Source organism: Streptococcus alactolyticus (genome assembly GCF_042649785.1).
GTDB lineage: Bacteria > Bacillota > Bacilli > Lactobacillales > Streptococcaceae > Streptococcus > Streptococcus alactolyticus.
The window spans coordinates 1-57,671 of sequence record NZ_JBHRZX010000004.1 but is presented as its reverse complement, the minus strand read 5'-3'; the positions used below and the strand labels follow the sequence as shown (position 1 = coordinate 57,671).

The 57,671-nt window shown below is 42.5% G+C and carries 54 protein-coding genes and 2 riboswitches (1 of these 56 running past the window's edge); of the genes, 9 read left to right on the top strand and 45 right to left on the bottom strand.

Going from position 1 to position 57,671, the window contains the following annotated elements:
- From ACFORE_RS00845 to ACFORE_RS00835, 3 genes are all read right to left on the bottom strand, one after another.
- Window positions 1-625, bottom strand: the 5' portion of a protein-coding gene (locus ACFORE_RS00845; RefSeq protein ID WP_168260960.1) for a diacylglycerol kinase family lipid kinase. 392 nt of this gene lie to the left of the window's left edge; the window shows 625 of its 1,017 coding nt (coding positions 1-625); the start codon lies at window positions 623-625; the stop codon falls past the left edge of the window.
- A gap of 18 nt (window positions 626-643) precedes the next feature.
- On the bottom strand, window positions 644-2,602 hold the full coding sequence (gene ligA / locus ACFORE_RS00840; protein ID WP_154454371.1) for an NAD-dependent DNA ligase LigA: 1,959 nt from the start codon (window positions 2,600-2,602) through the stop codon (window positions 644-646).
- A gap of 107 nt (window positions 2,603-2,709) precedes the next feature.
- On the bottom strand, window positions 2,710-3,216 hold the full coding sequence (locus ACFORE_RS00835; RefSeq protein ID WP_269725761.1) for a QueT transporter family protein: 507 nt from the start codon (window positions 3,214-3,216) through the stop codon (window positions 2,710-2,712).
- A riboswitch (PreQ1 riboswitch) is annotated at window positions 3,214-3,324 on the bottom strand. (Overlaps the previous gene by 3 nt.)
- Before the next feature lie 28 nt (window positions 3,325-3,352).
- On the opposite strand from ACFORE_RS00835, the gene ACFORE_RS00830 reads away from it, so the two are divergent.
- Window positions 3,353-3,778: a GtrA family protein gene (locus ACFORE_RS00830; RefSeq protein ID WP_154454373.1), complete on the top strand. Its 426-nt coding sequence runs from the start codon at window positions 3,353-3,355 to the stop codon at window positions 3,776-3,778.
- Between the two features lie 31 nt (window positions 3,779-3,809).
- Here ACFORE_RS00830 and ACFORE_RS00825 read toward each other — a convergent pair whose 3' ends face one another.
- The 6 genes from ACFORE_RS00825 to metK form a co-directional block, all read right to left on the bottom strand.
- On the bottom strand, window positions 3,810-4,754 hold the full coding sequence (locus ACFORE_RS00825) for a YihY/virulence factor BrkB family protein (RefSeq protein ID WP_269725760.1): 945 nt from the start codon (window positions 4,752-4,754) through the stop codon (window positions 3,810-3,812).
- Window positions 4,755-4,756: 2 nt separating this feature from the next.
- The gene (locus ACFORE_RS00820; RefSeq protein WP_168260964.1) at window positions 4,757-5,617 is read right to left on the bottom strand and encodes a methionyl aminopeptidase; all 861 of its coding nucleotides are present in this window, start codon (window positions 5,615-5,617) and stop codon (window positions 4,757-4,759) included.
- Window positions 5,618-5,707: 90 nt separating this feature from the next.
- Window positions 5,708-6,991 carry a CBS-HotDog domain-containing transcription factor SpxR gene (spxR, locus tag ACFORE_RS00815; RefSeq protein WP_154454376.1) on the bottom strand — a complete coding sequence of 428 codons (1,284 nt, stop codon included), beginning with the start codon at window positions 6,989-6,991 and terminating at the stop codon, window positions 5,708-5,710.
- The gene (locus ACFORE_RS00810) at window positions 6,984-7,538 is read right to left on the bottom strand and encodes a GNAT family N-acetyltransferase (protein WP_154454377.1); all 555 of its coding nucleotides are present in this window, start codon (window positions 7,536-7,538) and stop codon (window positions 6,984-6,986) included. Before ACFORE_RS00810 ends, spxR begins: the two co-directional genes overlap by 8 nt.
- A gap of 62 nt (window positions 7,539-7,600) precedes the next feature.
- Window positions 7,601-8,860: a UDP-N-acetylglucosamine 1-carboxyvinyltransferase gene (locus ACFORE_RS00805; RefSeq protein WP_380434901.1), complete on the bottom strand. Its 1,260-nt coding sequence runs from the start codon at window positions 8,858-8,860 to the stop codon at window positions 7,601-7,603.
- Between the two features lie 145 nt (window positions 8,861-9,005).
- Window positions 9,006-10,196, bottom strand: coding sequence for a methionine adenosyltransferase (gene metK / locus ACFORE_RS00800; protein ID WP_154454379.1), 1,191 nt, complete (start codon window positions 10,194-10,196; stop codon window positions 9,006-9,008).
- A gap of 306 nt (window positions 10,197-10,502) precedes the next feature.
- Here metK and birA point away from each other — a divergent pair, with 306 nt between their 5' ends.
- Window positions 10,503-11,438: a bifunctional biotin--[acetyl-CoA-carboxylase] ligase/biotin operon repressor BirA gene (gene birA / locus ACFORE_RS00795; protein WP_264879529.1), complete on the top strand. Its 936-nt coding sequence runs from the start codon at window positions 10,503-10,505 to the stop codon at window positions 11,436-11,438.
- 1 nt (window position 11,439) lies between these two features.
- Here birA and ACFORE_RS00790 read toward each other — a convergent pair whose 3' ends face one another.
- The 10 genes from ACFORE_RS00790 to udk form a co-directional block, all read right to left on the bottom strand.
- Entirely contained in the window at window positions 11,440-11,610 is a 171-nt protein-coding gene (locus ACFORE_RS00790; RefSeq protein WP_154454381.1) for a DUF3272 family protein, read from the bottom strand.
- 60 nt (window positions 11,611-11,670) lie between these two features.
- Complete coding sequence (gene dnaX / locus ACFORE_RS00785; protein WP_264879530.1) at window positions 11,671-13,341, bottom strand: DNA polymerase III subunit gamma/tau; 1,671 nt, start codon at window positions 13,339-13,341, stop codon at window positions 11,671-11,673.
- Complete coding sequence (locus ACFORE_RS00780; RefSeq protein WP_154454383.1) at window positions 13,341-13,838, bottom strand: GAF domain-containing protein; 498 nt, start codon at window positions 13,836-13,838, stop codon at window positions 13,341-13,343. Before ACFORE_RS00780 ends, dnaX begins: the two co-directional genes overlap by 1 nt.
- An 84-nt stretch (window positions 13,839-13,922) precedes the next feature.
- Window positions 13,923-14,513, bottom strand: a complete 591-nt coding sequence (gene leuD / locus ACFORE_RS00775; protein WP_154454384.1) for a 3-isopropylmalate dehydratase small subunit — start codon at window positions 14,511-14,513, stop codon at window positions 13,923-13,925.
- 12 nt (window positions 14,514-14,525) lie between these two features.
- Window positions 14,526-15,914: a 3-isopropylmalate dehydratase large subunit gene (gene leuC / locus ACFORE_RS00770; protein WP_154454385.1), complete on the bottom strand. Its 1,389-nt coding sequence runs from the start codon at window positions 15,912-15,914 to the stop codon at window positions 14,526-14,528.
- A gap of 43 nt (window positions 15,915-15,957) precedes the next feature.
- On the bottom strand, window positions 15,958-16,236 hold the full coding sequence (locus tag ACFORE_RS00765) for a DUF1294 domain-containing protein (RefSeq protein ID WP_204984730.1): 279 nt from the start codon (window positions 16,234-16,236) through the stop codon (window positions 15,958-15,960).
- Entirely contained in the window at window positions 16,233-17,270 is a 1,038-nt protein-coding gene (leuB, locus tag ACFORE_RS00760; RefSeq protein ID WP_264879532.1) for a 3-isopropylmalate dehydrogenase, read from the bottom strand. The genes ACFORE_RS00765 and leuB overlap by 4 nt, the downstream gene beginning before the upstream one ends.
- Window positions 17,271-17,328: 58 nt before the next feature.
- Window positions 17,329-18,891, bottom strand: coding sequence for a 2-isopropylmalate synthase (locus tag ACFORE_RS00755; protein ID WP_264879533.1), 1,563 nt, complete (start codon window positions 18,889-18,891; stop codon window positions 17,329-17,331).
- A gap of 103 nt (window positions 18,892-18,994) precedes the next feature.
- Window positions 18,995-19,180: a hypothetical protein gene (locus ACFORE_RS00750; RefSeq protein ID WP_302852558.1), complete on the bottom strand. Its 186-nt coding sequence runs from the start codon at window positions 19,178-19,180 to the stop codon at window positions 18,995-18,997.
- A 33-nt stretch (window positions 19,181-19,213) separates the two neighbouring features.
- Window positions 19,214-19,834 (bottom strand): uridine kinase, encoded by a 621-nt coding sequence (gene udk, locus ACFORE_RS00745; RefSeq protein ID WP_154454390.1) that lies wholly within the window; start codon window positions 19,832-19,834, stop codon window positions 19,214-19,216.
- A gap of 152 nt (window positions 19,835-19,986) precedes the next feature.
- Here udk and ACFORE_RS00740 point away from each other — a divergent pair, with 152 nt between their 5' ends.
- Window positions 19,987-21,069, top strand: a complete 1,083-nt coding sequence (locus ACFORE_RS00740; protein WP_380434900.1) for a DEAD/DEAH box helicase — start codon at window positions 19,987-19,989, stop codon at window positions 21,067-21,069.
- 50 nt (window positions 21,070-21,119) lie between these two features.
- On the opposite strand, the gene ACFORE_RS00735 is transcribed toward ACFORE_RS00740, so the two are convergent.
- The 8 genes from ACFORE_RS00735 to acnA form a co-directional block, all read right to left on the bottom strand.
- A complete protein-coding gene (locus ACFORE_RS00735; protein ID WP_380434899.1) occupies window positions 21,120-22,763 on the bottom strand; it encodes a phosphoenolpyruvate carboxykinase (ATP) in 1,644 nt (547 codons plus the stop codon).
- 171 nt (window positions 22,764-22,934) lie between these two features.
- A complete protein-coding gene (locus ACFORE_RS00730) occupies window positions 22,935-24,365 on the bottom strand; it encodes an NADP-dependent glyceraldehyde-3-phosphate dehydrogenase (protein WP_264879535.1) in 1,431 nt (476 codons plus the stop codon).
- 218 nt (window positions 24,366-24,583) lie between these two features.
- Window positions 24,584-26,311, bottom strand: a complete 1,728-nt coding sequence (ptsP, locus tag ACFORE_RS00725; protein WP_168260979.1) for a phosphoenolpyruvate--protein phosphotransferase — start codon at window positions 26,309-26,311, stop codon at window positions 24,584-24,586.
- Window positions 26,312-26,313: 2 nt separating this feature from the next.
- Window positions 26,314-26,577 (bottom strand): phosphocarrier protein HPr, encoded by a 264-nt coding sequence (locus ACFORE_RS00720; RefSeq protein ID WP_003064009.1) that lies wholly within the window; start codon window positions 26,575-26,577, stop codon window positions 26,314-26,316.
- A gap of 218 nt (window positions 26,578-26,795) precedes the next feature.
- Entirely contained in the window at window positions 26,796-27,593 is a 798-nt protein-coding gene (locus tag ACFORE_RS00715; RefSeq protein WP_154454394.1) for a putative ABC transporter permease, read from the bottom strand.
- A 108-nt stretch (window positions 27,594-27,701) separates the two neighbouring features.
- The gene (gene icd / locus ACFORE_RS00710; RefSeq protein ID WP_154454395.1) at window positions 27,702-28,877 is read right to left on the bottom strand and encodes an NADP-dependent isocitrate dehydrogenase; all 1,176 of its coding nucleotides are present in this window, start codon (window positions 28,875-28,877) and stop codon (window positions 27,702-27,704) included.
- Window positions 28,878-28,888: 11 nt separating this feature from the next.
- Window positions 28,889-30,007: a citrate synthase gene (locus ACFORE_RS00705; RefSeq protein WP_380434898.1), complete on the bottom strand. Its 1,119-nt coding sequence runs from the start codon at window positions 30,005-30,007 to the stop codon at window positions 28,889-28,891.
- Window positions 29,994-32,672 carry an aconitate hydratase AcnA gene (acnA, locus tag ACFORE_RS00700; RefSeq protein WP_269725754.1) on the bottom strand — a complete coding sequence of 893 codons (2,679 nt, stop codon included), beginning with the start codon at window positions 32,670-32,672 and terminating at the stop codon, window positions 29,994-29,996. Before acnA ends, ACFORE_RS00705 begins: the two co-directional genes overlap by 14 nt.
- Window positions 32,673-32,961: 289 nt before the next feature.
- Between acnA and nrdH the strand changes: the two genes are divergently transcribed.
- The 5 genes from nrdH to thiT all read left to right on the top strand — a co-directional run bounded on the left by nrdH (window position 32,962) and on the right by thiT (window position 37,677).
- Window positions 32,962-33,189: a glutaredoxin-like protein NrdH gene (gene nrdH, locus ACFORE_RS00695; protein WP_293963469.1), complete on the top strand. Its 228-nt coding sequence runs from the start codon at window positions 32,962-32,964 to the stop codon at window positions 33,187-33,189.
- 72 nt (window positions 33,190-33,261) lie between these two features.
- Window positions 33,262-35,421, top strand: a complete 2,160-nt coding sequence (gene nrdE, locus ACFORE_RS00690; RefSeq protein WP_264879538.1) for a class 1b ribonucleoside-diphosphate reductase subunit alpha — start codon at window positions 33,262-33,264, stop codon at window positions 35,419-35,421.
- 45 nt (window positions 35,422-35,466) lie between these two features.
- On the top strand, window positions 35,467-36,429 hold the full coding sequence (nrdF, locus tag ACFORE_RS00685; protein ID WP_154454400.1) for a class 1b ribonucleoside-diphosphate reductase subunit beta: 963 nt from the start codon (window positions 35,467-35,469) through the stop codon (window positions 36,427-36,429).
- Between the two features lie 147 nt (window positions 36,430-36,576).
- Complete coding sequence (locus tag ACFORE_RS00680) at window positions 36,577-36,882, top strand: bacteriocin immunity protein (protein ID WP_168260985.1); 306 nt, start codon at window positions 36,577-36,579, stop codon at window positions 36,880-36,882.
- A 59-nt stretch (window positions 36,883-36,941) separates the two neighbouring features.
- Window positions 36,942-37,039: riboswitch (TPP riboswitch) on the top strand.
- A 71-nt stretch (window positions 37,040-37,110) separates the two neighbouring features.
- Window positions 37,111-37,677 (top strand): energy-coupled thiamine transporter ThiT, encoded by a 567-nt coding sequence (gene thiT, locus ACFORE_RS00675; RefSeq protein WP_264879539.1) that lies wholly within the window; start codon window positions 37,111-37,113, stop codon window positions 37,675-37,677.
- A gap of 64 nt (window positions 37,678-37,741) precedes the next feature.
- Here thiT and ACFORE_RS00670 read toward each other — a convergent pair whose 3' ends face one another.
- From ACFORE_RS00670 to ACFORE_RS00590, 17 genes are all read right to left on the bottom strand, one after another.
- Complete coding sequence (locus ACFORE_RS00670; protein WP_380434902.1) at window positions 37,742-38,284, bottom strand: NAD(P)H-dependent oxidoreductase; 543 nt, start codon at window positions 38,282-38,284, stop codon at window positions 37,742-37,744.
- Complete coding sequence (locus ACFORE_RS00665; RefSeq protein WP_295583680.1) at window positions 38,268-39,398, bottom strand: acetylornithine transaminase; 1,131 nt, start codon at window positions 39,396-39,398, stop codon at window positions 38,268-38,270. The genes ACFORE_RS00670 and ACFORE_RS00665 overlap by 17 nt, the downstream gene beginning before the upstream one ends.
- A gap of 23 nt (window positions 39,399-39,421) precedes the next feature.
- A complete protein-coding gene (gene argB, locus ACFORE_RS00660; protein WP_380434897.1) occupies window positions 39,422-40,156 on the bottom strand; it encodes an acetylglutamate kinase in 735 nt (244 codons plus the stop codon).
- A 10-nt stretch (window positions 40,157-40,166) separates the two neighbouring features.
- Entirely contained in the window at window positions 40,167-41,360 is a 1,194-nt protein-coding gene (gene argJ, locus ACFORE_RS00655) for a bifunctional ornithine acetyltransferase/N-acetylglutamate synthase (RefSeq protein WP_154454405.1), read from the bottom strand.
- Between the two features lie 69 nt (window positions 41,361-41,429).
- Window positions 41,430-42,452, bottom strand: coding sequence for an N-acetyl-gamma-glutamyl-phosphate reductase (argC, locus tag ACFORE_RS00650; RefSeq protein WP_264879542.1), 1,023 nt, complete (start codon window positions 42,450-42,452; stop codon window positions 41,430-41,432).
- 147 nt (window positions 42,453-42,599) lie between these two features.
- Window positions 42,600-43,793: a pyridoxal phosphate-dependent aminotransferase gene (locus ACFORE_RS00645; RefSeq protein WP_204984744.1), complete on the bottom strand. Its 1,194-nt coding sequence runs from the start codon at window positions 43,791-43,793 to the stop codon at window positions 42,600-42,602.
- Window positions 43,794-43,805: 12 nt separating this feature from the next.
- Window positions 43,806-44,588, bottom strand: a complete 783-nt coding sequence (locus ACFORE_RS00640) for a carbon-nitrogen family hydrolase (protein WP_235280805.1) — start codon at window positions 44,586-44,588, stop codon at window positions 43,806-43,808.
- Between the two features lie 150 nt (window positions 44,589-44,738).
- Window positions 44,739-44,927: a peptidase gene (locus ACFORE_RS00635; protein ID WP_154454408.1), complete on the bottom strand. Its 189-nt coding sequence runs from the start codon at window positions 44,925-44,927 to the stop codon at window positions 44,739-44,741.
- A gap of 55 nt (window positions 44,928-44,982) precedes the next feature.
- Window positions 44,983-47,601 (bottom strand): alanine--tRNA ligase, encoded by a 2,619-nt coding sequence (gene alaS / locus ACFORE_RS00630; RefSeq protein ID WP_235280806.1) that lies wholly within the window; start codon window positions 47,599-47,601, stop codon window positions 44,983-44,985.
- A gap of 316 nt (window positions 47,602-47,917) precedes the next feature.
- Window positions 47,918-49,000, bottom strand: a complete 1,083-nt coding sequence (locus ACFORE_RS00625; protein WP_380434896.1) for a peptidyl-prolyl cis-trans isomerase — start codon at window positions 48,998-49,000, stop codon at window positions 47,918-47,920.
- A 65-nt stretch (window positions 49,001-49,065) separates the two neighbouring features.
- Window positions 49,066-49,767 (bottom strand): O-methyltransferase, encoded by a 702-nt coding sequence (locus ACFORE_RS00620; RefSeq protein WP_154454411.1) that lies wholly within the window; start codon window positions 49,765-49,767, stop codon window positions 49,066-49,068.
- Between the two features lie 53 nt (window positions 49,768-49,820).
- A complete protein-coding gene (locus tag ACFORE_RS00615) occupies window positions 49,821-50,432 on the bottom strand; it encodes an HAD-IA family hydrolase (protein WP_235280810.1) in 612 nt (203 codons plus the stop codon).
- 80 nt (window positions 50,433-50,512) lie between these two features.
- Complete coding sequence (gene pepF, locus ACFORE_RS00610) at window positions 50,513-52,315, bottom strand: oligoendopeptidase F (RefSeq protein ID WP_235280807.1); 1,803 nt, start codon at window positions 52,313-52,315, stop codon at window positions 50,513-50,515.
- Window position 52,316: 1 nt separating this feature from the next.
- Complete coding sequence (locus ACFORE_RS00605) at window positions 52,317-53,276, bottom strand: competence protein CoiA (RefSeq protein ID WP_204984749.1); 960 nt, start codon at window positions 53,274-53,276, stop codon at window positions 52,317-52,319.
- 51 nt (window positions 53,277-53,327) lie between these two features.
- A complete protein-coding gene (locus tag ACFORE_RS00600; protein ID WP_154454414.1) occupies window positions 53,328-54,044 on the bottom strand; it encodes a pseudouridine synthase in 717 nt (238 codons plus the stop codon).
- A gap of 46 nt (window positions 54,045-54,090) precedes the next feature.
- Entirely contained in the window at window positions 54,091-54,795 is a 705-nt protein-coding gene (gene nagB, locus ACFORE_RS00595; RefSeq protein WP_154454415.1) for a glucosamine-6-phosphate deaminase, read from the bottom strand.
- A 138-nt stretch (window positions 54,796-54,933) separates the two neighbouring features.
- A complete protein-coding gene (locus ACFORE_RS00590; RefSeq protein WP_154454416.1) occupies window positions 54,934-55,434 on the bottom strand; it encodes a VIT1/CCC1 transporter family protein in 501 nt (166 codons plus the stop codon).
- 241 nt (window positions 55,435-55,675) lie between these two features.
- On the opposite strand from ACFORE_RS00590, the gene queA reads away from it, so the two are divergent.
- A complete protein-coding gene (gene queA, locus ACFORE_RS00585) occupies window positions 55,676-56,704 on the top strand; it encodes a tRNA preQ1(34) S-adenosylmethionine ribosyltransferase-isomerase QueA (protein ID WP_168261001.1) in 1,029 nt (342 codons plus the stop codon).
- 80 nt (window positions 56,705-56,784) lie between these two features.
- On the opposite strand, the gene ACFORE_RS00580 is transcribed toward queA, so the two are convergent.
- Window positions 56,785-57,513 carry a YebC/PmpR family DNA-binding transcriptional regulator gene (locus ACFORE_RS00580; RefSeq protein WP_235280809.1) on the bottom strand — a complete coding sequence of 243 codons (729 nt, stop codon included), beginning with the start codon at window positions 57,511-57,513 and terminating at the stop codon, window positions 56,785-56,787.
- Window positions 57,514-57,671: the final 158 nt, after the last annotated feature.

Sequence of the window (57,671 nt, the reverse complement as noted above, 5' to 3'; positions counted from 1 at the left end):
CGACAGAGTTAGTAATGGCCGCAAAAATCATGGAAACATCGCCCTCAAAGACGCCATTTTCATAAGTGATCCGAACAGGTACCGTCCGAATGCTAGGCAACAACTCCACCCCTTTGGCCAAGTAAGCCAAGTAGCCAAACATGGTCTTGAGCTGGCTAGGCACGCTGTAAGTTAATTCTGTAAAAGAACCCGCCGCTGCGATGTTGATGAAATAAACATCTTCACGCGCTTGCCCAATGTCCATGGCAATGGTTTGATTTTTCCCGATAATCTTAGCCGCTTCGATAGGATTGCCACGAGGAATTTTTAGGGCACGTGCAAAATCATTGGTTGTTCCTGTTGGGATGATAGCCATTTTTGGACGGTGTTCCAGCGGTGCAATCCCATTAACCACTTCGTTAATGGTGCCATCACCACCAGCTGCAATGACCAAGTCAAAATGGTCTTGAGCCACTCGTTTCGCTTCATCTCGGGCTGAATTAGGTTCTGGGGTCGTCTGAAATGCAGAGGCCTCATAGCCATACCCTTCCAATATATTCAATACTTCTCCGACATTTTTTTTCATGATTTCTTGTCCAGAAGTGGGATTATAGATTAAACGTGCACGTTTTTTTGTCTTTTCCATAAAATACCTCGACATCCATTATAAACCTGCTAACCATTCCTCATCACGAATGGTAATGCCCAAACTTTGTGCCTTGTCCAATTTTGAGCCTGCCTCAGCCCCAGCAATCACAAGGTCTGTCTTTTTAGACACACTACCAGTTACTTTTGCTCCCAATGCTTGCAATTTTTCCTTGGCTTCATTGCGAGTGAAATGCTCCAATTTTCCAGTCAATACGATGGTCAAGCCTGACAATTGGGCATCAGCGGACGCTTTTTGACCTAGATAAGCAAAATTAACCGCAACTGTTCGCAATTCTGCCAGCAAGGTCTGGGCTTCTTCTTTTGCAAAATAGCTGTGCAGAGAATTAGCGATGACATTTCCAATGCCATCAATGTTAGCAATCGCATCCACGGGTGCTTGCTCTAACGCATCAATCGTTTCAAAAACTTCTAATAATTGGCGGCTAACCTTAGCTCCCACATGACGAATTCCCAAGCCAAACAACAATTTATCCGCAGAATTAGCCTTGGAAACCTGAATAGCCTGATAGAGTTTTTCTGCTGATTTTTCTTTGACACCATCCAAAGTCAGCAAATCCGCCACGCTCAACTGGTAAATATCCGCCACATCATGAACCAAATTGGCCTCGAAAAGTTTTTTGACCATTGACGGTCCTAAACCAGTAATGTTCATGGCATCACGGCTAGCAAAATGGGTCAAACGCTCTTGAATTTGGCTTGGACAAAGTGGGTTGATGCAACGCAGAGCCACTTCATCCTCATAATGAATCAACTCGCTACCGCAAGATGGGCACTGTGTCGGAATTGGCATCGGTACTTGCTGGTCGCGTTTACTTTCAACCACATGAAGAACAGCAGGAATAATGTCCCCAGCCTTGTAAACAATAACCGTATCACCGATACGAATGTCTTTTTCGGCAATGTAGTCCACATTGTGCAAGGTTGCTCGGCTAACGGTCGTCCCTGCCAATTGAACGGGTGTTAAGTTAGCGGTTGGCGTCACTACCCCTGTTCGTCCAACGGTCCAGTCAACGGATAGGATTTCAGCTGCCTTTTCCTCTGCCGGAAATTTATAAGCAATGGCCCAGCGTGGTGCTTTCACTGTGAAACCAAGTTCTTCTTGCATGGCTAGGCTGTTTACCTTGATAACAATCCCGTCAATATCATAAGGCAAACGGTCACGCTCTTCAGCGATGTCTTGGATAAAGGTCCAAATCTCATCCATCGATGACGTGGTGATACGCTTAGTATTCACCGAAAAGTCATAACGCGCCAGCTCATCCAAGACCGCATTTTGTGTGGTCATCTGAGTTGCTCCTACTTCTTGGTACAAGAAAGTAGCCAGTTGGCGCTTAGCAACAACTGCCGTATTTAACTGACGCAGAGTACCCGCCGCTGCATTTCTAGGATTGGCAAATTCAGTCTGTCCATTTTCACGACGTTCTTCGTTGATTTTGTCAAAGGATTGTTTGGGAAGGTAAGCCTCACCACGCACAGTAATCGTGAGCGGTTCTTTCAAACGGTGGGGAATATCCTTGATGCGTTTGACATTTTCAGTGATATTTTCGCCAACCGAACCATCGCCACGAGTCGCCCCCACTTGCAAGACACCGTCGACATAAACCAGCGAAATAGACAAGCCATCAATTTTCAACTCAGCCATGTAAGAGGCATTTGGAAATTCTGATTTGACACGGCGGTCAAAGTCGTCCAATTCTTCACGTGAAAAGGCATCTTGTAAGCTATATAGAGGAACTTGGTGTTGGTACTTTTCAAAGCCCTCTAAAATAAGCCCACCGACTTCTTGTGTTGGGCTATTGGGTAAAATCCACTCTGGATGTGCTTTTTCAAGGTCAACTAATTCACGGTAAAGGACGTCATATTCACTATCTGACACCGTTGGTTTATCGTCTGTATAATACTCTTTTCGGTATTGGTTGAGTAGGTCAACCAGGTTTTGAATACGCTTTTTCATACTATTATTTTAACATATATTGTCAAAAAGTCTTACTAAAAGTTTACGAATTCTTAACAAAAAGGAAACGAAAAAAGCCTTCTTCAAAAGAAAGCTTTGCCTTATGCTTAAGCACTGAGATTGATGCGCTTGCTTAATCGGTCCATGATCAGAGAACCGATAAGCAAGGATGCCAATTCTCCCATAGCTGTGGTGAACCAAGTCAACCAGAAAGGTGCACCAAAGAAATGCAATTCTAATGCGACTGTGAACATAGACGCTGAAAAGAAAAACGAAAAATAAAAGAAAGCCTTATTAAACAAGCCATTAAATAGATATTGGTCCTTGTAGCGGTCAAAGAGCATAACACCCAAGCTTACAAAAACAAGCGTTGATAAACTTCCGACGACAACATCAATCAAACCAAAACTGTAAAAATTGGCAATCATACAACCCAGTGTCAAACCAATAATATACTTACGATTGTAAAAAGCCATAAAATTCAACATTTCTGATACACGAAATTGGTAGGCACCGTAGGAAATGGCATTTAAAGGCGGTGTTATCGTTAAAACAACATACAAAGCAGCCACAAAAGCCACTTGAGCAAGGTCACGAACAGTCAATGATTTCATAACTTTCTCCTTTAACGTCAGAGTTTTACACTCCACGTCTTTAATATGCTTGACGAAAGGGAAATAAGCGTCAAGGGTCGTTTGCACAACATTTTAAAGTATAGCACAAATACCAAAAATTTGATATAGTAGTTCTATGAAAAAATTAATCTCTAACGAAGTTTTTAAATACTTGTTTTTCGGTGTCTTGACAACCCTTGTTTACATGGTAACTCGGGTAGCCTTTTTCTCACTCACCCAATCAGCGACCTTTTCAGCCGTTGTCGCTAACATTGTTGCCATTATTTTTGCCTTTGTGACCAATGATTATTTTGTTTTTAACCAAGTTCGCACGGGCTGGTTCAGACGTTTGGTCAAATTTTTCATGGCTCGCTTGGCAACCCTTGTGTTGGACTTGGCTTTGGCTTACCTTCTCGTTACCAAATACCCACAAATTATCGGACAATTCGTCAACGATAACATCGCCATGGTCAACATGGTGGAAACCATCTTCTCGCAAGTGCTTATCATCGTCCTAAACTACGTGCTCAGTAAGTTACTTGTTTTCCGAGATAATCAATAAAAGCTACCATTCTCTTAAAATGATAGCTTTTTTACTTGTCTTTTTTATCTGATGGGGTGTTCTTTTTTCGGCGGTTTAAAATGGATAAGACATCCCCACGTCTGCTTTCCATCTTGCCTTGACTCAGCTCTTGATAAGTGGCATTGAAAACAGCCCCCAAAATCAAAATGCGTGCCAAAAAGATGAACCACATCATCAAACCAAAAATCATAATCGACCCGAAAACTTTAAGGTCAACCATGCGTTCAAAAGTCCTCAAAACATACTGACTAAATAAATTATTCAGGAAAACAAGAACAATAGAGGTCAGAGCGGTTCCTGGCAAAATGAAGCGGAAACACCGAATTTTAACATTGGGCAAAATGAAATACAAAATCATAATGCCAAACACAATGGTCAGCACCGTGACGGGTTGTGCTAGGCTCAAAAGCATTTTTACCAGTGTGTCATCTAAAGGATGATGACGGCTGATGAGTTGCAAAATAGCTTTTGAAAAAGATGAAAAAATCAGCACAAAGGTCAAGAGGAACAAAATGAGCAGACCAGCTAAAATGCCAATCAAACGCCCCACCACAAAATCCCTGTGTTGTGATACACCATAAGCCTTATTGATGGCTTTTTGCAGTGATGTTAGTGATTTGGACATGGTCCAAAAGGCCGTCAAAGTCGCCACTCCCAAAATACCGCCAGATGGGTTTGAAAAAATATCCGTGGTAATGGCAGAAACCGTTGGATAGATATTGGTTGGCAAATTTTTCTCCATAAACGACAATAAGACTGAGATGTCTAAATTGAGATAGGGAAAGATATTTGCAGCAATCACAATCAAGGGAAAAGCTGTCAACATGAGGTAGTAAGCAACTGCGACAGCCGATAAATCCATCTCTGCACTTTGATAATGTTTGACATAAACTTGTAATGGCTGCCACTGCAATTTAGACAACAAAGCATCTAATCGTTGTTGCTTACGCTCCATGCTTAATACGTTCTTTCTTCTCCTTGGCTAGTTAGGATAACTGGACCATCTTTGGTAATCACAAATTGGTGTTCGTATTGGCATGACAAGCCGCCATCTAGGGTTTTGTGAGCCCAACCAGTTTTTATATCCGTATCAATTTCCCAAGTGCCTGTGTTAATCATTGGTTCAATGGTCAAGACCATGCCTTCACGCAAGCGAAGCCCACGACCAGCCTTACCATAATGAGGCACCATTGGTTCTTCGTGCATAGTTGGACCAACACCGTGACCAACTAAATCACGAACCACACCGTAACCACGGCTTTCAGCGTATTCTTGAATGGCTGCACCGATATCACCGATACGATTGCCGACAACCGCTTTTTCAATACCGATATAAAGGCATTCTCTGGTAACGTCCATCAAGTTTTTAACTTCTTCTGAAACATTTCCAACTGCATAAGCCCAGCAAGAATCCGCCAAACCACCTGAGTAAGATTGGGTATATTTTTTCACTTGAGCAACATTGTCAAAGTCCAATTTTGACACGTCCACAACAGATTTATCAAGCGGTTCACTCAAAACCATATCAACTTTAAGCAAATCGCCTTCTTTTAAAATGTAGTGACGTGGAAAAGCGTGAGCCACTTCATCATTTAAACCACAACAAGTGGCATAGGGGTAGTCCATTACAGAACCATCCACCCCAATTTGAAGGGGCAATACGTTGGCTTCTTTACAGCGACGACGCACATATTCTTCCACTTCCCACATATCCAAGCCTGGTTTGATTAAGTCACGTAAACCAATGTGAACTGAAGCTAGAAAATTACCTGCACGGTCCATAGCTTCAATTTCACGAGTTGATTTTAATGTAATCATATCGTTTGTACTCCCTTTTCATCGTTCAAAATTAATCAGTATTCATTATACACCGAACTGGTGTAAAGGTCAAAAATAGCCCGTAAGCTCTCAGTTAATTTTCGTTGTCACCAAAGCTTTTGCGACGATTTGATTGTCCAGCAAAATTTCAAAATCAATGACAGAACTACGGCGTTTTTCCGTTATCAATCGTGGGCGAATTTCCAAGCAATCGTCAATTTGCACGGCACGCACAAAATAAAGCATGAGCTGCTCCATGACAATGTTTTTTTGGTATTTCTTGGTCAATACCCGCACGCTAATGTCTTTGAGAAATTCGGTCAAAATGCCTTGTGAAAAATTACCCGAGCTATCAATCATGGTTGGTTTCACAGTGAAACGATAAACATCATCTTCTTGATGCAAACTAGCCAACAGCTGCTCGCTGTAAGTGTGAAGGTGAGAATGTTGGAGGTTGGGGAGGTTTTCGACCACCTGACGTCTGGTGATGACACCCAACAAGGTCAAATCTTCCGCCACAACAGGCAACATATTCAAATCTTCAAAAATCATTTTTTGGCTAATATTGGCAAGACTGGCTTGCGGTTTTGCCACAATCAAATTGCGGGACATGATGCTTTTGATGGGCGTTGCATTTTCCTTGCCCAAGACATCTAGCATACTGACCACCCCAATGACCACGTTTTTGTCATTGATGACAGGAAAACGGACATTACGCGTCTGCTTAATCATGTCATTAAATTCGCCAATGGTATCGCCTTCTCGCAAGAAACCGTAATCGTCTTTCTTTTGGTAAAATTGCTCAACGGTCGTCAAATCGCGTTTGATTTGCAAATTAGACAAGGCGTGATTGATAATGGTTGCCACGGTAAAGGTGTCATAATGGGACACCATGACAGGAATGGCCAATTCATCTGCCAAGCAAAGCACATTTTCTGAAACGGGCAAGCCACCTGTCACCAAAATGGCATTTTGCTTTTCTAGCGCCAGCAATTGAATATTTTCTCGGTCCCCAACAATCAAAAGCCCGCCTTTGACGAGGTAGTGCAAAACATTGTCACGGGTCATGGCACCAATCGTAAATTTGCTAAATTCACGGTGCAGGCCTGATTTTCCTGCCAAAACTTCCGAATCCGTGATGCGAGCAATTTCAGCATAGGTGAGGCGTTCAATACGAACGGTTGATTTTTTCTCAATGCGCACAGTACCGCTGCGTGGCTTGGTTTCCACGATGCCACGATTTTCAGCTTCTTTTATGGCACGGTAGGCAGTTCCATCGCTCACGTTAAGGTGATTGGAGATGCTGCGTACGCTAACGCGTTTCCCAACAGGAAGATTTTCCAAGTATTCCAATATTTGTTGATGCTTACTCATAACGGTAATCCCTCCTGTTCAATTGATAATCCACATAATCCCGCATTTTATGGGTGTAACGGTCGCTCCCTTTAAATCGCCTTTTTAAACAAAAACCTGATTTTTCCGCCACTTTTTGGCTGGCAATATTTTCCTTATGTGCCACAATGCGCAAACCTTGCAGCCCCAATTCTTGAAAGCTCAAAAAGCAAAGCGTTTTTAAACACTCAGTCATCAGACCCTGTCCCCAAAAATCGCGGTGCAAAAAATAGCCAATTTCAGTCGTCGCACGGCGGCTGTCCAATTTTTCAAAGCGAATGCAACCAATCATCTTGCCGCTCACCTTGTCCTCAATTGCCCAAACCCCAAGCGGCTCTTTCATAAAATAGTGAACCATGACGTAATCACTTTCGGCTTGAGCCTGACAACTTGGAAAAATAAAACGCAAATTGTCAGCATCCTGACAAATATCAAAAAAATCCAAGCGGTCTGAAAAAGCAAAAGGGCGTAAGCGGGTACGGTCGGTTTCAAACGAAGCATACCGCCCTAATTGTGTCCAAATATCCATGTCCCTATTATAACACACCTTCTTTTTAACTAATCAAAAAGAGGCTAACTCGTAGCCCCTTTTTACTCTTCAATCAATGCAATATCAGCACCCAAAGAAGTGAGTTTTTCAATGATACTTGAATAACCACGCAAAATAAATTCGACATTGGTAATTTCTGTACGGCCTTCTGCCATCAAACCTGCAATCACAAGAGCTGCTCCCGCACGCAAGTCAGATGCTTTCACCACTGTTCCTGTTAATTTGTTTGGACCTTGGTAAACAATGCGACCACCAACCGTTGAAATATCTGCACTCATTCGAGCCAACTCCGCCACATGATTGATGCGTTTTTCATAAATCGTATCTAAAATCATGCCACGCCCTTCTGTTTTCAAGAGCAAAGGTGTGATGGGTTGTTGCAAATCCGTCGCAAAGCCTGGATAAGGAGAGGTTTTCACCGTTACCGCTTTCAAGGTGGATTGCTTTTCAACAAAAATCTCATCTTCTTCAATCGTCATGCGAACGCCCATTTCTTCAAGCTTGGCAATATAACTCTCCAAATGCTCATAAAGCACGTTGGTGATGCGGATACCTTCCCCAATTGCTGCCGCTAGAGCAATATAAGTCCCTGCTTCGATACGGTCAGGAATGACTTGGTGGCGTGTCCCGTGCAGGTAGTCAACCCCTTCAATCGTGATGATATCTGTACCAGCCCCGCGGATATGAGCTCCCATGTTATTCAACAAGGTCGCCACATCAATGATTTCTGGCTCACGCGCCGCATTTTCAATCGTTGTACGTCCCTTTGCCTTAGTCGCCGCCAACATGGTATTGATGGTTGCCCCAACGCTCACCGTGTCCATGTAAATGTGTGCCCCGTGAATCGGCTCACCTTCTGTTGATAGACGCATGGCTTCACCTTCATAGGAAATAGAGGCTCCCATAGCTTCAAAAGCTTTCAAATGAAGGTCAATGGGACGTGGACCTAGGTCACAACCACCAGGCAAGCCCACTGTTGCCTCACCAAAACGACTCAACAAACTCCCATAAAAGTAGTAAGACGCTCTAAGGCTATTGATTTTGCCATAAGGCATTGGTTGATTTTTAACGGCATGAGGGTCAATTTCAAGCGTATCGCCTTCTCGCTTTACCTTTGCCCCCATGATTTCCATAATCTCAATTAGGCTATCAACATCGGAAATGTCAGGAACACCGTCCAATGTGACAACGTCATCTGAAAGGATAGTAGCAGGAATCAAAGCGACTACACTATTCTTTGCACCCGAAATAGCAACTTCACCCTTTAAAGGTTTGCCACCATTAATTACAATTTTACGCATATATTCAAAACTTTCTGCTAGAATTCAACTTTATCATTTTATCACATATTATGCTGATTGACAAATCAATTGCCGCCATAAAAAGAGAAAAATATAACCTATGTTATAAAAAATCGCTGTATACATGATACAACGATTGTTTTATTTAGTCGATGGCTGCTTTTAGGGCATCCACTTTATCTAATTTTTCCCACGGTAAATCAATATCTGTGCGTCCCATGTGGCCATAAGCGGCAGTTTGACGGTAAATCGGACGTTTCAAATTAAGCATTTGGATGATACCTGCTGGGCGTAGGTCAAAGACCTGACGAACGGCTGCTTCGATTTTGTTTTCAGCAACGGTACCTGTTCCGAAAGTGTCCACACGAACAGAAACTGGCTGAGCCACACCGATAGCGTAAGCCAATTGCACCTCTGCTTTGCTAGCCAAACCAGCAGCAACGATATTTTTGGCAATATAGCGCGCGGCATAAGAAGCTGAGCGGTCAACCTTAGTGGCATCTTTACCTGAGAAGGCACCGCCACCGTGACGCGCATAACCACCGTAAGTATCCACGATGATCTTACGACCAGTTAGACCTGAATCTCCTTGCGGTCCACCGATAACAAAACGCCCTGTCGGATTAATCAAGAATGTCGTATCATCGTCTAGGTATTTTTCAGGAATAACAGCCTTAATCACCTTGTTTACAACATCTTGGTAAATTTGCTCGTTGCTAACCTCAGGAGCGTGTTGGGTTGAAATCACGACCGTATCCACACGAACAGGCTTGTCGTTTTCATCGTATTCAACCGTTACTTGAGATTTAGCGTCTGGACGCAAGTAAGTCAACTCACCTGATTTACGCAAATCCGCCAATTTTTTCACCAATTTATGAGAAAGCGAAATTGGCAATGGCATCAATTCAGGTGTTTCATCAATGGCAAATCCAAACATCAAACCTTGGTCACCTGCTCCAATCAAATCCAATGGGTCTTGATTGGCATGACCACGGACTTCAAGGGCCTCATTAACCCCTTGAGTAATGTCTGGCGATTGCTCAACCAAAGACGGATGCACCCCAACTGATTCTGCAGCAAAGCCATATTCCGCATTCGTATAACCAATTTCGGCAATCGTATCACGAACAATACGATTGATATCAACATAAGCTGATGTAGAAATTTCTCCAAAAACATGGACTGAACCTGTATAAACAGCTGTTTCTGCGGCAACGTGTGCGTCAGGATCTTGCTCCAGCACAGCATCTAAAATAGCATCTGAAATTTGGTCTGCAATCTTATCTGGATGCCCTTCAGAAACAGATTCAGACGTGAAAAGTTTACGTTCTGACATAAAAAATGTCCCCCCTTAAAAATTTTAAAAATTGCTTGATATGACACCATAAAAAGCAGTTGTTAAAAAATACCATGGCATTACTCATTTTTAGAAATACCATAGGATTTACCGTTATTTGCTAGCAAACAACGAGAGTTACAAAGTACCAATCTCCCTTTGAAAATAGGCAAGATTGTCTTATCGGGACTCATTAACCTGTTTATTGTACCATTTTTTAGCCCAAAAACCTATAGCCAGCTGAAAAAAGTACATTCTCTTAGTTGGGACTAGCCAGCCAAGGCTCAAATGTATTATACTAAAAGCATGAAAACTTACGAAAAATTGTATCATTACCTCAGCACCCATCCTGATTATGTGAGTGGGGAAGCTTTGGCACAGAATTTGGGGATTTCTCGGAGTGCCATTTGGAAAGCTGTGAAAACTTTGGAAAAAAAGGGAGTTCAGATTGATTCGGTCAAAAAAAAGGGCTACCGCCTTATTGCGAGCGACCTGCTTTTGCCTGAAGAAATTGCCAAAAATCTGCATACCCCTGTGACCTTAAATGAAGATAGCGATTCAACCCAGTTAGATGCCAAAAATCATTTAGAAACAGCCAAAACACCTCACCTTTATCTGGCTCCTTATCAAAAAATGGCAAAAGGGCGATTTGGCAGACCATTTTACACCTCTCCGCAAGGGGGGATTTATATGTCGATGCACCTTAAACCTAACGTTCCTTTTGAAGACATGAAACCCTACACGCTTATGGTTGCTTCAAGCGTGGTCAAAGCCATTTCTCGATTGACGGGCATTGACACAGACATTAAATGGGTCAACGACATCTATCTTGATGGCAAAAAAATAGCTGGTATTTTGACAGAAGCTATTTCTTCTGTCGAAACAGGGCTTATCACAGATGTCATCATCGGAGTCGGCATCAATTTTTACCTGCAAGATTTTCCTGAGGATTTGGCAAACAAAGCAACTTCTCTCTTTCATCAGCCACCAAGCATCACGCGCAATCAGCTCATCACAGAAATTTGGAAGCTTTTTTTCACCATTCCCGAAAAAGATTTGATTAAAGTGTATAAAGAAAAATCACTTGTTTTGAACAAACAAGTGACTTTTATGGAAAATGACCAATTATTCTCAGGAGTCGCTACAGATGTGACCAATCAAGGGCATCTGCTGGTAACACTTGATAATGGACAGGAAAAACTCCTGCGTAGCGGTGAAATCAGCCTCTCCTCTTGGCAATAAATCAGAGGTTATTAACCACCTTATCGATAAGATAAACATGCCGAAGGTCACGATAGAGCAAAAAGCCCCAAAAGAAGGCAAATAAGTAATCCCCTTCAAACACACAATCATTTAAATAAAAAGTTTCCAAAGCACACATCAGTGCAATAAATATAAAACGACCTTTTGTCATAGGATTTACTCAGTTCCCTTCATCATATAGTAAAAGAGTTTCTTAATTGAAAACTCTTTTTTAATCGTCAACGGTTTGGATTTTTTCAGTGAGAAAATCAAACCCTTCTGGAATAAAACTGGTGTCTTGTTTTTCTTCTGGCACCTGACCTTGTTTTTGTTTCTTGAGCTTTTGAGCAAATTCTTGTCGAATGCTATCAAAATCTTTGCGTGGCACCGCTAGAATATTCGGTGAAAAGCCAGCAGCCTTGCTCAAGATATTGCCAAACATATCGTTTAAATTTGATCGTTTCATGACCTGCTCGGCATTAAAAGCAGCCTCAAAAGCCAAGATGGCATTTTCTTGATTGGCTAAAACAGGTTCTGACCCATTCAGCAAGGCTCGGTCTTGCGAGGAGATGCTGTCTAAAATCTCGTTCCAAGCCCCTTTGAGTGCATCTAGATAGGCCCTTGACGTGCGGCTATCTGCCACCGTTTCTTCCATGATTTTCAAAATCTTGCCACGGTCCACTTTAAAGGTAAAGCCTTTGGCCGTGTTTTTCCGAGTTTCTTTCGGCACTGGTGACGTCGATACCTTGGCTAATTGCTGTTTTAGGTCCTTGATTTCAGCCTTCAAAGCCTCAAACTCTTCAGAGATATTTTCTGGCAAGTCTTGGCTTACAGCGGTTTTATGCCATTCTGACAATTGAATGGTGAGCATTTCAGCATAGATTTTAGGCTGCAAGCTCGTTTTAATCTCAGGCAGGCGCTTGGTCACAAGGTCAATCATGTGAAACAAATCATCTTGTGAAACTTCCAAATTAGCTTGGAAAGTCGAGCTGTTATGCGTGTTTTCCCCACCAGATTGCACCACTAAAAGGTCCCGAAAATAATTGAGCAACTCTGTCGCAAAGCGGTTCATGCTCTTTCCATTATTAAAAATGGTTTCCAAATTAGCTAGGGCTTGGGTGGTCTGATTGGCTAAAACGTTAGCCACAAAGTCATCTAGGGCAACCATTGAAATGCTGCCTGTGATTTCTTCGGCAATGGCTAGCGACACCTGATTATCAGTGGTTAAACTGAGAGCTTGGTCCAAGATAGACAAGGCATCCCGCATCCCACCTTCTGCACAACGTGCAATCAAGGTCAAAGCGTCTGGGTCATACCCAATGCCTTCTTTCTCCAAAATCTCTACCAAATGTTCGCGAATATCCGCCAACTTAATAGCCTTAAATTCAAACCGTTGGACACGCGACAAAATAGTTGCTGGAATCTTATGCAACTCCGTTGTTGCCAAGATAAAAACAACATTTTCAGTAGGTTCTTCCAAGGTCTTTAGCAAGGCATTAAAAGCGCCTGTTGACAACATATGCACTTCGTCGATGATATAAACCTTGTAGGTTGCTCGGCTAGGAGCGTAGGTCGATTTGTCACGGATTTCACGAATTTCATCAACACCGTTATTGGAAGCCGCATCAATTTCAATCACGTCCTCAAGACTGCCATTGGTAATATCTCGGCAAATGTCACAATGGTTACAAGGTTCACCGTCAACTTGATTTGGACAGTTCATCGCTTTGGCAAAAATTTTAGCCGCACTTGTTTTACCTGTTCCACGAGGTCCTGAAAAGAGGTAGGCATGGCTAATTTTTCCCGAAGCGACCGCTTGTTTTAAGGTCGTCGAAATAACCGTTTGCCCCACCATCTCATCGAAAGTCTGGCTACGGTATTTTCGATAAAGCGCTTGATACATTATTTTTCAACTCCAAACATATCCAAATTCCAATACGATTTTTCGACAAGCAGCGCCACAAATTGTTCCAAATACTCTTGGTCAATAGCGTCATAATCATTGGTTAAACGTGAGTCTAAATCCAAAACACCAACCAATTGACCATCTTTGACCATTGGCACAACGATTTCACTCATTGCAGCTGAATCGCAAGCAATGTAATTGGCGTGTTTGGTAACATCAGCCACAATCATCGTTTCTTGTTTGGCTGCAGATTCGCCACAAACCCCTTTTCCAAGGGCAATGTGAACGCAAGAAACCCCACCTTGGAAAGGCCCAAGGAGCAATTCTTGACCGTCAAACAAGTAAAAACCTGTAAAAACAGAGTTTGGCAAGGTCATATTCAGCAAGGCACTGGCGTTTGATAAATTTGGCAAAAGGTTTTTCTCGTTAGCAAAAAGCGCTTGTGCTTGCGCCAACATCATCTGATAGTTTTCAATTTTCTGTGTCTTATTCATAAGCTTTATTATACCAAAAAATGGACGGACCGTCATATTTCTAAAATGCATAAAAAGAAAAGAGGGTTGATTTCCCTCTTGCGTTTATTGCCAGTAAGTCGGACGTTTAGCCTCATAATCGGCAATGAGTTGCTCATATTGAAGCGTAATGCCGATGTCATCAAGTCCAAGAACCAATTTGCGTTTCCATTCTCCGTCAATGTCAAAAGGAAAAGTCCCTGCAGAGCATTGAATCACTTGGTTGGGCAAATCAATTGTTATCTCTTCTCCTGCTGGCAATGCCGCCAGTGTTTCTCGAACCTCTAGAGGCTGAACAATAGGTAGCATCCCGTTTTTCAATTCGTTATTATAGTGAATATCTGAAAAAGAGCCTGCGATAACGCAACGAAAACCATAATCTTCCAAGGCCCAAGCCGCGTGCTCACGCGATGACCCAGAGCCAAAATTATCCCCTGTAATCAAAATGGTCGCCCCACGGTATTCAGGCTTGTTGAACACAAAATCAGGATTTTCATCGTAGTTGTCATTGAGATAACGCCACTCAAAAAGCAAATTTTTCCCAAAGCCTTTTTTATCGACCGCTTTCAAAAATTGCTTGGGAATCAGCTGGTCGGTATCAATATTATCGTTCATCAAAGGAACGGATTTTCCTGTGTAAACGGTAAATGTTTCCATGTTTTTTCTCCTTTACTGAACTTCTGCGAGCTGGCGAACATCAACAAATTGGCCTGCAATAGCTGCCGCTGCCGCCATGGCTGGACTGCACAGGTGCGTTCTAGCCCCAAAACCTTGTCGCCCTTCAAAATTACGATTGCTGGTTGATGCACAATGCACCCCTTCTGGAACGTGGTCTGGATTCATGCCGAGACACATCGAACACCCTGGTTCTCGCCACTCAAAGCCAGCTTCTTTAAAAATAACATCAAGCCCCAAGCGCTCTGCCTCTTGTTTGACAGGACGTGACCCAGGAACAACGATAGCGGTCAAATTGGGTGCGATGTGTTTGCCTTTGACAATTTTAGCGGCTAATTCAAGGTCTGACAGGCGGGCATTGGTACAAGACCCAATAAACACATAACCTAAATCAATATCTTCTGCCTTATCGCCAGGCTGCATTCCCATGTAACGATAAGCGCGCTCGTCATTGATGTCTTTAATGGCTGGGAAAGGTTGCCCAAAGGCAACGCCCATTTCTGGATTGGTGCCCCAAGTCACCATCGGTGCTAGTTCTGACACATCAATGGTAATCACCTTGTCATAAGTCGCGTCAGGGTCTGAAACCAAGTTTTTCCAATCTGCGACAGCTTCTTCAAATGCTTCCCCTTTTGGTGCGGCTTCTCGTCCTTTGACATAATCAAAGGTTTTTTGGTCAGGATTCATCAAGCCCATCTTAGCCCCAAACTCAATCGACATATTGGCAATGGTCATGCGTTCGTCCATCGATAAGGCATCAATGGCTTCCCCGCAATATTCAACCGCATAACCCACACCAGCATCAACACCGTATTGAGCAATCAAAGCTAGAATAAAGTCTTTTGAATACACCCCTCTTTGCGGTTTTCCGACAAATTCCACCTTCATTTTTTTAGGTTTTACTTGCCAAATACATTGCGTGGCAAATACGTGCTCTACTTCTGAAGTCCCAATACCAAAGGCAATCGCTCCAAAAGCACCGTGTGTCGCCGTGTGACTATCCCCACAAACAATGAATTTTCCTGGCTGACTGCGACCTATTTCAGACCCAACCATGTGAACAATTCCCTGACGTTCGCTGCCGTGCGTCGCCGCATCAATACCAAATTCCGCAACGTTTTTAGCCAAGGTATCAATTTGATTTTTAGAAATCAAATCACGAATGTTAAAAATATCCACCGTTGGCACATTGTGGTCTGTTGTTCCAAAGGTTAAATCTGGACGGCGCACCTTGCGACCTGCATCCCTCAGCCCTTGAAAAGCCTGCGGACTAGTCACCTCATGAATATAATGCTGGTCAACATACATGAGTTGCGGCTCGCCCTCTTTTCCTGTCACCACATGACGCTCCCAAAGTTTATCAAAAATTGATTTTCCGCTCATTTCAACCTCCACTTTCCTTTATTACATTCCCTTTAAATATCCCTTATCGCCATAGCCAGACAAGCCAGTACAAAAAGGCTATATCTCCTAACAAACCCAAGTACCAAACCAGTCTGAAATACCTGTTTCGTGTCTTGTGGCGAAAGACTTTTCCACCTAGAAAGGCGCCTATTCCTCCCAAGAAAAGACTTTCCAAAAGCAAGGTTTTCTCTGAAATCCGCCAAGAACCACGCCTTGCCCTCCTCTTATCCAAACCATAGCTGGCAAAAACGAGGCTATTCCACAACACAAACAGGAGAAAAACAACGGCTTTAGTGCTCATAGATTGGCAATAATCGCGGCGGTCATATCAGCCGTTGAAGCCGTTCCACCCAAATCTCGTGTCAAAATCCCTTGATTGAAAGTCTTATCTACCGCATTTTCAATCAATTCTGCTCCAGCCACTTCGCCAAAACTCTCACGCAACATCATGGCAACAGACAAAATCATGCTAACAGGATTGGCAATGCCCTGCCCTGCAATATCTGGCGCTGAGCCATGAATGGGTTCGTAAAGGCTTGGCCCTTTGTCCGAATGGCTGGCTGATGGCATCACGCCCAAAGTTCCAGGCAAAACGCTGGATTCGTCAGACAAAATATCCCCAAAAAGATTTTCCGTCACCACCACATCAAAACGCGACGGATTGGTAATCATAATCATGGCTGCGCTGTCCACCAATTGGTGTTCCAAGGTAACGTCTGGAAATTCTGTGGCTACTTCTTCAGCAATCTGGCGCCACAATTTAGACGTTGCCAAAACATTTTGCTTGTCAATGCTGGTCACTTTCTTGCCACGAAGTTGTGCCAATTCAAAAGCCTTGCGGATAATGCGACGAATTTCATGAGCAGAATAATCGTTAATATCACGGGCAGAATCGTCATTCAGCTGGTGTTCACCAAAATAAATGCCCCCCGTCAATTCACGCACCACTACAAAATCAACACCGTCAATGCGCTCTGGTTTTAAAGGCGACAAGTGTTTCAAAGCATCAAAAATCCGAACAGGACGGATATTGGCAAACAGTTGCAATTCCTTACGAATGGCCAATAAACCTTGTTCTGGACGAACTGGAGCCTTGTCATACTTAGGACCACCGATAGCAGCCAGTAAAATAGCATCCGCTGACTTGGCAGCTGCCAAGGTTTCTTCAGGAAGTGGATGTCCCACAGCGTCAATTCCTGTACCGCCAAATGGCTTGGCATCAATCTCATAAGCAAAATCAATTCTTGTAGCAACGGCTTTAAGAACTTCCAGACCTGCTGCCATAATTTCTGGACCGATACCATCACCAGCAAGTGTCACAATTTTTTTTGTCATAGCTAAACTCCCTCAGTCAAGATTACCCTTTTTGTTATGGCTGATTTGTTATGGCTGATTAGTTTGTTGGCAAATCACGAAATGAAATGACTTGACCAATTTCACCCATATTTTCTTTTTGAACAAGCGTGTTGGCATTAATGTAAGCCAGCGCCCCAGCTTTCAACACATCAAAATCAATTCCTGACGCATTGAAAATAGTGCCTGTATCTGTATTTTCAATGGAAACTGACACACGCGCCTGAGAATCAATGCCATCAGTCACAGCGTCCATGGTGTAGCTAAGCAGACGCACATTTTGGTGGAAGAATTTATCCACAGCATTGTAAATAGCTTCAACAGAACCTTTACCGTCAGCAACAACCTCAACTTCATCAGCGTCAGCATTGGCCATCACAACCGCCGCTGTCACCGTATCGTCCGTATTTGACGTTAATTTCAAATCGCCAAAATGGAAGCCTTCAGGATTTTCAATTTCCGTACCTGCCACCAAGGCTCTGATATCGTCATCGGTAATCTCATTTTTCTTGTCTGCCAATTGTTTAAATTTCGCAAAAAGTGGAACGATTTCAGATTCTTCAAAGGTTAATTCCAGCTCCTTTAATTTTTCAATGAAGGCATGACGACCTGATAATTTTCCAAGTGGAAGCGAATTGTGCTTGACGCCGACCAATTCAGGAGTGATGATTTCATAGGTTAATGGGTTTTTAAGCACACCGTCTTGATGAATACCTGATTCATGAGAGAAGGCATTGCCACCCACCACAGCTTTATTTTTAGGAATCGGAATACCTGAAAAACGCGAAATCAATTCTGACGTATTAACCGTTTCATTTAACACAATATCAGACGTGGCTTGATAATAATCTTCGCGAATGTTGAGAGCTACAGCCACTTCTTCCAGAGCTACATTACCAGCTCGTTCTCCAATGCCATTGACCGTACCTTCCACACGCCCAGCACCGTTTTTAATAGCTGCAAGGGTATTTGCCGTTGCCATGCCAAGGTCATCGTGACAATGCGGGCTAAAGATAATCTCACGGTCTGAGGCCGTATTTTCAATCAAATATTTGAAAATATAGCCGTATTCTTCGGGTGTGGTGAAACCAACTGTGTCAGGAATATTGATATAAGTTGCTCCAGCATCAACCGCTGTTTGAACCACTTGCAGCAAGTAATCCAGTTCTGTTCGTGTCGCATCTTCTGGCGAAAACTCCACCACCTCAAATTTGCTACAAGCATAGGTCACGTGTTCCTTGATAATTTCAAGAATTTCCTCTTTAGATTTTTTCAGTTTGTATTCGCGGTGAATAGGACTGGTCGCAATGAAAACGTGGCATTGTGGGTATTTCGCATCTTTTAAGGCTTCATAGCAAGCATCAATATCTGATTTTACCGAACGTGCCAAACCAGACACAGCTGTTTTTGTCATGACTTGGGCAATTTGACGAACCGCTTCAAATGAATCAGGACTTGCAGCTGGAAAACCTGCTTCGATAGACGCAATCCCCCAGCGTTCCAATTGCTTGGCAATCGCCACTTTTTCCTTAATGGAAAAATTAACACCTGGGGTTTGTTCCCCATCACGAAGAGTTGTATCAAGAAATTCAATAGAACGCATAAAAACCTCTTTCTAAAAACGTGCACAATCACGAATAAACTAACTAAAAAAACATCTCACTATCCAGCGAGATGTTTTTTCCCGCTTGGTAAGCCAAACAGGACTAATGCTTTCCTGCTGCATTAGCCCCCCCTGTCGCAATAGCAAAACTGTCATTTCTGCGAATACCATCGTTTGACTTCCTTTCAATGTTTTTCTTTTTTAACATCATACCCCTTTCTAAAATAAAAGTCAACAGAATAATCAAAATAAAATAAATTTTCTGACTTTTTACTGCAAAAAAAGACAAACACAACAGGTGCTTGTCTTAACTATTAATATATTACTCCAAAATGGTTGAAATTTTCGTGTTAATCAAATCGATAGCCACAATGTTAGATGCCCCTTCTGGGATAATCAAGTCCGCATAACGTTTTGTTGGCTCGATAAATTGGTGATACATGGGTTTCACCACAGAAGTGTATTGGTCGATGACGCTATCAAGGCTGCGACCTCTTTCTTCCATATCACGTTTAATACGACGAATAATGCGAATATCGTCATCAGTATCCACAAAAATTTTAATATCCATCAACTCACGCAAGCGTTTATCTTCAAGCACCAAGATACCTTCCACAATAAAGACATCTTGGGGTTCTTGGCGGTAAGTTTTTTCACTACGTGTATGCAAGGTGTAATCGTAAATCGGAATATCCACAGGACGACCAGCAATGAGTTCATTGATGTGTTCAATCATCAAATCTGTGTCAAATGCTAGTGGGTGGTCATAATTGGTTGTCACACGTTCTTCAAAAGTCAAATGGCTTTGATCTTTGTAATACGAATCGTGCTGAATCATTGAAATCTTTTGGTCTGTGAAATTAGCCAAAATCGCTTTTGAAACACTGGTTTTTCCGCCACCAGATCCACCAGTTACACCGATAATAATAGGTTTTTTACGCATTTACTACTCCAAAACAAATATATTCTTATCTATTCTACACTATTTTTGTTATTTTTCAACTATTGAAAACTCTTACTTGGCCTTGAAATCCAAAAAGATACCCTTTTCTATGGTATAATGGGATAAAGATTACACATTAGAAAAGGCATGCTATGATTTCACAATTTCCAAATGTCTGGCAAGACCAACTTGCCAAGGCACAAATAACTGAACTAACCGCTATTCAACAACAGGTTTTTGAGCCCATTTCACAAGGGGACAATGTGCTTGGAATTAGCCCAACTGGTACAGGAAAAACCCTGGCTTATCTCTTGCCAGCCTTGTTAAAACTCAAACCAAAAAAAGCGCAACAACTCTTGATTTTAGCCCCAAATACTGAATTAGCTGGGCAATTGTTTGACGTGACCAAAACATGGGCTGAGCCGCTAAATCTAACCGCACAACTCTTTATTTCAGGTTCTAGCCAAAAACGCCAAATTGAACGCCTGAAAAAAGGGCCTGAAATCCTCATCGGAACGCCGGGCCGTATTTTTGAATTGGTTAAACTCAAAAAAATCAAAATGATGTCTGTGGATACGATTGTTTTGGATGAATTTGACGAGTTGCTTAGCGATTCTCAGTACCATTTTGTAAACAGCATCGTGCACCGAGTACCACGTGACCACCAGATGATTTACATGAGTGCGACTAATCAAGTCGATGTGGATGCCTTAGTGGAAAACACCATTTCCATTGATTTGTCAGAGCAGAAACTCGACCAGATTGCTCACTACTACATCACTGTTGGTAAACGCGACCGCCTAGATTTATTGCGTAAATTCTCCAATACTCCTGATTTTCGTGGTTTGGTCTTTTTCAACAACTTATCTGACCTAGGAGCTGCTGAGGAACGTTTGCAATTCAACCACGCTTCGGCGATATCACTGGCTTCTGATGTCAATGTCAAATTCCGCAAGGTCATCCTTGAAAAATTCAAAAACCATGAGATTTCACTGCTGTTGGCAACAGATTTAGTAGCACGAGGCATTGATATTGACAACTTAGAATGTGTCCTGAATTTTGACTTGGCTCGTGATAAGGAAACCTATACCCACCGTGCTGGACGAACAGGGCGTATGGGCAAGGCAGGTGTGGTTATCACGTTCATTACTCATCCTGAGGAACTCAAAAAACTGAAAAAATACGCATCTGTATCAGAAGTTTACCTCAAAAATCAAGAACTTCATCTCAAATAAACACAATACCGCCCCAAACCTTGGAGGCGGTATTTTTAAAACGTTTCTTATCATTTCAACTGATTAATCACTTTTTCCAAGCGAGAAATGGCTTCAACAGGTAGAGCAAATTTAGGATAATTTTGATTGAAAGAGAGCAAGAAATTCAATCGAATTTGCATCCGTGAACGAATGATTTGCTTGTACTGATTATCAAATGGATGAATAGGAAAATTCTCTAATTCTAAATATTCAAAATTTTCAATCTGGCCAAAAGGTTTAAAAACCGCTCTGCTATCCACAATCTCTTCAATGGAGGCAATAGATGTTTCCTTAGAAATATCTTCAGACAGGTAAGAACCTGTATTGATAATATAACAATCCACGCCACCTGAAAATAGCGAACGGAATTTTTGGTAATCTTCTACCAGCGGATAGACCCTGAAAGGATTGGCGAAAGGCTCTATCACCAGTGTTTGCTTGTCACTTTCGATATTCTCAGCACTTGAGCGCTTCGTCATCAAGGTGCAGCCCATCGTTGCTGCCATAATGGGGTCATTGATTTTCATGAGAGGCGGTAGCGAGCCGTCTTTCATAATCCAAAAAATAGCGTTAATAGGCTCTTTGACAACATCCACACGATTTGGTGTCGCAAAGCGTGACTTGACTGTTCGCCCATTGCCATTGCGGATATCTTCGGTCATCAATTTTTTCCGACCATTATGGTCCAAGGTCACCCCACAATTTTGCACCGTTACAAAGAAATCTTGCTCGGGATGTCCCGTTGGGTAATCATTGGTTTTATCAAAATAAGACGGTTCTAAGGCGATAGATGAGCCATCTTTTTCAGAAATGATAAAAGCATCGTCGTGCAAAACTTTGATGTCGTATTTTCCATTATGCTTAGCGTGGGTCAAAGTCGATTTACCAGAACCAGACAAGCCAAAAAAGGATGCGACGTAATGCTGCTCGATATCTTTTCGTTGGAAAATTTTCAAGCCACCATGGCAAGAAACGTATCCATTTCGTGCAGCCGTTCCCCAAGCCAAGGTCAAAGTGGCTTTTTTCAATTCTCCAAAGTAGTTCAATCCCAAAATCGCCACACAATTGTGATTGGTATCAAAATAAGCCAAACCATCTGGATAGTCAGGATGCGACCATTTAGGGTCAAAAAAGACAAAAATATCATCTTCGTCATACCGTTTGGAAACCTTCAAACGGTTTTTAAATTCCTCATCCAAAATTTGAAAATTCAGCAACCAAGAGTAGAGATTATTGATTTCTTCTTCCGGCACCATCAAGTGGGCACGCACCATGAAATCCTCCTCTAGGCCCACGATAGCATCTGCCTTGTAAAAGGTGCGGCTATGTGCTTGATACACCGCACTTCTCACAATGGATAAAAGCCGTTCATCTTCTTCGGCATCCCTCCCATAAATGCGGCGCGCCTTAGCTGTTCGACCAACAATTGCCCCAGAATTTGTCAATAAAACCCGAGCATATGAGGGTAACCCCAACTCCTTGGTATGAATGACAGGCATATCTAAAATCACTGTTCCAGCAGCATTGGACGCCAACTGGTAAGCCTCCTCTAGAGTCTTGATAGGGTGCACTTGGTTTTCATAAAAAGCCGTTTCGACAATAGTTTTTAACGCAGAAAAATAAGGACTTGCTTTACGCATCTCCGATGTTGAAAATTGATTACGTGTGACCATTTTACACCTCCTATTGTATGGTAACCCTATTCTACCACAAACGTATGCGTTTTCACAATAAAAAGTGCAATATTCTGTAAAAACGAAAAAAAGGATCACCTTTTCCATAAAATGATGATTCTTTTCACAAACAAAAAAGGGCGGAACGCAAGCGTTCCAACCCTCATTCTTTTATTTTGCAATATCGAAAACAGTTGATTTAACTTTTGTCATGGCTTCGATAGAGTATTTCACACCTTGTGTTCCAGCACCAGATTTCTTAGCTCCAAGGAATGGGAAGTTATCGGTACCACGTTGTGTCTTGTTGTTAATGTGAACAGTACCAACTTCTAATTGTTCTGCAATCTTGAAGGCAAGTGGGAAGTTGTTTGTGAAGACTGCTGCTTGAAGACCGTATTCTGATTGGTTTGACAAATCAATAGCTTCTTCAAGTGATTTCACACGGATAACTGGAAGAACTGGACCAAATGGTTCTTCCCAAGCCAAGCGCATTTCAGGAGTGATGTTATCAAACAAGACTGGGCTGATAAGGTTACCATCACGTTTGAAGGCAATCACTTCTTTAGCACCTTTTTCTTGAGCGTCTTTAACAAGACCTTCTACAAAGTCAGCTGCTTTTGTATCAATCAATGGTGTGATGTCTGCATCTTCTTCAGGCATACCAACTGTTAATTTTTCAACCAAAGCAGATACTTTTGCGACCAATTCATCAGCAACGCTATCCATAACGAGGACACGTTTAACCGCTGTACAACGTTGACCTGAATAACCGTAAGCACCAGCAACGATGTTTTTAGCAGCCAAATCAAGGTCAGCATCTTCAAGAACGATAGCTGAGTCTTTTCCGCCAAGTTCAAGCATGATTGGGCGCATACCAGCTAATTTACCGATGTGTTCACCAACAGGAGTTGAACCAGTGAAGTTGATGTAGTTAACAGCTTCGTGTTCTACAATGTAGTCACCGATAACAGAACCACGTCCTGTAATTGTGTTGAAGACACCAGCTGGAAGACCTGCTTCAGCAAAGGCTTCAGCCAAAAGCAAACCTGAAATAGAACCTTGCGTTGGTGGTTTAAGGGCAACAACGTTTCCTGAAATAAGGGCTGGTGCAATCTTAGAGCCAGCAAGGTTGATTGGGTAGTTAAATGGTGAGATAGCAAGCACTAGACCAACTGGTTCGCGACGAACAACAGCGATTTTTTGTTTGCTTGCAGCTTCAAAGCTACCACCTTCAAGCACTTCACCTTCAAGGCGAACACCTTCTTCAGCAGCATAGTGAATGATTTCGGCTGTACGAATAACTTCGCTAACAGCTGATTTGTAGCCTTTAGCAATTTCTTTTGATAATACCGCACCAATTTTTTCAGCATCACGCTCTAAAATATCAGCAGCTTTGTGAAGGTAAGCCGCACGTTCAACGTATGAAAGCGCACGCCATGCTTTTTGAGCAGCTTTAGCAGAAGCATAAACATAATCTACTTCTTCTTGGCTCATAGCTGGCACAGAACCTAGTTCTTCACCTGTTGCTGGAGCATAAATAGTGATTTCTTCTTGAGAAAGTTTCCATTCTCCATTAACGTAATTTTTGTATTGTTTGGTCACGTTCTTTCTCCTTTTAATATGATAGTTTTATTTTATCACTTTTTTGGTTTTTTTCAATTATTCAACACTACTAAATTCAGAAAATTAGCATAAATCACATCTTCAAAAATAGTGTTACCATTTAAAGCACAAAGAAAGAGAGGACGACTAGCGCCCTCTCTGACAACTGACTTTTTAATAACTCAAAACAGTCCTTAAAAGTCTAATAATGCCGCTAATTAGTCAACGTATTCCTTGCTAAGTTCAAGAACTTCTTCCATAGTTGAGCATTCTGTAAGAGCACGGTTTGCATACTCTTGCATTTTAGCAGTGTCAAGTGTCTTCATAAGGCTACGCGTACGAAGAACTGAAGTTGCTGACATAGAGAATTCGTCAAGACCCATTCCGACAAGAAGTGGAACAGCTTGTTGATCTCCGGCCATTTCACCACACATACCTGCCCATTTACCTTCAGCGTGAGCTGCTTTGATAACGTTGTTAATCAAGCGAAGGATTGATGGGTTATATGGTTGGTAAAGGTATGAAACTTGTTCGTTCATACGGTCAGCAGCCATTGTGTATTGAATAAGGTCATTTGTACCAATTGAGAAGAAGTCAACTTCTTTAGCAAATTGGTCAGCTAGCATAGCTGCAGCTGGGATTTCAATCATGATACCTACTTCAATATCATCTGCAACGGCAATACCTTCAGCTTTAAGTTTAGCTTTTTCTTCTTCGAAGATAGCTTTCGCTGCGCGGAACTCTTTAAGAAGAGCAACCATTGGGAACATGATACGAAGATGTCCGTGAACAGACGCACGAAGAAGCGCACGCAATTGTGTACGGAACATATCTTGACCTGTTTCTGAAATTGAGATACGAAGAGCACGGAATCCTAGGAATGGATTCATTTCTTTTGGAAGGTCAAAGTATGGAAGTTCTTTGTCCCCACCGATATCCATGGTACGAACCACAACTGGTTTACCGTTCATGCCTTCAAGAACAGCTTTGTAAGCTTCGTATTGTTCATCTTCAGTTGGGAAATCTTGTGAATCCATGTACAAGAACTCAGTACGGTAAAGACCGACTGCTTCTGCACCGTTAGCGTTAACGCCTTCAACATCTTTAGGAGTACCAATGTTTGCTGCTAATTCAAAGTGTTTGCCATCAGCAGTAACTGTTTTGGCATCTTTAAGAATAGCCCATTCAGCTTTTTGCTTAGCATATGCTTCACCAGCAGCTTTAAATTCAGCAATTTCCTCTTCTGTTGGATTGATAATAACATCACCAGTAATACCATTAACGGCTACAGTATCACCATCTTTAACACGGCTTGTGATATCGTTTGTTCCAAGAACAGCAGCGATTTCCAAAGTACGTGCCATGATAGCTGAGTGACTTGTACGTCCACCAATGTTAGTGACAAACGCTTTTACAAATTTTTTGTTTAATTGAGCGGTGTCAGATGGTGTCAAATCGTTAGCGATAACAATTGATTCTTCGTCAATTGTAGCAGGGTTTGGAAGTTTAACACCGATAAGGTGAGCCAATACACGTTTTGCAACGTCGCGGATATCAGCCGCACGTTCTTGCATGTATGGGTTGTCTTCCATACCTTCAAAGATAGTAATAAACATATCAGTTACTTCTTTAAGACCTGCTTCAGCGTTAATTTGTTTGGCACGGATTGTTTCTTTAATTTGACCAATCATTTCTGGGTCAGAAAGAACCATCAAGTGTGCGTCAAACACAGCTGCTGCTTCTTCACCAAGTGTTTCTACTGCTTTCTCGCGAATAACAGAAAGCTCGTCTTTAGATGCTTGCAATGCAGCATCTAAACGAGCTTCCTCTGCACTTGTATCTTCAACTGTAACGGTTTCAAATGACAAATCCGGTTGAACGAGTAAATACGCTTTAGCAACAGCAACACCATCTGATGCTGCAATCCCTTTAAGCTTCTCTGTCATTTTTAAGCCAATCCTTCTTTAGTCATTGTTTCTTCGATAGCAGCAAGTGCGTCGTCAGCGTCAGCACCTTCAGCTGAGATAGTAACGTCAGCACCTTGACCAACACCCAAGCTCATAACACCCATGATAGATTTAAGGTTTACAGCTTTACCTTTGTAGTCTAAAGTGATATCTGAAGCGAATTTGCTAGCTGTTTGAACAAGCAAAGTAGCTGGACGTGCGTGAATACCTGTTTCTGCAACAATGTGAAAATCTTTTGAAGCCATAATTGGTTCTCCTTTTATTATGTTTTTTTGAATTATCAACAATTGATAACCCTTACAGAAACTGATTATAGCACAATATAATTTTATTTTCAAGCACTTACCATTCATTGGATCGGTGTAAATTTAAGGTGGTAAAAATCACTTTTCTTTCATTAAATGCAGCAAAAAAGAAACACTTTTATGATAAAAGTCTGGAATTTTCATTCCAGACTTCGTTCTCATTTCTTGTTTTTTTGATTTTGTTTGGCGTCTTCTTGTTTGCGACGGATATCATTTAAAAATGGCGCTGTCGTCAAACGGAATTGACGGTAGTTTCTCAAGAGGCGGCGTTGGTTGAAACGGAAAGGTTCGATACCTCTTGCTTTCAAGCGTTCATTGATGTGCAGGCGTAAATCTTCTAAGCGCTTGCTAAAGACTTCGGTTTGCTGAGCCAAGTCGCCAAATTCTTTTTTAACGGACTCGTGCAAGCGTTCTTGTTCTGCATGCGCATATTTTTCAAAAGAGCTGGCTGCTTGTTGGAATTTCACTGTATCTGTCACTGTCCAAATGAAATCCGCTGTCATGATAATTACAATAGCTAAGGCAACCCAATCGCTCGTATGGGCAATCAGCCACATCACGCTTGGCTGGATGAATTTAACTAAAATCACAATCCCAAAGCCCCAAAACAGTGAGATGGCTGGGGCGATACGTCCTTGGATATTTCCAAATTCATTGCTGTAATCCCACAACTTCATGTGAAAGAGAGTTTCTAGTAACCATGCTGCCACGTATTCGAACACGGTCGCTACCAGCATCCCACTCAAAAACAGCCATAGCAAATGACTCTGAAAAGGTTTTGTCGCCACCAGAACGGTTGTCACCGCAAAGCCATATACAGGGCAGTAAGGTCCAGCCAAGAAACCACGATAAGCAAATTTTCTATCTTTGATGGAACAATAAATGGTTTCCCAGAGCCAGCCTACAAACGAATAAATAAAAAATAAAAAAATAATGTCTGTCAATGAATATTCCATAAAAACCTACCTTTTCTATCAAGATTATAAGCTTTTTTGGGGTAAAAATCAAAATCATGTCGGCGGCAGCAAAAAGCCTAGGACCAAAACATATCCTAGGTTATCTTTTTACAAATAGTCGATGACTTTGGCGGCAAAGTCGCTGGTTGAATAGGCAGGCTTACCGTGTGCTAAATCAGCAGTGACATAGCCTTGAGCCAAGGTCTTTTCAATAGCCGTCGTGATGCGACGAGCCACTTCTGTCCAGCCGATGTAATCAAATAACATACAACCTGACAAGAGCAGCGAGCAGGGATTAGCCTTGTCTTGCCCTGCAATATCAGGCGCTGTGCCATGTGTCGCCTCAAAAATGGCATGACCTGTGCTGTAATTGATGTTAGCACCTGGTGAAATGCCAATACCTCCCACCTGTGCTGCCAAGGCATCGCTGGCATAATCCCCATTCAGATTGGTCAGCGCCACCACATCAAAAGCTTCAGGATTAAGCAGAATTTGCTGCAAAAAATTGTCCGCAATGATGTCATTGATAACTAATTTTCCGCTGGCAAGTTCATCGGCGTACTCTCTTTGAGCGAGTTCATAGCCCCATTTTCGGAAACCACCTTCTGTGAATTTTTGAATGTTTCCCTTATGAACAAGGGTAACTTTAGCGAGGTTATTGGTCAGGGCGTATTCAATAGTTGAGCGAATCAGACGCTCACTCCCTTCTTTTGAAATGGGTTTGATACCAATGCTACTGCTTTCAGGAAAACGGATTTTGTTAACCCCCATGTTTTTTTGCAAAAAAGCAATCACTTGCTTGACTTCTGAGCTACCAGCTTGCCACTCAATTCCCGCATAAATGTCCTCTGTATTTTCCCGAAAAATGGTGATATTGATTTTTTCAGGTTCTTTGAGCGGGCTTTCAATGCCTTGAAAATACCGCACAGGACGCACGCAAGCATACAAATCCAATTCTTGACGCAAGGTGACATTGAGCGAGCGAATACCGCCACCAACAGGCGTTTCTAGAGGCCCTTTGATGGCAACTAAATATTCTTTGATTGCCTCAAGTGTGTCATCAGGCAGCCATTGACCCGTGGTTTTGTGCGCCTTTTGACCTGCCAAGACTTCCAGCCACTGAATTGTTTTTTGACCGTGATAGGCTTTTGCTACTGCCGCATCAAAAACCGCACGCGCATTTTTCCAAATATCTTGCCCAATCCCGTCCCCTTCAATGAACGGAATGACAGGATGATTAGGCACAGACAAACGGCCATTTTCCAAAGTGATTTTTTCTGACATAGCTATCCTTTCTAACGCGCTTCCATGGGAATGTAAGTCAAATCCACAAGGCCAACATAGTCTGAACGTGGGCGAATGAGTTTGTTATGGCGTTGTTGCTCTTGAATATGGGCAATCCAACCTGATACACGGCTCATGGCAAAAATCAAAGTGTAGATGGAACTGTCAATGCCAAGCACATGATAAACTGTCGCTGAGTAGAAATCGACATTTGGAATCAGCCCCTTGGCATTTTTCATGTAATCTTCCACCTCACGCGACAAACCAAACCAAACCTCATCTTCTGTGCCTTTGGTCAATTCTTCTGCCATATCTCGCAAGTATTTTTCACGCGGGTCTTGTTTTTTATAAACACGGTGCCCAAAGCCCATGATTTTTTCCTTGCAGGCGAGTTTTTCCTGTAAATAGGCCTCGCTATCTCCCATTTCACGAATGTCTGTTAGCATATCAAAAACACGTTCATTTGCCCCACCGTGCAGAGGGCCTTTTAGGGTACCGATAGCAGTGGTCACGCAAGAATAGATATCTGCCAAGGTCGAAGCACACACACGCGCGGCAAAGGTAGAAGCATTTAACTCATGATCAGCGTGTAGGACCAAGGCACGATTGAGCGCCTTAACTTGCAGAGGAGTTGGCTCTTCTCCTTTTAGCATATACAAAAAGTTGGCTGCGATAGACAAATCCTCACGCGGTGCTATGGGTGTCTGCCCTGAGCGCAAACGAGCAAATGCCGCAATAATAGTGGGCATTTTTGCCATTAATTGAATGGATTGCTCATAAACAGCTTCTTCTGAAGTATCCTCAGCATGAACGTTGTACACCCCAAGCAGACTGACCGTTGAACGTAAGACACTCATGGGGTGCAGATGGCGACGTGACTGAATCAACAAACACTGTTCAATCGCATCGCTAATGCCATAATTGGCACGCAACTCCGCAGTAAAATCAGCCAATTCTTTCTGATTGGGCAAATGCAGGTTCCAAAGAAGATAGATAACCTCTTCAAAACTCGCTTCATTGTCCATCAATTCTGAAATATTATAGCCTGCATAAGACAACTGATCGTCAACAATCGCGCTAATACGCGTTTGGCAGGCAATTAAGTCTTTCATGCCTTCACTTTCCATCATAAGCTACTCCCTCCAACTTTTTACGAACCACCATTGGCAAAATACCACCGTTTTTATAGTAGCGAATATCTGCCGCCGCATCAAAACGCACCATGGCTTTAAAGCGTTTGTCACCTGAGGCATCACGCGCCACAACATCAACCACATCATGAATACTTGGATTTTCTGGCAGTTCGATATCATAGCTTTCAAATCCTGTTAAACCAAGGCTATCAGCTGTTTCACCGTCTAAAAATTGCAGCGGTAAAATCCCCATCATGATTATATTTGAGCGGTGAATGCGTTCAAAACTTTCAGCCAGCACGGCTTTGACTCCAAGAAGATTTGCTCCCTTGGCTGCCCAGTCCCGACTAGAACCCATGCCGTAATCTTTTCCTGCAATGACCAAGGTCGCCACGTTATCAGCTTTGTAATGCATAGCCGCATCGTAAATAGGCATCACGTCACCCTCATAAGTCGTGTAACCGCCCACTTTGCCAGCCGCCAACTGATTTTGAATGCGAATATTGGCAAAGGTTCCTCGCATCATGACCTCATGATTACCACGGCGACTGCCGTAAGAATTAAAATCAGCATAAGTCACGCCGTGTTCTTCAAGGTAATTTGCTGCAGGGCTATTTCTTGAGATATTTCCCGCTGGCGAGATATGGTCAGTCGTGACACTGTCACCAAATTTAGCTAAAACACGCAAATGGCGTAGCGGTTTGATTGTGCTTTGATTATCCAAACCATCAAAATACGGCGGGTTTTGAATGTAGGTAGAATCTGCCTTCCATGGGTAAATAAAGCTGTTCTGAGTATCAATGTGATTCCATTGCTCATTGTCCGTGAAAACGTGCTGGTACTCATCCTCAAACAACTGGCGAGTCACATAACGATCAACGTATTGAGCAACCTCGTCATGGCTTGGCATAAGATCTTTTAGGTAAACAGGGTCTTGATTGTGGTCAAAACCAAGCGGCTCACTGGTCAAATCCACATTAGTATTGCCAGCAAGAGCGTAGGCCACTACTAGAGGTGGACTTGCCAAAAAGTTAGCTTTGACAAGCGGATTGACCCGCCCTTCAAAATTACGATTGCCTGACAAGACCGCTGATACTAACAAATCCGACTTTGTAATCGCTTCTGTTACCTCTGGCAACAAATTGCCTGAATTTCCAATACAAGTGGTGCAACCATAACCAACGAGATTAAAGCCAAGCTGGTCCAAATAAGCTTGCAGACCTGATTGGCGCAAGTAACCTGTGACCACCTTAGAGCCTGGAGCCAAAGACGTCTTGACTGTCGGAGCCACTTTCAAGCCACGTGCAACCGCATTTTTCGCTAATAAGCCCGCTGCCATCAATACATAAGGATTAGAGGTATTGGTACATGACGTGATGGCCGCAATCGCCACGTGCCCTGTTCTAATGTCAACAGTTTCTTGCTCAAACTGAACTGTAGCGGTCTTATCCAGTTCATCTGCTGTCAAACCAAACCCCTGAACACCTGCCTCACGCACCAAACTGTCTTGAAAAGCTTGTTTGGCTTGGGTCAAATCAATCAAATCCTGCGGACGTTTTGGTCCAGCGATGCTTGGCGTAATCGTTGACAAATCAATCTCAATAACAGTCGTATAATCCGCCTGATGCTCAGGATTGTAAAATAGGTGATTTTGCTTGGCATAAGCCTTTGTCAAGTCAATATGTTCGCTAGAACGATTGGTCAAACGCATATAATTCAAGGTTTCATCGTCAATCGGAAAGTAACCACAGGTCGCGCCGTACTCAGGTGCCATGTTGGCAACTGTTGCTCGTTCTGCCAAGGTCAAACTGGTTAAACCTTCCCCAAAATATTCAACAAATTTGCCAACCACATGGGCTTGTCGAAGCACTTGCGTAACCTTCAAGGCCAAATCCGTTGCTGTCGCTAACTTAGACAATTTGCCTGTCAAATGCACGCCAACCACTTCAGGAATGGGAAAGAAAGAGGCTTCGCCCAGCATAGCGGCCTCTGCCTCGATACCACCGACACCCCAGCCAAGAACACCAATACCATTAATCATCGTGGTGTGGCTGTCCGTTCCAAACATGGAATCAGGGTACAACAAGCCGTCTTGTTCAATCACCACATCGCTTAAAAATTCAATGTTGACTTGGTGGATAATCCCTGTCGCAGGCGGAATCACACGGTAATTGTCAAAGGCTTTTTCCGCCCATTTTAGAAAGGTGTAGCGCTCATTATTGCGTTGAAATTCAAGCGTCATATTATCTTCCAAAGCTGAATCACAACCAAAAACATCCACCTGAACACTGTGGTCAATCACCAAATCCACTGGAATTTCAGGGTTAATGAGTTGGGGATTGCCACCATGTGCAACCACCGCATCTCGCATAGAAGCCAAATCAACAACTACCGGAATTCCCGTAAAATCCTGTAAAATCACGCGACTAGGCTTAAATGGGATTTCACCACTGGGCTGCTTAGCTTGATAGGTCGCCAAGGCTTTTATGTGATTTTTCGTTACATCTTTTCCGTCGTATTTTCTGAGTAAACTTTCAAGTAAAATACGAATGGTGTAAGGGATTTTATGAATATCTCCTCCGTAGGAAGTCACCACGCGCTCAATGTCGTAATAGGAATATTGGTTTTCCTTGAAGGAAAAATCAGATAAAAACTTACTCATAAACATCCCCCTTAAAATAGTATAAATTTTCATACATTATACAACTTTCAGAATATTGTGTCAAGTTTTATTTTATTATGTGTTAGTTTTTATAACATATAGTGTTAGCAAGGTGTTTTCAAAACAATCCCCGTCAAGCCGCTTGGTTACTATATTTTGTGCTATTTGACCATAAAAAACACAATATATAGTATTTTTTGAAGCACTTTAGCTTGCTTTTTTCCTCTTTTTTGGGTATGCTAGATAAGTAGAACAGTACACTTAAAACATTTAGAAAGGTCGATGTCAGATGGCTAATACCATTACCATTTATTCAAAAAACAACTGCATTCAATGTAAAATGACGAAAAAACTCCTTGATAATGAGGGAGTAAACTATCAAGAAATTAATATCGACGAACGTCCTGAAATGGTTGAATATGTCAAAAATCTAGGCTTTACCGCTGCTCCCGTTATTAAATCAGGAGATATCATTTTCTCTGGTTTTCAACCTGCTAAGTTAAAAGCCTTGCTTTAACTCTAACCCAAGCACAGAAAGGAAATAAAGTCTGCCTCTTCTTTTTGTTAGGTAGGCTTTTGTATCGTAATTATGAGTTTAAAAAATCTTGGCGATGTGTCTTATTTCCGCCTAAACAATGAAATTAACCGACCTATCAATGGTCAAATTCCTCTTCACAAAGATAGAGAAGCTCTCGAAGCCTTCTTTCGTGAAAATGTCATTCCAAACACCATGGCTTTTGATTCCATTACGGCTAAAATCCGCTATTTGATTGACAATGACTACATCGAAGCGGCTTTTATCGGCAAATACACACCGGAATTTATTGAGGCCTTAGCCAAGGACTTGCAAGCACAACACTTCCAATTCAAATCATTCATGGCTGCCTACAAGTTTTACCAACAATATGCCTTAAAAACCAACGATGGCACACAATACCTTGAAAGCATCGAAGACCGTGTCTTGTTTAACGCCCTTTATTTTGCAGATGGCGATGAAGCTTTAGCGCGCGATTTGGCCACAGAAATGATTCACCAACGTTACCAGCCTGCTACACCATCTTTCTTAAATGCTGGACGTAGCCGTCGCGGTGAATTTGTGTCTTGCTTTTTGATTTCGGTCACTGATGACATGAATTCCATTGGGCGTTCTATCAATTCAGCTTTGCAATTGTCACGTATCGGAGGTGGTGTGGGCATTAGCCTCTCAAACCTTCGTGAAGCTGGCGCGCCAATCAAGGGTTATGAAGGCGCAGCATCTGGAGTTGTTCCTGTCATGAAACTTTTTGAAGACAGTTTCTCTTATTCTAACCAATTGGGGCAACGTCAAGGTGCTGGTGCAGTGTATTTGGATGTCTTTCATCCAGACATCATGGCTTTTCTATCGACTAAAAAAGAAAATGCTGATGAAAAAGTGCGTGTTAAGACCCTCTCACTAGGTATCACCGTCCCTGATAAATTTTACGAATTAGCTCGTAACAACGACGATATGTACCTCTTTAGCCCTTACAGCGTTGAGCGTGAATACGGTGTGCCATATAGCTATGTGGACATTACAGCCGAATACGATAACATAGTGGCAAACCCTAATATCGTCAAAACCAAAATTAAGGCACGTGATTTGGAAACTGAAGTCTCAAAATTGCAACAAGAATCAGGCTACCCTTATGTGGTCAATATTGACACCGCTAACCGTGCCAACCCAATTGACGGTAAAATCATCATGTCTAACTTGTGCTCTGAGGTCCTTCAAGTGCAAACACCAAGTGAGATTAACGATGCTCAGGAATACGTTAAAATGGGAACAGATATCTCATGTAACCTTGGGTCAACCAACGTGGTCAACATGATGACTTCACCTGATTTTGGACGCTCTATTAAGGCAATGACACGCGCCTTGACCTTCGTATCAGATACATCATCTATCGAAGCTGTTCCAACCATCAAAAACGGCAATGACCAAGCACACACCTTTGGACTTGGTGCCATGGGCTTACACACTTACCTCGCCCAACACCACATTCACTACGGTAGCCCCGAATCGATCGAATTTACCAACATCTACTTCATGTTGTTGAACTATTGGACCTTGGTCGAATCAAATAACATTGCTCGTGAACGCCAGCAAACCTTTGTCGGTTTTGACAAATCAGCTTACGCTGACGGTAGCTATTTTGATAAATACATCACAGGAAAATACGTGCCAACTTCTGACCGTGTGAAAGACTTGTTTGCAGACCACTTCATCCCTAGCGGTCAAGATTGGGCTAAACTGCGTGATGCGGTCATGGCAGATGGGCTTTACCACCAAAACCGTTTAGCCGTTGCACCAAATGGGTCTATTTCTTACATCAACGATGTGTCAGCGTCCCTTCACCCCATTACCCAACGTATCGAAGAACGCCAGGAAAAGAAAATTGGTAAAATCTACTACCCTGCTGCTGGACTTTCAACCGATACCATTCCTTATTACACATCTGCATACGATATGGATATGCGAAAAGTCATTGATGTCTATGCAGCCGCAACCGAACACGTTGACCAAGGCTTGTCATTGACCTTGTTCTTGCGCAGCGACATTCCTCAAGGACTCTATGAGTGGAAAACGCAAAGCAAGCAAACCACACGTGATTTGTCCATTTTACGCCACTATGCCTTTAACAAAGGACTCAAATCTATCTACTACATTCGTACCTTTACCGATGATGGAGATGAAGTTGGCGCTAACCAATGCGAATCATGTACGATTTAAGGCAAAAACTTAATACTCTACCTTTTGCCACACGAGGAGAATAACATGTCACAAACTTATTATAAAGCGATTAACTGGAATGAAATCGAGGACGTCATTGACAAATCCACTTGGGAAAAATTGACCGAACAATTTTGGCTAGATACCCGCATTCCTTTATCAAATGACCTTGATGACTGGCGTCAATTGTCTGAACAAGAAAAAGACTTGGTAGGCAAGGTCTTTGGAGGTCTTACCCTACTTGATACCATGCAATCTGAATCTGGAGTAGAAGCTATTCGAGCAGATGTGCGCACACCGCATGAAGAAGCTGTCCTCAACAACATTCAATTCATGGAATCTGTCCACGCCAAATCTTACTCATCGATTTTCTCAACACTCAACACCAAATCAGAAATCGAAGCCATTTTTGAGTGGACTAACAACAACGAATACTTGCAAAAGAAAGCCAAAATCATCAACGATATTTATGAAAACGGCGATGCCTTGCAAAAGAAAGTAGCCTCTACTTTTCTGGAAACATTCTTGTTTTATTCAGGATTTTTCACACCTCTTTACTACCTTGGCAATAACAAATTAGCCAATGTGGCTGAAATTATCAAACTGATTATTCGTGACGAATCTGTTCACGGTACTTATATCGGTTACAAATTCCAGCTTGGTTTCAATGAATTATCAGAAGACGAACAAGACGCTTTTCGTGAGTGGATGTATGACTTGCTCTACCAGCTCTACGAAAATGAAGAAAATTACACCAGATCCCTCTATGACGCTGTGGGATGGACAGATGAGGTCTTGACCTTCTTACGTTACAATGCCAACAAGGCCTTGATGAATCTCGGACAAGACCCACTTTTCCCTGATACTGCGGACGATGTCAATCCAATCGTCATGAACGGTATTTCAACGGGGACGTCTAACCACGATTTCTTTAGTCAAGTCGGAAATGGTTACTTGCTTGGTACCGTGGAAGCCATGCAGGATGACGACTACAACTACGGACTTTAATCCTTTTGAAAAGAGAGCAGGAAAACTGTTCTCTTTTTACTTGCTTCAAAGGCTTTGTAGCTGCTACCATCTGCAATAACGATTTCGTGATGCATTTTTACCGAAATAAGGTATAATGAACATTAGATAGGTGGTGTTAGCTTGTTTATGAACAAACGACGCAAGAGGAAGCGCCAGATATTTTATCATCATATTGAGTTGGTTTATAATAATCCTACTCTGGTCATTAGTGAAGAGCTGCGTCAAGCCCTTTTAAACAGTGCCTCAGGACTTGAAAAGGGCGATTCCATAGCCTACTTGGCTTACCGATTGTATCCTTTTGTTTGTGATGAGATCTTACACCGAAAAGCCAATCGCAACGATGAATTGCTTGTTTTAAAGAAATATTTGGAAAGAAAGCGTTGGAGATACTACTGGGGAGTTATTTTACAAGTAGCTTTTACCAATCATTAGGCGAGGGCTGTTAAGAATGCTTGACAAGAAAGGCGCTTTCATGATAGACTAAAGGCAATTGAATCACAAAGGAGTGCTTAAGGCTGAGATCGCAAATGCGAAATCCTGATCACCTGATCTCGTTAGGACGAGCGTAGGGATTGTGACATGTGTTAATAAAACTTTGTTTTGAATAACCTGTGCAATAAATCAGAAAAAAGCTCCTTTGTCGTGAAAGGAGCTTTTTTAATGTCATCCAAACGTTTTAGATTGTCTATCTTGGTCGAAACGGCTCTTGTTGCTGCTTTTGCCATGGCCTTGTCTTACATTCCTGATTTTGCTAGCTGGTTTAGCCCTTCTTTTGGTGCTATTCCCTTGGTGCTTTTTTCTCTACGACGTGGGCCAAAATACGGCATTTTAGCGGGAACCATTTGGGGCTTGCTGCACTTTATTTTGGGGAAGGTTTGGTATTTATCCGTTTCGCAAGTGGTTATTGAATACCTCTTTGCCTTTGCTTCAATGGGACTAGCAGGCTTTTTCGCGGCGCCTTTCCAAAAAGCTTTAAGACAGGAACACAAGGGACGTACTTTGATTTATGCCAGCTTAGGAGGCTGTCTAGCTGTTTTTGTCCGCTACTTTTGGCATTTTCTTGCAGGCCTTCTTTTTTGGGGTAGCTATGCTCCCAAAGGCATGTCCCCTTATATGTACTCCCTCACCGTCAATGGCACTGCTGGCCTTTTGACGCTAGTCTTTCTTATCCTAACCTTTGCCATCATCATCCCCACCCAAGGGAAATTGTTCTTGGTTAGACATTAAACCAGCCTGAGTTCCTTGCTCAAGCTGGTTTTTCTAGTTTTTGTTAAAGCTAATCGTCTAATTGTTAAATGAGGGCAATCAGTTGTTTGGCGTGGTCTTTAGATTTGGCTAGAATTTCTTGTGCCTTATCAGCATCTTGACGTAGTGAATAAGACACATCGTGTGTGACAATGTATCCAAGATAATTCAGCTGAGTGAGTTTTGCCGTCAAGCGAATGGGTGCTAACAAATCCTCGATGCTGGTGCCTGATTCTGCCTGATAAGCTGCCTCGCCAGCTCCAGTGGTCAAGGATGCAATCACATACTTGCCCTTTAAAGCATCCCCAGAAGCACCATGAGAAAAGCCGTGCACAAAGACCTTTTCAAGCCATTTTTGCAATAAAGACGGCACCGCATACCAATACAGTGGGTACTGAAAAACAATCACATCTACCTGACGCAACTTTTCCTGCTCGGCTGCTACATCGATTTGATAATCAGGATACAAGTCACTCAAAATATCCAATTCCACTTCTGGAAGTGCTTGTTTGACTTCAGCCAAAATGCTTTTGTTAACCAAAAAAGAGTTTCTTTTGAGAAAAATTCTTTTTCTAGTCGAAAATATCAGTAAGAATGGCAACACCTTCGTCTATTTTTTCTTTGGTCAGAGTCAATGGTGGCAAAAGGCGAATAACGTTGCTGCCTGCCGTTAAGACAATCAAACCCTGTTCACGTGCTTTGATTACCAAGTCAGTAAGATTTTCCGTTGTTTCAATCCCAATCATGCAACCCAAGCCACGAATGTCAGTCACTTTTGCATTTTCAGCTAAGGCTTTCTGCAAGGCAGTTTGTAAATACTGCCCTTTTTCAAGAACCTGTGGCAAAAAGTCTTCTGCCAACATGACATCAAGAACGCTTGAGGCTGCTGCCATGACTAGTTTATTGCCTCCAAAGGTAGAACCGTGACTGCCATAAGAAAAAGCCCCCCCAAATTTCGCCTTGCCCAGCATAGCACCAACAGGAACACCATTTCCCAAACCTTTGGCGAGGGTGACAATGTCAGGTTCAATGCCATAATGTTCAAAAGCGTAAAGCTTGCCCGTACGTCCCATGCCCGTCTGAACCTCGTCAACAATGAACAAGATGCCATTTTCCTGACAAAATGCGCTCAAGGCAGTGATAAAGGCAGGGTCTGCTGGACGCACGCCAGATTCTCCCTGAACCAATTCCAGCATGACGGCAGCAGTGTCGCTGGTCACCAAATCTTTCACGCTGTCCAAATCATTGTAAATGGCATAGCTAAAATGCGGCACACCATCTCCAAAGCCTGTTTTGATTTTGTCTTGGCCTGTTGCGGACATGGCGCCATAGGTCCGACCGTGAAAAGACTGCACAAAACTGATAATGCCTTGCTTGCCAGTTGCCTTACGGGCTAGTTTGATAGCAGCCTCATTGGCTTCTGCTCCGCTATTGGCAAAAAAGGCCAAATAATCCCTATCGCCAATCAACTTACTGGCGACCTCTTCTTGCAGATAGTTTTCATATAAATTAGGCGTGTGCCAAATGTCTTGAGCCTGCTTGAGCAATGCCGCCTGTACAGTAGGGTGAAAACCAAGATTAGTCACACCGATTCCTGATGAAAAGTCCAAATAAGCCTTGCCCTCTTGGTCAAAGAGATAATTGTCCTTTGCCTTGACAAATTCAATCGCTGCGCGTTTGTAATTTTGAAATAGTTTCGTCATCCTTGTCCCCTCATCAATCTAACCTAGCAGACTATGGATGTGCCTGCCCGCAAATTATCGCCAATCAAAACCTCACCAACACCTGCCAAGACTGTCTTGACCGCTGATTCAATCTTTGGAATCATCCCACCTGTGATGACTCCTTTATCAATTTTTTCTTGAAAATCAGTGGATGACAAGTGATCAAGCACCGCACCATTTTCCAAAACTCCTTTGACATCTGTCATCAGCACCAATTTTTCAGCCCCAAGAGCAACGGCAATGGCTGTCGCTAGGTAATCCGCGTTGATATTGAGCATCTTACCATCCTTAGAAAAACCAATAGAAGCTAGAACTGGCAACATCTGATCTGCCAGCATTTGCTCCAAAATCTCTGACTCGATGTGCGGCACATTGCCCACATAACCATAAGTCGCCTTGTCCAAGAAATCTGCCTGTACCACTTTTGGCATATTTGACAAAAGTTGGACGCTATCTAGCGACGATTGGTTCAATTTTTTCACCAAATTGGCACCGACGATGTTCAACAGGGCATAGCTAACCAGTTTCATGTCTGATTGTCTGGTCACGCGCAAGCCATTTTTCTTGGTAATGGGCACGTGTTCTTCTTCCATGAGTTGGTTGATGGCAAAACCGCCACCGTGGACGATAACCACTTGCTTGTTTTCAGCCTTCCACTGCTTGATTTGCTGAATGAATTCTTGTGATAGGTGCTGACTGGAAACACCTCCGATTTTAATGACAATGACATGTTCCATAAACTTCCCCTTATGTCCGATACAAAGCGTTAATTTTCACATAATCATAGGATAAATCACAACCCCAAGCCTTTCCAGTTGCCTCACCCGAATGCAAATCCACCGTGATACAAATAACCTCTTCATGCATGATGTCTTGCATTTCCTCGGCATCAAAGGCCACAGGACCTGAGCCCAGCATGACTGGCACATCTCCTAAAGCAATATCAATGTTGTCAACAGGGACATCGACCCCCGCATAACCAAGCGCTGCTAAAATACGTCCCCAATTAGGATCCTCGCCGAAAATAGCCGTTTTCACAAGACTTGAGCCCACCACACTTTTAGCCATCATTCGTGCGTCAAAGGTGTTAGGAGCGTGTTTTACCACAACTTCAATGAGTTTGCTTGCGCCTTCACCGTCCTTGGCAATTTTCTTAGCAAGTTCTTGCATCACGTAGTGGAGCATGGCCGAGAACTTCTCAAATTCGGCTGTGTCAGGCAAGATTTCGTCATTGAGCGTACAGCCATTAGCCAAGACCAAGACCATATCATTGGTTGAGGTATCACCGTCCACTGTGATTTGATTGAACGTTGTTTCCACATTTTGACTAAGCGCTAACTGCAAGGTTTCACTGGAAATATTGGCATCACACGTGATAAAGGCTAGCATGGTTGCCATATTGGGATGAATCATACCCGAGCCCTTAGCCACACCTGCCATGGTGACTTCGTCACGCCCAAATTGTTCCGTCACGGCAACAGTTTTGACGACAGTATCCGTTGTTAGAATGGCTTTTGAAAAATCATCCGCATTGCCATTGACCACCAATTTAGACAATCCTGTTTTGAGCGTGTCCATTGGCAACAAATCACCGATGACACCTGTTGAAGCTACCCCCACCAAATCAGGCTCAACCCCCAATTTATTAGCTGTCCATTGCTGCATGGTGTAGGCATCTTCCATGCCTTGCACCCCCGTACAAGAATTGGCCACACCCGAATTGACCACGATGGCTTTCATTTTTTGAGCTTTTTTCACCGATTGACGCGTCACAATCAAAGGGGCTGCAATCACTTTATTGGTCGTGTAAACACCTGCCACACTGGCTGGGACTTCTGACACAATCCACCCAAAATCCATTTTTCTTTTCTTAAACCCTGCGTGCAAGCCATCTGCCGAAAAACCAAGCGGGCTTGCAATATTGCCTTCAATCACTTTCATCCTAATCACCTAAAGCTTTAACCACAAGCACAAAGCTTCCTTTTTAAAGCTCCTAACCCTTTCTTTCTATCATAAATAACTTGGCGACACCAATAAGCCTTCGGTTTCATCCCAACCCATCATGGCATTGAGATTTTGCACTGCCTGACCAGCCGCCCCTTTCATCAGATTGTCAATCACAGACACCACCGTTAAGACATTTGTCACCTCATTGTAGATAAAACCAATATCCGTAAAATTAGACCCAATCACATTATGCAATTCTGGTAAATCCTCTTGCACACGCACGAAAGGTTTGTCCTCGTAAGCCGCTTGATAGATGGCATCTAATGCCGCTTTGCTCAACGGTTTTTTCAACTTCACATAAGACGTCGCCATAATTCCACGATTAACAGGCAAGAGCGAGGTTGAAAATTGTATATACGGCACCTTAGGGTTGACCTCTTGCAGCATTTGCACAATTTCAGGAATATGCTGGTGGTGATTTAGCTTGTAAGTTACATAATTATCATGCACATTGACGAAATGGCTGGCTTCAGACAAGGCCTTCCCAGCACCTGTCAAACCACTTTTAGCATCAACAATAATCGCATCTTCCTCAATCACATCTGCCTTTAACAAGGGAAGCAAGGCCAGTTCTGTTGCCGTTGCATAGCAACCAGGATTTGAAACAAAACGTTTTCCCTTAAGGTCTGTCCACTCTGTCAAAGCGTAGGTAAATTGACTCAAAACAGCATCGCTTACTGGGGGTTTGTGATACCATTTTTCATAAACATCTGCAGGCAGACGATGGTCGCCAGACAAATCAATCACTGGAAAATCAGCTGCTACAAAAGGAGCTGCCAATTGACTAGCGATGCCGCTTGGAGTCGCAAAGAAAACCAAGTCAGAAACTGCCATGATAGCTTTCGCGTCAAAGGCTTCAATCACCAAATCACAAATCCCAGAAAGGTAAGGATAGATATCTGACAAGCGTCGGCTAATATCCTTGGTGGCATGAATCGAAGCAATCGTCACTTTTTTATGATTATTCAATATTTTAACCAATTCAAAACCACTGTATCCAGTGATACCAACAATCGACACTTTCATAATATACACCCCTTGAATAAATATGTGTCTATTTTATAGCATATTTATTCATAAGTCAAGTGCTTTTTTTGAATAAAAATAATAAGCAGTTGATTATAAAATCAACTGCTTATTAACGAGGGAAATAATCTGATTCCCTTTGTATCGTTACAAATGGGAATTCGTCTTTTCAAACAGATGTAATTTGCCGATGCGCTCAACAGCTTCGACCAAACGTTCGGGATCAACCAATAAACCGATTCTGACATAGCTGTCACCTTGTTTCCCAAAGGCTTTTCCTGGTGCGACAGCCACGTGGGCTTCATTTAAAAGCAAGTCAGCAAACTGCTCACTGTCATAACCTTCTGGCACAGGCATCCAAGCATAGAATGACCCTTTAGAATCAAAAGCGTGCCAACCAATCTTCTCAGCGGCTTGAACAAAGGCACGACGTCGTTCATCGTAAGTCTTATTTAAGTCTGCAACGGCATCTTTCGACCGTTCATCCAAAAGTGCCACCGCACCTGCATCTTGAATCGCTGGAAAGACGCTCACAAACAAGTGGTCTTGCAACAAGTTAAGCGCCTCAATCAACTGAGCATTGCCAGCCGCAAAAGCAAGCCTCCAGCCTGCCATATTAAAGGTTTTGGAGAAAGTGTATAGTTCAATGCCGACGTCCTTAGCTCCAGGTGTGGAAAGAAAGTTTGGGTTTTCATAACCTTCTGCTCCCAAGGCACCGTAAGCAAAATCGCTGATAACACCGACATCGTAGGCTTTAGCCCAAGCCACCAATTCTTCGTAAAAGGCTGCAGTTGCCACCGCACCCGTCGGATTATTGGGGTAATTGACATAAATAAACTTAGCCCGTTTTGCTACGTCCTCAGGAATAGCTGTTAAATCAGGCAAAAAGTGATTGGCTTTGGTCAATGGAAATGTCGCATAATCAATCTGCGCCAAGGCCACACTAGACAGGTAATCAGGGTAGCCAGGGTCAGGCAGTAGCAACAAATCCCCAGGATTCATCAAAGCCAAAGGAAATTCCACCAAACCGATTTTAGCACCACCAAGCACGCAAATCTCCTTTTCGCTATTAAGATCAACCTGATAATGTTCCCGATAAAATTGACTCACTGCCTCTTTAAAATGAGCATTCCCACGAAAAGATGAATATTTATGCGACACTGGATTTTTAGCCGAAGCAATCAAGGCATCTACAATGAAATCATAGGTCGGCTGGTCAGGATTGCCTTGTCCGAGATTGATAACATCATACCCTTCAGCCTGCTTGGCATTTACCTTGGCCACCAAATTGACGAAAAATTGTTTGGGTAAATCTTGTAAAATCTGTGATTGTGAAAATATCTGCACGCCTCCTTAATGATACAACTGGGGTTTTCGATCCGCAAAAACAGGTATTTGCCCGCGTACTTTTTCCACTTCTGACCAATCCAAACAAGTGGAAAAAACACCTTCTTGGTTATCTGGCACTTGTAAAATCACTTCTCCTAAAGGATTGATAACCAAGGAGTGTCCTGAAAAGCTATCCAAATCTCCTTTGCCAACCCGATTCACAGCGACAACAAAGGCCTGATTTTCAACCGCACGCGCCCGCAATAAGATTTCCCACTGCGCCACGCGTTCTGTCGGCCACTCAGCCACCACAAACAGAACTTTGGCACCACCAGACATGAGCGTCCGAATCCATTCTGGAAACCGAATGTCATAACAGATGACACTAGCCGCCTGAATGCCATCCAAAACAAAAGTACTTGGCTGGTGCCCTGCTTGCAAAAATTGATCCTCTCCCATCAGACCAAACAAATGAATTTTATCATAGTCCACAATGACCTGTCCCGTCCGATCAAAAACATAAGTCGTGTTAAAAAAGCTATCTTTTTTCTTGGTTGCTACCGAACCTGCCACGATATTTACATGGTGTTTCTTGGCAAAGGCCCGCAAAAGAGTTTTGGTCCTTTCACCATTGTCATCTGCCAAATCAGCAAGCTGGCTCAAAGCATAACCTGTGTTCCACATTTCAGGCAGAACAATCACATCAGGTTCATCCAGCACCGCTTTTTCCAATAATGCCAATACGGTTTTTGTATTTTGCTTAGGCTGTCCTTCACGAATAGCCATCTGAATAAGTGCTACTTTCATTGTATCCTCGATTCTATATGACAATAATCTTCTAAAATCTTAGTGCCTATTATAGCAACATCGCCTCACATCGTAAAATAGTTATTTCAAAAGCAATCGATAGTTAAAAACTATAACCAAAAAGGAGTTCCCAATTGGAACTCCTCATGATTATTTGGACTTTTCCTTTAATAGCCTGACAAAACTGCTCAATAAACTCCCTTCAGCTAGGATTGCAATAAGATAAACCATATTAAGATGTCCGCTTACCGCCTCTTTGATAGCCATATAGATCAAAATAAGCAAGGTCAAGCCGATAAAGGCAATAGCCATTTTTAAAAGTCTATTTTTGGGTGTCATCTACTTTAAAACAACTCCTTAATCTGCTAAGCTGCTGCCTAACTGATGCGGTTTGTTACACGTTTTCAGCAACTGCTGCAAGAAGGTCTGCAATCTTAGCAGCGTCAGAACCACCTGCCATAGCCATGTCTGGTTTACCACCACCACGACCAGAAACAATTGGTGCCAAAGCTTTAATCAAGTTACCCGCATGAACGTCTTTTGATTTGCTTGCCACAAGGACATTGACTTTTTCGCCAATAGCTGCGGCCAATACAAGCACGTCAGAGTAATCTTTTTGTTTCCAGTTGTCTGCAAAAGTACGAAGGGCACCAGCGTCAGAAACCGTTACTTGACTTGCAATGTAGCGAACGCCGTTAGCTTCTTTGACGTCTTTAAAGACATCACCAGCTTGGGCAGCTGCAGCTTTTTCTTTCAATTCTGCATTTTCTTTTTGCAATTGGTGCAATTGTTCTTGCAAGCTTGCTACTTTGTTAGTCACTTCTTTCAATTGAGGAACTTTCAAAGTTGCAGCAATAGCTTTAAGGTCTTCTTCTTCTTGACGGTAAGCTTCAAAGGCTTCTTGGCTAGTCACGGCAATAATACGACGTGTTCCTGAACCAATTCCTTCTTCTTTCACAATCTTGAAGATACCAATTTCAGAAGTGTTTGACACGTGTGTTCCACCGCAAAGCTCGATTGAGTAATCACCGATGGTTACCACACGAACATTTTTACCGTATTTTTCACCAAATAGAGCCATAGCACCCATTGATTTAGCCGTATCAATATCTGTTTCAATGGTTTTAACAGGAATAGCATTCCAAATTTGTTGGTTAACTTCTTCTTCGATACGACGCAATTCTTCAGGCGTTACGGCTTCAAAGTGAGTGAAGTCAAAACGCAAGAAGCTTTCTTCATTCAATGAACCTGCTTGGGTAGCATGGTCGCCGATGATATTGTGAAGGGCTGCGTGAAGCAAGTGAGTAGCTGTGTGGTTTTTAATCACACGGTGACGGCGTTTGCTGTCGATTTCAAGCGTGTAAGTTGTGCCAACAGACAAGCTTGCCAAAACATCAACCGTATGAAGAGGTTGACCGTTTGGTGCTTTTTGCACATCCGTCACACGCGCCACAATGTCGCCTTTATCATTTTTAATAACCCCGTGGTCAGCTACTTGTCCACCCATTTCAGCGTAGAACGGTGTTTGGTCAAAGACAAGAAGGGCTTGACCTTCAGAAACCGCTTCTGTACGTTCGTTGTCCGCAATGATAACAGACAAGCTCGCATCAAGCACTTCGTCTTCATAGCTAAAGACAGAAGGTTCTGTAATGCTTGAAAGGGTTTCGTTTTGCATAGCCATTGAACCACCTTTAACCACGCTAGCACGAGCACGTTCTTGTTGTTCTTTCATGGCAGCTTCAAAACCAGCATGGTCAATCTTGAAACCTTGGTCCTCTGCCAATTCTTCTGTCAATTCAACTGGGAAACCGTAAGTATCATACAATTTGAAGATGTCTTTTCCGTCAACGGTATCTTTGCCTTCTGCTTTCAATTCAGCCAACAATTCATCTAGCATATTTGAACCAGCATCAATGGTACGAGCAAAGGTTTCTTCTTCGCGTTTAACGATTTTTTCAATGAAATCTTGTTTTTCAAGGATTTCTGGGTAATAAGATTCCATGATTTGACCAACGGTTGGAACCAATTGGTACAAGAATGGTTTGTTGATGCCCAAGCGACGACCATGCATAACAGCACGACGAAGCAAGCGACGAAGCACGTAACCACGGCCTTCGTTACCAGGAAGAGCACCATCACCGATGGCAAATGAAAGCGAACGGATATGGTCAGCAATGACTTTGAAGCTCATGTTGTCGCCATCTGGATCGTAGGTTTTACCAGATAATTTTTCAATGTCACGAATGATTGGCATAAAGAGGTCTGTTTCAAAGTTTGTTTTAGCCCCTTGCATAACTGCAACCAAACGTTCCAAACCAGCACCCGTATCAATGTTTTTATGTGGCAATTCCTTGTATTCTGAACGCGGAACAGCAGGATCAGCGTTGAATTGTGACAAAACGATGTTCCAAATTTCGATGTAGCGGTCGTTTTCAATGTCTTCAGCCAATAATTTGATACCAAGGTGGTCAGGGTCAAAGTCTTCCCCACGGTCAAAGAAGATTTCGGTATCTGGTCCTGAAGGTCCAGCACCAATCTCCCAGAAGTTATCTTCAATTGGAATCAAGTGACTTGGCTCAACACCAAGAGAAATCCAACGATTGTAAGTGTCTTTATCATCTGGGTAGTAAGTCATGTAAAGTTTGTCTTGTGGGAAATCAAACCACTCAGGACTTGTCAACAATTCAAATCCCCAAGTGATGGCTTCATCACGGAAGTAATCCCCCACAGAGAAATTCCCCAACATTTCAAACATCGTATGGTGACGGGCTGTCTTACCAACATTTTCAATATCATTTGTACGAATAGCTTTTTGGGCATTGGTAATACGTGGGTTTTCTGGGACAACTGTACCGTCAAAGTATTTTTTCAGTGTTGCCACACCTGAGTTAATCCATAACAAGGTTGGGTCATTAACAGGAACCAAGTTAGCTGATGGTTCTACTGAGTGACCTTTTGATTTCCAAAAATCCAACCACATTTGACGCACTTGTGCACTAGTTAATTGTTTCATTACGTGTATCCTTTATCTCTATTTGATGGCATGTGACGTTTGCACATGCTCACAAAAAAACGACAAGCCATATCCAGAGGGCGACACTAGCCGCGGTACCACCTCTATTCAATGAACTTGTCATTCTTCATTTACGTTTTTAATTGTTTAGTAGGCTATCTCAAGACAATTCAGACTTGATAACCTAACGGCAATCGAGTAGCACGATTTACCCTCTTCCATGGTTCGCAGCAGCCACCACTTTTCTGTATCCGAAAGATAAAACGATTCTCAATCCCCTTAATTGTACTGTAATTTTAACGTCTGGTCAAGTTTGTTACTCATTAGAGCTTGACTCAGTTGTTGACGCTTCTTCGCTTGCTGATGTTGCTTCAGATGAACTTGATTCAGATTCAGATGAGCTAGACTCTGAAGAACTGTCTGATGAGCTTGATGATTTAGAAGAGCTTGATGATGAGCTTGTAGCATATTGTGATAAGATGCTTGCAAAGCTGTTGTCTTTAATCTTAACGTTAGCTTTTTCAAGTGTATCTGCAATCACTTGGTTTTGGAAGTTTGTATCATTTTGGTATTGTGCCATAATGATTTTCTTCAACTCTTTCTTATAAGTCTTCCAGTTTGAATCCTTTTCTGTTTTCTTAGTTGTTTTAACGATGTAGTATTTGTATGAATAAGTTGAGGTATCCATAACTTTAATTACATCAGAAACAGAACCTTCGTCTTGGTTAAAGGCAGCTTCCATAACGCTTTCTGGCAAATCAGTGCTTGCTGAATTGAATGTGTATTCTGTTTTCTTCGCAGTTGTGTTATCTTTTGCGATAGTATCAAAATCAGCACCGTCAGCTGTTGCTTGGTCATGAACAGAATTAGCTTTTTCTTCATCATCCAAAGCAATCACAACAGCTGTTGTGTCTGGTTGGTAGTCTTTGTAAGCTTCTTCGTAGTTTTTAGTAGTCAATTCTTTCTTAGCCGCTTGTTTAACAGCATATTCCACAAGCATTGATGTGCGGATTTGTTGTTTGTAAGTGTCGGCAGTCAAACCAGCATTAGCCAATGCACTGGAGAATGATGAACCGTATGACTCTGCTGTTTTGTCGTAAGCTTTATCCACATCTTCACTTGATACTTTATCACCGTATTGTTCTTCGAACACGCGTGACAAAATCAAGTTCAACATAGTTTGTTTTGAAGACGAGCTATCTTTTGCAGCATTGTAAAAATCAGATACAGTAATAGTATCGCCTTTCATAGTAACCAATGCTTTATTTTCTGAGTTATTATTTGTTGCAAGGTAAGTAAGACCAGCACCGATTAACGCTGACGCTACCGCAATTGAAATCCCTTTGAAAGCTGTGCTTTGAATCACTTTCTTGAACCCTGAATTTTCATTATTAGCCATTACTAAACTCCTTAATTTGTCGTTAACTCTATCAGTATATCATAATATCTTAAATCTTGCTTAATCTATAGCGTGACATCTTCTGCATTTTTGCGAATCATCAACAAGCCATCGCTCAGTGGGACAAGCGTAGCCGTCAAATCTGGATTGTCCAATGTCGCGTCAAACAAACGCTGCAAGCCGCGGTAAATAGTACGTTGTCCACGGCGAACCTCTTCAATTGGCTTGACAATGTCACCGCCTTGGAACACATCATCAAAGACAACAACCCCACCGACTTTCAAGTGTTCCAAAACTTCTGGTAAAAAGACAATGTATTTTGACTTGGCAGAATCCATAAAGACAAAGTCAAATTCTCCCTCAATGCTTGACAAGGTATCTACGGCATCGCCCTCAACCAAGGTGATTTGATGACGTGTGTCGTATTTGGCAAAATTGTCCTTAGCAAAGGCAATCATCTCAGGATTACGGTCCAATGTCGTAATCTTAGCGCCTGGCGCATTTTCAGCCATCAAAAGCGTTGAAAAACCGATAGCCGTTCCGATTTCCAAAATATTTTTGGGCTGCAAGGTCTGCATCAAAAAACGGAAATAAGCCACAACTTCGTGCTGAATAATAGGAATATTTTCGCGATGTGCAAAATCGGCCAGTTCTGCGAGATAGCCCTCATTTGGCTTTTGTTGATTACGCATATAACGCACAACGTCCTCTTTCACCACAGGACGGCGCATATTGTGATTTGCTGTTTTTGAATATGATTTAACCATAACTGTTATTATATAGCAAAACGCGGCCGATGTGAATAGATTTACCTCGATTTTTATACTTCAAACAAACGAATAATATCTGATAAATCCTCGATATGCTGGTTATTGGCTGAAAACGGTTGCCCAAGGTTAAGAGATGGAATACCTGCGTTTTCTGCAGCCTCAACGTCTAAACGACGGTCGCCAACATAATAAGTTCTTGCCTTATCCAAATGGTACTTGTCTATCACATAATCAATGACTTCTGGACTAGGTTTTCTAGCAAAGCCATTGGCAGAAGTCACCACTTCGATGATGTATTGACGGACCCCAAAACGTTCCAAGACATCATTTACCGTAATGCCCTTATGCGTATAGACAAAATGGTTGATTCCTTTTGCCTTAGTAGCAGCCAAAACCTCCACCAAATGTGGTATAGATTTAATCTTATCGTCACGCGCCTCCTGCTCTTTTTTGAAAAAAGCTGACAAGGCCGCAAAATCCAGATGGTGCTCTTTGGCCACTTGATAGAGCAGGGCCTTGACGGATTCTTTGATGATAAATGCCATCACCCATTCTTCATTAAAATCCAAGCCATAATGGGCATAAGTCGCCTGCAAAGCTTCACCAATTGCCTCGTAAGAATCCACCAAGGTGCCGTCAAAATCCCAAATCAATGCTGTCACGTTCATTCCCCAATCTCTTCACAAATTGCTTTTATTATAACACAAAACGAGGTTAGCCTAAGCCAACCTCATAACTCTTTTTAGAGATGTGCCCCTTTTTCAACCAAGGCTTCCAATTCATTCAAACGTTCTTCAAAAATCTTGAAGGCAGCATCAAGGTAATCACGACTGGTCATGTCCACACCTGCTTTAGCAATCACATTCAGTGGATAATCAGAACTACCTTCCTTGAGATAGTCAAGATAACGGTCAATGTCTGCCTGAGTGCCATGCACAACTTTATCTGCTAAATAGCTTGCTGCCGCAAAACCTGTTGCGTATTGGTAAACGTAGTAATTGTAGTAAAAATGCGGAATCCGTGCCCATTCGTATTGGATTTCAGGATTGTCCTCTTTGCTAAGGCCATAGTATTTCTCGTTTAATTCCGCATAGAGTTGGTTGAGGTAGTCACTTGTCAAGACGTCACCTGCTTGATCTGCCTTATGAATGCTGTCCTCAAATTCAGCGAACTGCGTTTGACGGAAAATAGTGCCCTTAAAACCATCCAAATAATGATTCAAAATGGCAAAACGTGCCTTGTCGTCTGTCACTTCTTTTAACAAGGTTTCTGTCAGGATATTTTCATTGGTTGTTGATGCAATTTCCGCCAAGAAAATGCTGTAATCCCCATAAACATAAGGTTGGTTTTCGCGTGTGAAAGTCGAATGTAAACTGTGCCCTGTTTCGTGAACGAGGGTAAAGAGATTGTCCAAGGTGTCTTGCCAGTTCAAAAGCATGAAGGCATTGGTGTCATAAGACCCACCTGAATAAGCCCCTGAGCATTTGCCTTTATTAACATGCACATCAATCCAACGTTCCGTGAAGGCACGGTGTACACGCGCAGCGTAATCTTCACCAAAAACAGCCAAAACCTCCTCAGCCTTCTTCAAAGCCTCCTCATAAGTAAAACTCATGTCCATTTCAGAAAGAGGCGTATGCAAGTCATACATTTTCAAATCATCTAATTTGAGGATTTTTTTGCGCAAGGCGACATAACGGTGTAACAGTGGCAAGTAATCATTGACCGTTTCCACCAAGGTATCATATACCGATTCTGGAATATCATTAGCCGCAAGAGCTGCCTCACGAGCTGATTGGAAATGGTGAACGCGTGCATCATAGTTGTGCACTTTGACATTGGTCTGCAAGGTTTTCGCGTAAGTGTGCTGGAATTGTTCGTAGGTTGCATACATGGCTTGGTAAGCTTCTTTGCGAACTTCACGATTTTTAGACTCCAACAAACTGATAAAATTGCCGTGGGTCAACTGCACTTGATTGCCTTCATCATCTGAAACGATAGGGAAAACCATATCGGCATTATCCAAAATACCAAAGGTTTCACCCGCAGCCCCAAAAATTTCTTGAGCGCCAGCCAACAATTCCTCCTCAGCTTGTGATAGGACGTGTGGTTGACGTTTAAACAATTGCTCGAAGAAATGCGCGTAAGCTGATAAGGCTGGCGTTTCTGCCACAAAATCCGCAAAAGTTGCCTGCGACAACTGCAACAACTCAGGCTCATAAAAGGCAAAAACTTCGCTAAATTTGGCATAAAGGGCTGTGGCTTTAGCTTGGTATTCTTGGTATTTTGCAACTGTTGTGTCTTGGTCATTTTTCATTGACGCATACACATAAACCTTCTCCAAACGGCGCGACAAGTCCAAATATTGCTCCGTGATGCTTAGCAAATTTTGGCTAGATTCAACCAAGTGTCCCTTACATTTTTTGGCTTCATCCAAGTCTGACGCGATAGCTGCCAATTCTCGCTCCCAAGCTTCATCAGTCGCAAACACGGTACGCAAATCCCATTGGTATTTTTCATCAATATGACGACGATTATCTGACATCTTATTCTCCTTTTTGCTCTTTACCTACCATTTTATCATAATAGGCTGGTGGATAAAGCCATTGACGTTCTTTTTCCGACTGATTTTGGTAATAACGGCTAAATTGCTCATAAAAGACGGATAAATCCTGCCTAATCTGGCAAAAACCTTCTTTCGCTGTTAAGGGGCGAACCTGGGGGTAATAAGCAGACAAGGGCAGGCTCAACAAATTAGTTCCTTTCAAATAGGCCTGTTCCTGCCTTTGCAGCCATTTGCTCTGACGCGCCAGCAATTGCCTTTGAATATAGGTCAGCAACTGCGGGTCTTGCTCGACGCTGTAACAAGATAAGGCTTGTCTTTGGTAGGGCAAACGTAAAAAAGCCATCACATCATCTGAAAACGCACATGTCCTAGTCTTATAATGCAACTTGCCATGCCAATCTTCATAAATCAAATAGTGCAACCGAATAACTTCCTGTGTGGCATCCAGCTCCCACAAATGAAACCCCATGTTTTGTGAAAAATACAAAAAGTGCCGCTGCAAAGAAGACAAGCGTTCACCCAACCACAACTTTTTACCCAAGAGCCAAAGCACTTGAAAACCGTGCTCTTGATAAGCCCGCGTGCGATCAAACAAACGCTTCTGCGACAAGCGAGAACATTGCACTTCCAAGGCCAAATGACCATTAACCATGACATCTGCTACTTGTTGTAACTCTGGTAGAACTTGCTCTACCACGACGTCATCTGTTCGCGTAATAGCACGGTAGAGAGCTGCTTTCAACTGCAGGTGTTCGCTACTTTCATTTTCATGGTAAAAGTCGCATTGCTCCAAAGACACATGGGCAAAATGCGGGCGCAAAACCATGCCATTTTTCAAATGCAAAGCAGCATAACAGGCAGGGCACCTAAAGGCTTGTTTATCTGGAATGCCGTCCAATACCGACACCAATTGCCCCTTTTCATCGAGTGCTGATAACATAAACACACCTCCTACCGCTTTATTCGAAAAAATCCTGAAAACCATTGGAGGCTAATCCAAATAGGTTTTCAAGATTTCTTTTTCTGATACTGTCAATTCACGGTAGCGACCCTTGGGCAAATCACCTAATTGAAAATCGCCAAAAGTTAGGCGTTTCAGGTAAATCACCTTCACACCGTAAGCCAAAAACATCTTTTTAATTTGGTGAAATTTACCTTCGGAAATGGTAATGTAGGCCGAACTTTTATCTGAACTCGTCATGATCAGTTCAAGCCTAGCAGGCTTACAAACCGTACCGTCCGCAAAAGTTACCCTATTTGCAAAAAAGTCAGGAGCATCCTCCGCCAATAGGGCATTCACTTCAACATAATAAGTCTTTGTAACATGATGCTTGGGGTGCAGGAGGCGATAGCCCAAGGGACCATTATTGGTTATCAAGAGAAGGCCTTCTGTGTCGCGGTCCAAACGCCCAACAGGATAAAGCCCAGAAACGCGGTCCCCTTGCTTTATCAAATCAATTACCGTCTGATGTTCCTTATCCGACACCGCAGAAACGACTCCTGTTGGCTTATGAAGGAGAAAATACTTCTCAGATGACGCGGTCACGGATTTACCTGATACCGTAATGGCTTGTAGACTTGGTTCGACATTGAGATTATCCGACTCAGCCAAACGCCCGTCCACATAAACCTGACGGCTACGGATCAATTTTTTCACCTGATTTCGCGAGCCAAAGCCCGCCTGTCCTAATAATTTATCTAAACGCATAGGACTATTGTACCATGACTCAGGCAAGATCTTGCCAAAAATAAACTTAATCCAATGCGCTGGCAGCAGCTTCGTCCACAATAACCACTACGTTAGGGTGTTTTTGAAGAACGCTGGCTGGTAAGTCTTCTGTCACAGGTCCTTCGATCATTTGTTTAATAGCATCAGCTTTGCCTTGACCATAAGCCATTAAGACAATCATTTTAGATTGCATGATGGATTGAATTCCCATTGAAATGGCTTGTTTTGGCACATCGTCAATGCTATCAAAGAAACGGCTATTTGCTTTAATTGTATCTTCTGTCAAATTAACAACATGTGTTGTCACATCAAATGACGTTCCAGGTTCATTAAAACCAATATGCCCATTGTGACCAATCCCTAAAATTTGAAAATCGATAGGGTGTTCTGCAATCACTTGATCATAACGACGTGTTTCTTCTTGTAAATCACTTGCCAACCCGTTTGGAAGGAAACTTTCTTTAAAGGATTTGGCCCGGAAAAGATTTTCCTGCATGAAGTAATGGTAACTTTGGTCATTATCAGCTGCCAAGCCCACATACTCATCCAAATTGACACTGGTCATGTCTGAAAAATCAAGATCACTCTTTCTGATCTCATCGTAAAAAGCAAGTGGCGTGCTACCTGTTGCCAAGCCCAATGTCTTAGCACCTTTAGCCATTTCATCTTTTAAGAGTGAGAATGCCACTTGGCCGCCTTCTATTTGATTTTGTACACGAATGATTTTCATTGTAACGCCTCCTTGTTTGGTATAGACCGTTTATCTATTTTTATTATATGGTATATACCAATCTTTGTCAAGAAAATTTTTGAAACAAAAAAAGTCTGAGAGCCAAACTCTCAAACTTCGATATTTTCTTTTTAAAATCTAGATAGTACCTGCGATATGACCAAGCACTTCTCCGACATAGTAAGCAAAAAGCGCTGCCACCAGACCGATAAACAAGGTTCTGAAGATTTCTTTTGCCTTGTTTTCACCTGTAATTAAGCCTTTAACCAAACCTAACAAAAAGAGGGCAAAAGATACAAACAAGCAGGCCAACAAGAAGGTATGGGCTTTAAAGACCGTCGATACTCCCATGAAAATGTAAGATAATAAAGGAATCAATCCAAAAATGATGAAAGAAGCAAAGGTCGCTAAGGCATTCTTGATAGACTTATCTTTGATGTTAGACTCTTCTGTTGTCGAACTCAAATAATCCCCAGCTGCCATAGAGAAACCATCTGCCAAGAGATTAGAAAAACCTAAAATCAAGATAGATTCAACTCCTAAGTTACCCCCGACAGCACCAGCTACTACGGCAAACGTGGTTACAATCCCATCCATCCCACCATAGACAATCGACTTCGCATAATTCTTAATAGCCAATTTCATCACCTTCCCCGTGTTTATGGTACGATGACTGCTTACATCAAGTCCCTTACCATAAAAAATATTTATAATAATTCTAAATAAACTTCGCTTTTATTATAGCACTTTTTTAGAATGGTTACAATAAAAGAGAGATATTCTCTTTTTTATAGCTAGTATAGAGAAGTGTGAGATGACGGCAAGGCATTTGCGTGTTATAATGTAGAATTGATAAACTATAAGAATTAAGGATAATAACATGAACATCAAAGATTTTGATTTTGATTTGCCTGAGGAATTGATTGCACAAACCCCTCTTGAAAAACGTGATAGCTCTAAATTGTTGGTTATTGACCGTAAAACCCATGACATGGTGGACACGCATTTTGACCACATTTTGGACGAATTGAACCCTGGCGATGCCCTCGTGATGAACAACACACGTGTTTTGCCTGCTCGCTTGTACGGTGAAAAACCTGACACGCACGGTCACGTGGAATTATTGCTTTTGAAAAATACACAAGGCGACCAGTGGGAAGTGCTGGCTAAACCTGCCAAACGCTTGCGCGTGGGGGCTAAAGTGTCCTTTGGTGATGGGCGTTTGACTGCTACGGTCAAGGAAGAGTTGGACCATGGCGGACGCATTGTAGAATTTGACTACGATGGGATTTTCCTTGAAGTGCTCGAAAGTCTTGGTGAAATGCCCTTGCCACCTTATATCCATGAAAAGCTAGATGACCCTGAGCGCTACCAAACTGTCTATGCTAAGGAAAATGGCTCTGCAGCTGCACCAACAGCTGGACTGCATTTTACGCAAGATTTGTTGGAAAAAATTGAGGCCAAAGGCGTCAAATTGGTTTACCTAACGCTCCACGTTGGTTTGGGAACTTTCCGCCCTGTTTCTGTGGATAATATTGACGAACACGAAATGCATTCTGAATTTTACACCCTTTCTGAAGAAGCCGCTCAAACCTTGCGCGACGTCAAGGCTGCTGGCGGTCGCGTGGTAGCCGTCGGAACAACTTCTATCCGCACCCTTGAAACCATCGGTTCCAAATTTAACGGTGAGATTAAAGCAGATAGCGGTTGGACCAACATTTTCATCAAACCTGGTTATGACTTTAAGGTTGTTGATGCCTTTTCAACCAACTTCCACTTGCCAAAATCAACCCTCGTAATGCTCGTATCTGCCTTTGCAGGACGTGAATTTGTGCTTGAAGCCTATCAACACGCCATTGACCAACACTACCGTTTCTTTAGTTTTGGCGATGCCATGTTCGTGAAATAACAAGAAAAAACTCCTTATCCACAAGCACAAAGCTTGGTGGGTAGGGAGTTTTTGTGTGGGGTGAGTATTATGCTATTGTCTTAATCCTCTGCCATGTTGGTGTAAACGTCTTGAACATCGTCATCGTCTTCTAATTTATCAACGAGTTTTTCCAAGATAGCTGCTTGTTCTTCATCAAGACTGACATAGTTTTGCGGAATCATGCTCAATTGGGCGTGGGCAAAGGTAAGGTTTTGAGCTTGCAAGGCTTCTTTCACTTCAGGAAAAGCTTTGGGTTCTGTCAAAATTTCAAACACGTCATTTGTTGTTTTCAGATCATCAGCCCCAGCTTCTAAAATCATTCCCAGCATATCATCTTCACTGAGATCTAAGCCTTCACGTTCGATCACCAAATACCCCTTGCGGTCAAACATATAAGCCACTGAACCTGTTGAGCCCATATTACCTCCATTGCGGGTAAAAATAGTATGTAGGTTGGCATCCGTACGTTTTTTGTTGTCTGTTAACGTGTGTACTAAAATCGCTACACCGCCAGGACCATAGCCCTCATAAGTAATCTCGTCATAGTTTGTTGTGTCCCCAACATCAGTTGCCTTTTTAATGGCACGATTGATGTTATCTTTTGGCATATTCGCCGCACGCGCCTTGTCTAATACCATGCGAAGGCTGGCATTCATGGCTGGATCGCCCCCACCAGCTTTAGCTGCTACAAAAATTTCACGGGACAATTTATTAAAAACAGCCCCTCGTTTAGCATCTGCTTCGCCTTTTTTGTTTTTGATTTTGCTCCATTTGTTATGTCCAGACATACAAAATCCTCCTTACGTCTGTGTATTATATCACAAATTCCACGAACATAAAAAACAAAGCCACATCAGCATAACCTGACATGGCTTTTTCGGCTCTATAATTTCTGTAGTGGATAACACCCAGTCAGAAGTTATGGAGCCTTTTCGTGCATAGAAAA

Coding starts and splice junctions, on each gene's coding strand:
- leuB (WP_264879532.1), bottom strand. CDS start 17,270: ATGACAAAAAAAATTGTGACACTTGCTGGTGATGGTATCGGTCCAGAA.
- udk (WP_154454390.1), bottom strand. CDS start 19,834: ATGCGTAAAAAACCTATTATTATCGGTGTAACTGGTGGATCTGGTGGC.
- ACFORE_RS00755 (WP_264879533.1), bottom strand. CDS start 18,891: ATGCGTTCTATTGAATTTCTTGATACAACTCTTCGTGATGGGGAACAA.
- nrdH (WP_293963469.1), top strand. CDS start 32,962: ATGGCTAATACCATTACCATTTATTCAAAAAACAACTGCATTCAATGT.
- ACFORE_RS00640 (WP_235280805.1), bottom strand. CDS start 44,588: ATGAAAGTAGCACTTATTCAGATGGCTATTCGTGAAGGACAGCCTAAG.
- ACFORE_RS00605 (WP_204984749.1), bottom strand. CDS start 53,276: ATGTTATCAGCACTCGATGAAAAGGGGCAATTGGTGTCGGTATTGGAC.
- nrdE (WP_264879538.1), top strand. CDS start 33,262: ATGAGTTTAAAAAATCTTGGCGATGTGTCTTATTTCCGCCTAAACAAT.
- argJ (WP_154454405.1), bottom strand. CDS start 41,360: ATGAAAGTGATTGAAGGCAATATTGCAAGCCCGCTTGGTTTTTCGGCA.
- ACFORE_RS00720 (WP_003064009.1), bottom strand. CDS start 26,577: ATGGCTTCAAAAGATTTTCACATTGTTGCAGAAACAGGTATTCACGCA.
- ACFORE_RS00835 (WP_269725761.1), bottom strand. CDS start 3,216: ATGAAATCATTGACTGTTCGTGACCTTGCTCAAGTGGCTTTTGTGGCT.
- ACFORE_RS00830 (WP_154454373.1), top strand. CDS start 3,353: ATGAAAAAATTAATCTCTAACGAAGTTTTTAAATACTTGTTTTTCGGT.
- ACFORE_RS00740 (WP_380434900.1), top strand. CDS start 19,987: ATGATTTCACAATTTCCAAATGTCTGGCAAGACCAACTTGCCAAGGCA.
- ligA (WP_154454371.1), bottom strand. CDS start 2,602: ATGAAAAAGCGTATTCAAAACCTGGTTGACCTACTCAACCAATACCGA.
- acnA (WP_269725754.1), bottom strand. CDS start 32,672: ATGAGTAAGTTTTTATCTGATTTTTCCTTCAAGGAAAACCAATATTCC.
- ACFORE_RS00805 (WP_380434901.1), bottom strand. CDS start 8,860: ATGCGTAAAATTGTAATTAATGGTGGCAAACCTTTAAAGGGTGAAGTT.
- ACFORE_RS00825 (WP_269725760.1), bottom strand. CDS start 4,754: ATGGAGCGTAAGCAACAACGATTAGATGCTTTGTTGTCTAAATTGCAG.
- leuC (WP_154454385.1), bottom strand. CDS start 15,914: ATGAGCGGAAAATCAATTTTTGATAAACTTTGGGAGCGTCATGTGGTG.
- ACFORE_RS00600 (WP_154454414.1), bottom strand. CDS start 54,044: ATGCGTTTAGATAAATTATTAGGACAGGCGGGCTTTGGCTCGCGAAAT.
- pepF (WP_235280807.1), bottom strand. CDS start 52,315: ATGTCAGATAATCGTCGTCATATTGATGAAAAATACCAATGGGATTTG.
- birA (WP_264879529.1), top strand. CDS start 10,503: ATGAAAACTTACGAAAAATTGTATCATTACCTCAGCACCCATCCTGAT.
- ACFORE_RS00580 (WP_235280809.1), bottom strand. CDS start 57,513: ATGTCTGGACATAACAAATGGAGCAAAATCAAAAACAAAAAAGGCGAA.
- spxR (WP_154454376.1), bottom strand. CDS start 6,991: ATGAGTAAGCATCAACAAATATTGGAATACTTGGAAAATCTTCCTGTT.
- ptsP (WP_168260979.1), bottom strand. CDS start 26,311: ATGACAGAGAAGCTTAAAGGGATTGCAGCATCAGATGGTGTTGCTGTT.
- ACFORE_RS00705 (WP_380434898.1), bottom strand. CDS start 30,007: ATGATGGAAAGTGAAGGCATGAAAGACTTAATTGCCTGCCAAACGCGT.
- ACFORE_RS00620 (WP_154454411.1), bottom strand. CDS start 49,767: ATGGTTAAATCATATTCAAAAACAGCAAATCACAATATGCGCCGTCCT.
- metK (WP_154454379.1), bottom strand. CDS start 10,196: ATGTCAGAACGTAAACTTTTCACGTCTGAATCTGTTTCTGAAGGGCAT.
- ACFORE_RS00810 (WP_154454377.1), bottom strand. CDS start 7,538: ATGGATATTTGGACACAATTAGGGCGGTATGCTTCGTTTGAAACCGAC.
- ACFORE_RS00790 (WP_154454381.1), bottom strand. CDS start 11,610: ATGACAAAAGGTCGTTTTATATTTATTGCACTGATGTGTGCTTTGGAA.
- ACFORE_RS00780 (WP_154454383.1), bottom strand. CDS start 13,838: ATGAATAAGACACAGAAAATTGAAAACTATCAGATGATGTTGGCGCAA.
- leuD (WP_154454384.1), bottom strand. CDS start 14,513: ATGGAAACATTTACCGTTTACACAGGAAAATCCGTTCCTTTGATGAAC.
- queA (WP_168261001.1), top strand. CDS start 55,676: ATGAACATCAAAGATTTTGATTTTGATTTGCCTGAGGAATTGATTGCA.
- ACFORE_RS00735 (WP_380434899.1), bottom strand. CDS start 22,763: ATGGTCACACGTAATCAATTTTCAACATCGGAGATGCGTAAAGCAAGT.
- ACFORE_RS00680 (WP_168260985.1), top strand. CDS start 36,577: ATGAACAAACGACGCAAGAGGAAGCGCCAGATATTTTATCATCATATT.
- alaS (WP_235280806.1), bottom strand. CDS start 47,601: ATGAAACAATTAACTAGTGCACAAGTGCGTCAAATGTGGTTGGATTTT.
- nagB (WP_154454415.1), bottom strand. CDS start 54,795: ATGAAAATCATTCGTGTACAAAATCAAATAGAAGGCGGCCAAGTGGCA.
- ACFORE_RS00715 (WP_154454394.1), bottom strand. CDS start 27,593: ATGGAATATTCATTGACAGACATTATTTTTTTATTTTTTATTTATTCG.
- ACFORE_RS00625 (WP_380434896.1), bottom strand. CDS start 49,000: ATGGCTAATAATGAAAATTCAGGGTTCAAGAAAGTGATTCAAAGCACA.
- ACFORE_RS00635 (WP_154454408.1), bottom strand. CDS start 44,927: ATGACACCCAAAAATAGACTTTTAAAAATGGCTATTGCCTTTATCGGC.
- ACFORE_RS00820 (WP_168260964.1), bottom strand. CDS start 5,617: ATGATTACATTAAAATCAACTCGTGAAATTGAAGCTATGGACCGTGCA.
- thiT (WP_264879539.1), top strand. CDS start 37,111: ATGTCATCCAAACGTTTTAGATTGTCTATCTTGGTCGAAACGGCTCTT.
- argC (WP_264879542.1), bottom strand. CDS start 42,452: ATGAAAGTGTCGATTGTTGGTATCACTGGATACAGTGGTTTTGAATTG.
- nrdF (WP_154454400.1), top strand. CDS start 35,467: ATGTCACAAACTTATTATAAAGCGATTAACTGGAATGAAATCGAGGAC.
- argB (WP_380434897.1), bottom strand. CDS start 40,156: ATGGAACATGTCATTGTCATTAAAATCGGAGGTGTTTCCAGTCAGCAC.
- ACFORE_RS00765 (WP_204984730.1), bottom strand. CDS start 16,236: ATGAGCACTAAAGCCGTTGTTTTTCTCCTGTTTGTGTTGTGGAATAGC.
- icd (WP_154454395.1), bottom strand. CDS start 28,877: ATGTCAGAAAAAATCACTTTGGAAAATGGCCGTTTGTCTGTGCCTAAT.
- dnaX (WP_264879530.1), bottom strand. CDS start 13,341: ATGTATCAAGCGCTTTATCGAAAATACCGTAGCCAGACTTTCGATGAG.
- ACFORE_RS00665 (WP_295583680.1), bottom strand. CDS start 39,398: ATGACGAAACTATTTCAAAATTACAAACGCGCAGCGATTGAATTTGTC.